The sequence below is a fragment of the Nocardia sp. NPDC055029 genome, assembly GCF_053608525.1.
The window spans coordinates 56,068-113,738 of sequence record NZ_JBSGVQ010000001.1; the positions used below are offsets into that span (position 1 = coordinate 56,068).

Sequence of the window (57,671 nt, forward strand, 5' to 3'; positions counted from 1 at the left end):
AGGCGCTGGATCTGATTGGTGCCCTCGAAGATCTGCATGACCTTGGCCTCGCGCATGTAGCGCTCCACCGGGAAGTCCTGGGTGTAGCCGTAGCCGCCGAAGACCTGCACCGCGTCGGTGGTCACCTTCATGGCGGCATCGGTGGCGACCAGTTTGGCGACGCTGGCCTGGCGCGAATAGGGCAGTCCGGCATCGCGGCGGCGGGCCGCGTCGAGGTAGGTGGCGCGGGCGGTGTCGACCGCGGCGGCCATGTCGGCGAGCACGAAGCCGAGGCCCTGGTGGTCGATGATCTTGCGGCCGAACGCCTCTCGTTCCTTGGCGTAGGCGACGGCCTCGTCGAGCGCGCGCTGGGCGACGCCGGTGGCGACGGCGGCGATCCCGAGACGGCCCGCGTCCAGCGCGCTGAACGCGATCGACAGGCCCTGTCCCTCGTCGCCGATGCGGCGCTCGGCGGGCAGGAACGCGTCGTCGTAGGCGGCGGTGGTGGTCGGGATGCCGCGCAGGCCCATCTTCTCCTCGGGTTTGCCGAAGCTCAGGCCCGCGGTGCCGGCGGGGACGAGGAAGCAGGAGATGCCGCGCGAGCCCTCGCCGGTGCGGGCGAACAGGGTGTAGAAGTCGGCGCGGCCGCCGTTGGTGATCCAGGCTTTGCTGCCGTTGAGCTGGTAGCCGCCATCGACGGGGGTGGCCCGGCAGCGCAACGCGGCCGCGTCGGACCCGGCGTGGGCCTCGGAAAGGCTGTAGGCGCCGATGGTTTCGCCGGACAGCATGCCCGCCAGCCACTGCTGCTTCTGCTCGTCGGTGCCGTAGGTGAACAGCGGATGGCAGGACAGACCGTGCACGCTCACCGCGACCGCGACCGCCGCCCAGCGGCTCGCCAGTTCCTCCAGTACCTGCAGGTATACCTCGTAGGGCTGCGCGCCGCCGCCGAACTCCTCCGGGTACGGCAGGCTCAGCAGCCCGGCCGCGCCGAGCGCGGGGAAGACGCCGTCGGGGAAGACGCCGGTCTTCTCGCTCTCGGCGACCCGCGGCTCGAGCACCTTGTCGGCGATGTCGCGGGTCAGTTCGATCAGCTCGCGCGCCTCGTCGGTGGGCAGCATCCGGTCAACAGCCATGTCGACACAGTACGTCCAGCACTGAATTGCGTGCAAGGCAGCACGGAATTTTCAACCCCTATACTGGGACGATGCCTGCGTTGCCACCGAACAAGCATCAGGAGAAGAGCCTGCGGACGCGGACGCTGCTGCTCGACGCCGCGATCGAGAGCCTCGCCGAGGTCGGCTATGCGGGCGCGTCGATCGCCGACATCACCGCCAGGGCCGGGGTCACCCGCGGCGCGCAGCTACACCAGTTCCACACCCGCGGCGAACTGTTCGCCCAGACCATCGGCCATCTCACCGAGCGTCAGCGGGAAGCCATGCAGCGCAAGGCGAAAGCCCTGCCCGCCGACACGACGGCGGGTGCGGTGCTGGTGGAACTGGTCACCGCGACATTCGCTGGCCAGCTCGGACGCGCCTCGGTGGAGCTCTACGTCGGCATCGCCAACGACCCGCCGCTGCGCCGTGAGATGCTGCGCGTCCAGCACGATCTGACCGTCGAACTACTCGACCGCTGCGCCGGGCTGATCGATGCGGGCATCGCCGGGGAACGGCTGGAGAGCACCTTCTGGCTCACCATCAACCTCGTTCGCGGCGCCACCCTCGACGAGATGGTCGGGCGCGACCGGGTCCGCCGCAAGCAGGTGCTGGCCGACTGGACGGCCTTGGCCGACCTCGCCCTGCGCTGACGAACCGGGCCTATTATCTGCGCATGAACGCAGATGGCGGACCGGTCCGCGCACCGCTGGCCGAGGACCAGGTCGGCCTGGTCGTCGAGGTGTTCCGGATGCTCGCCGACTCCACCCGGGTCCAGGTGCTGTGGGCCCTGGCCGACCGTGAATTGTCGGTGAACGAACTCGCCACCGAGGTCGGCAAGCCGGGCCCGTCGGTGTCGCAGCATCTGGCCAAACTGCGCATGGCCCGGCTGGTGCGCACCCGCCGCGAGGGCACCACGATCTACTACAGCCTGGACAACGACCACGTCCGCAGGCTGGTCGTCGACGCGGTGCACAACGCCGAGCACGCGGGTCCTGGTGTGCCGGCGCATCATCGCGGGCCTGGCGCCGAGCCGCCGCATCGGTAGCAACAGCGCTGTCGGTGAACACGCTGTTCACCAGGAAAAGTTGCGCTGGGAAACAATTGCCGCTTGGTCTCTTTTCGGTAGCATCCGGTGTGACGTGGCTCATGCCGCGGCGAGACCGAAGGAGTTATCGATGCTGAGCACCATGCAGGACGACCAGCTGTCGCTGGCCAAGCTGCTCAACTATGCCGCCACCTTCCAGGGCAATTCGACCGTGTCCACCTGGACCGGTGACGGTGTGCGCACCATGACCTACCGCGAGCTCGGCGCCGACGCCGCCCGGCTGGCCAACGCGCTGCGCGGACTCGGCATCGAAGAGGGTGATCGCGTCGGCACCTTCATGTGGAACAACAACGAGCACATGGTCGCCTACATCGCGGTGCCCGCGATGGGCTCGGTGCTGCACGCGCTCAACATCCGCCTGTTCCCGGAGCAGCTGGTCTTCGTCGCCAACCACGCCGAGGACCAGGTCGTCCTCGTCGACGGCACGCTGGTGCCGCTGTTCGCGCAGTACCTGCCGAACCTGAAGACGGTCAAGCACGTGATCGTCGTCAACGGTGACGCGTCCGCGCTGACCGCGCCCGATGGCGTGACTGTGCACTCCTACCGCGAGCTGCTCGACAGCCAGTCCGCCGACTTCGACTTCCCGGTCGTCGACGAGCGTTCCGCCGCCGCGATGTGTTACACCTCCGGCACCACCGGCGACCCGAAGGGCGTCGTCTACTCGCACCGCTCCAACTGGCTGCACGCCATGCAGGTGAATCAGCCCAACGGCATGGGTTTCCAGGGCTCGGACTACGTGCTCGCGATCGTGCCGCTGTTCCACGCCAACGCGTGGGGCCTGCCGTACGCGGCGCTGATGTCGGGCGCGAACATCCTGATGCCGGACCGCTTCCTGCAGCCGGGCCCGCTGCTGGAGATGATGGCCGCCGAGAAGCCGACCTTCGCCGCCGCAGTGCCGACCATCTGGGGTGGCGTGCTGGCCGGCCTGGCCGCGCAGCCGCAGGACATCTCGCACCTGCGCACCGCCGTCGTCGGTGGCTCCGCGGTGCCGCCGTCGATGATGCGCGCGTTCGAGGAGAAGCACGGCGTGCGCATCCTGCACGCCTGGGGCATGACCGAGACCTCCCCGCTGGGCAGCGTCGCGCACGCGCCCGCCGGTGTCGAAGGCGAGGAGGCCTGGGCCTACCGCTACACCCAGGGCCGCTTCCCGGCCAATGTCGAGGCCAGGCTCGTCGGTGACGACGGCAAGGTCGTTCCCAACGACGGCGAGTCGCTCGGCGAGCTCGAGGTCCGCGGCGCCTGGATCACCGGTTCCTACTACTCGCCGACCGGCGCCGAGATCGACCCGGACAAGTTCGACGACGGCTGGCTGCGCACCGGCGACGTCGGCAAGATCAGCCCCGACGGCTACCTGACCCTGGTCGACCGCTCCAAGGACGTCATCAAGTCCGGTGGCGAGTGGATCTCCTCGGTGGACCTGGAGAACGCCGTGATGGGCCATCCGTCGGTCGCCGAGGCCGCCGTGATCGGTGTGCCGGACGAGAAGTGGGACGAGCGCCCGCTGGTCGCCATCGTGCTCGTCGAAGGCGCCACCACCCAGCCCGTCGAGCTGCGCGACTTCCTGGCCGACAAGTTCGCCAAGTGGCAGCTGCCGGAGCGCTGGACCTTCATCGCCGAGGTGCCCAAGACCAGCGTCGGCAAGTTCGACAAGAAGCGCCTGCGCGCCCAGTTCGCCGAGGGTGAGCTGGAAGTGACGACGCTGGGCTGATCCCCCGGTCGATGACGGCGGGCGTGGAATTGCTTCCACGCCCGCCATTTTCATTCAGTTGTCGGATTCTGTTGTGCGATGCAGTTGTCGATATTCAGTTGTCGAGGAGAAACGCTGGTGCTCAACAGTTCCGGAGTTCCGGGCTCTGGTTGAGGAGCTGGGCCCGCGGGCTGATGTAGCGGGTGTAGGTCTCGCCGCCGACTGCCGAGAGCGGGAAAGCCGCGACCCGATGGCAGTTCTGGAAGGCGAGTTTCACGCCGAAATGCCGTTCCAGTCCGCCACGAATCGCGTCGGAGGCAAGGGCGCGCAGCAGCTGGCCGCGGGCCACCTCGTCCGGCGGCGGTACCCGGTTGTCGGCGTACTCCTCGGCGCCTGCCTGCAGCTCACCGGCTACCCGGCTCACCACTTCCCAGGCGTAAGGCAGTGACGTGCGGACGCATTCGACGAATTCTGCGTCATCGATATCGCCCTGTTCGGCGCGCTCGAGCAGTGCTGCGGGAACATCGAGGGACATGGCGCTCTCCTCCTGCTTGGTGGTGGTCGGCGGGATGCGATGCCACTCGAGTCTAAACGAAATTCGTTGTCAACAACACTGGATTCACTCTGAAAGCGCTTTTCGGAGTGCGCTTTTCGCGTCGGCGTACAGGCCGCTGATCAGTTCGCCTACCGGTAGCTCGGTGGTCAGCGAATGCGCTTGCCCCGCCCACAGATTCACATCGTCGGGGTTGCCCGCGGCGCGGCCCGCGGCGCGCAACGGTGCGGTGGCGTAATGGATTTCGGGGTAGGCGGCAGGCGCGGTCGCGGTGTGCTCGGTGAGAAAACGGTTGCGGATTCCGCGCGCACGTCGTCCCGTGAACGCGCGCGTCAGCATGGTCGGTTCCGCCGACCCGAGCGCGGCGCGGTGCACGGCGTTGGTCCCGGCCTCCGGGCAGCGCAGCAGCGCGGTGCCGAGCTGCGCGGCGGCCGCGCCCGCGGCGAGCACGCCGGCCAGGCCCGCGGCGGTGGCGATGCCGCCCGCCGCGACGATCGGGCGGTCGGTGACGGCGGTGAGCAGCTGGATCAGCGTCAGCAGGCCGGGCGGGTCGACGGCGTCGTCGGCCGGATCGTCGAGGAAGCAGGCCCGGTGTCCGCCCGCCTCGGCGCCTTGGGCGATGAGGGCGTCGGCACCGGCGTCGATCGCGATCAGTGCCTCGGCGGGCGAGGTGACCGTCACCCACACCTCCGTGCCGACCGCGTGCAGCCGGTCGACCTCGACCGCGGTGGGACAGCCGAAGGTCGTCGACACCACCGCGACCGGGTCGGCAACCAGCAGGTCGAGCTTGTCGGCCCAGCCGTCGGTGTCGTGTTTGGGGGTGCCGAGCGGGAAGTCGGCGCCCAGCTCGGCGAGGTAGGCGGCGTAGATCGCGGGCTCGGCGACCGGGCCGGGCGCGAACAGATTCATGCCGAACGGGGCGGCGGTCGCGGCCCTGGTCGCCGCGATCTGGTCGGCCATCGCGTCCGCGGCGAGGTAGCCGGCGGCAAGTTGGCCGAACCCGCCCGCGTCCGAGACGGCGACCACCAACTCCGGGGTGGACGGGCCGCCTGCCATGGGCGCGGCGACGATGGGGACACGCAAACTCTCGATCACCATCTCCCGAGTCTGTCCTTTCGGCGCCCCGGCGGGGCGCGCCGACGGCGCGTGTGACCCGCTCGGCAACGGGATCGTTACTGTGAGACAGGCCTCCCACCTGCGAGTTCGAGATCGAAGGTTGCGGAATGGTCACGACCGGGTAGAGTTCCCGTCACAACGGATGCCGAACCGTTACATGCGGTTCGGTGACGGGAACCGCCAACGCGGATTCCGGGCCGGTCGCAAGCCGGTTTCGTTTTCCTTGTTGTCGGACGCTAGGACGAAACTTTGTCGCAGCACCGTGTGGGCCCCGAATCCATCTCCGTCAAGACCCTGCTGGGTGACGGAGGCGCCGGGCGCCCGAGCCGGCACCGCGCCGAACCGTCGCGTACCGATCGGGTGCGGGTCGCCGCCAGCGCCGCGGTCGCCGCAGGCGCCCTGGTCGGCACCGCAGCCTCGATCGCCCCGGCGATCTCCTACGCAGCCCCGCTGCTGCCGACGCACAACGACGACGTCGAGGAATCCGTCGTCTCCGATTCCGCTCGCGAGGCCGCCGAGGTCAGCCTGGTCGCCGCCAAGCAGGTCGCCGCGCCCGCCGCCGATGCGCCGGTGCAGGTCGACGCGGTCGCCGCGCCGATCGCCGCCCCCGTGGCAGCGCCGTTCGGCATCGGCAACCTGCCGCCGGAGATCTCCGGCCCGCTCGCCCAGGTCGAGGACATCATCCAGGGCATCCAGCACCAGGTCGCGCCGCCGCAGGCCGCCCGCCCGGTCGCAGGCCCGATCAGCTCCGGCTATGGCGCCCGCTGGGGTGCCATGCACTACGGCCTGGACTTCGCCGACACCCTCGGCGCCCCGATCCACTCCGTGTCCAGCGGCACCGTCATCGAGGCGGGCCCGGCCTCGGGCTTCGGCCTGTGGGTGCGGGTGCTCCAGGACGACGGCACCACCGCCGTCTACGGCCACGTCAACGAGATGCTCGTCAAGCAGGGCCAGCGGGTCAACGCGGGCGATGTCATCGCGACCGTCGGCAACCGCGGCCAGTCCACCGGCCCGCACCTGCACCTCGAGATCTGGGATCAGGGTGGCGGCAAGATGGATCCCCTGCCTTACCTCGCGTCCAAGGGTGTTCCTATGGAGTGGGGCCCCTCCTCGCACTGAGTGTTCGTGAGCGCGGATTCGTCCGTGAAAGCCAAGTGACGGTGGTTCGGTATGAGCCCCGTCACTTTGCTGTGTGATCCGGCAACACCGCTTGGCGCCGGGCCGATACTCCTCAAGGCCCTAGTACCCGGGGCCCGGGAAATTGGGGCTGTCGGCACGACATTCGGTCGGTATGCCGCTCCTCGATATGATGGCTCGATCTGCACGGGGCGGCCGTTCGCGCGCGTCCAGGCTCGATGAGAGGTGAATGAACCCGAATGGAAACTGCCCGCCGTTCTGCCCGCGGTAACCGCCGTCGCCGGTCGAGCAGTCCGACATTCGGGCAGTTGCTGACCGGGGCCGTCGAGTCGGCCGCCGATGCCGTCGCCATCCGGTTCAACCCCACCGGCGAGCCCGCCGACCAGCGTGAACTCACCTACCGCGCGCTCGACGAGGAATCATCGCGCCTGGCCAGGGAGCTGATCGCCCGCGGCGTCGGTCCCGGCGACATCGTCGCCGTCGCGATCACCCGCTCGATCGAATCGGTGCTCAGCGTCTGGGCGGTGGCCAAATCGGGCGCGGCCTACGTGCCGATCGACCCGGCCTACCCGGCCGAGCGCATCGCCCACATCGTCACCGACTCCCACGCGGTGCTCGGCGTGACCACTTCCGCGCACCGGGCCGGGCTCGGCAACTCGACGACCTGGCTCGAACTCGACGACCCCGCGGTGACGGCTGCCGTCGCCGCGCAGCCCGCGCACGCTATCTCCTACAGCGACCGGGTGCGCACGCTCGACGAGCGCCACCCGGCCTACGTCATCTACACCTCCGGTTCCACCGGTCTGCCCAAGGGCGTGGTGGTGACCCAGGCGGGCCTGTCGACGATGGCCGCGGTGGGTGGGCAGTACCGGGTCACCGCCGAGTCGCGGGTGACCCACCTGAGCTCGCCCAGCTTCGACTTCTCCCTGATGGAGATGCTGTTCACCTTCACCGCGGGCGCGACCCTGGTTGTCGTCCCGCCGACCGTGTTCGGTGGTGATGAGCTCGCCGATCTCGTTCGCCGTGAACAGGTCTCGCACCTGCTGATCACGCCCGGCGCGCTCGAGTCGGTGGACTCCACCGCGGTCGACAGCGTCCGCGTCGTCGTCACCGGTGGTGACAAGCTCGGCCCCGAACTGGTGGATCGCTGGGCGAGCGCCGGCCGTTCGGTGTTCAACGCCTACGGACCCACCGAGGCCACCGTCATGGTGACCACCGGCGAGATGGCCGCGGGCGAGCCGGTGACGCTGGGTTCGGTGATCCCCGGCGTGGCGGCGTTCGTGCTCGACGCGCGCCTGCGCCCGGTCCCCGCCGGCGTGGTCGGCGAGCTGTACCTGGCCGGTCCCGCGCTGGCACAGGGCTATCTCGACCGCCCGGCACTGACCACGGAACGCTTCGTGGCCAACCCGTTCGGCGCCGACGCCGGCGCGCCGGGCGGACGGCTGTACCGCACCGGTGACCTGGTGCGCCGCAACGCCTCCGGCGCGTTCGAGTACCTCGGGCGTTCGGACTTCCAGGTGAAGATCCGCGGCCTGCGCATCGAGCTGGGCGAGATCGACAACGCGCTCACCACGCACGCCGACGTCGACTTCGCGGCCACCCTCGGCCGCACGCTGACCAACGGCGTGACCTCACTGGTCGCCTACGTGCTGCCCCGCGCGGGCGCCGCGGTGACCCCGGCCGACCTCGCCCACCACCTGTCGGGCCTGCTGCCCGCGTACATGGTGCCGGCGGCGATCATGCTGCTCGACGAGATTCCGCTGACCCCGGTCGGCAAGCTCGATCGAAAAGCCTTGCCGGAGCCCACCTTCACCGCCCGCGAGTTCCGCGCGCCGAGCACGCCGATCGAGGAGATCGTCGCGCAGGTGTTCGCGGCCCTGCTGGTGCCCGGTGACGACCCGCCGCGACCGGCGGGCCCGGAGGCGGTAGCGGAGCGTGACCACGCAGGGCCCTCGGGAGCGGCGACATCGGGCACAGCGCAGCGGGTCGGTGCCGACGACGACTTCTTCGAGCTCGGCGGCAACTCGCTGCTGGCCGCCCAGGCCGTGGCAAGGATCGGTACCGCGCTCGACGCCAGGGTGCCCGTGCAGCTGGTGTTCGAGGCGTCGACGGTGTCGGCGCTGGCCGCCCGGGTCGAGTCGCATGTGGGCGCGGGCACCGGCAACCCGCTGACCGCGCAGGCCCGTCCCGAGCAGATCCCGCTGTCGTACGCGCAGCAGCGGATGTGGTTCCTGAACCGTTTCGATCCGGCCAGCGGCGCCAACAACATTCCGCTGCCGGTCCGTCTGTCCGGCAAGCTGGATCTGGCCGCGATGCGTGCCGCGGTGACCGACCTGGTCTCCCGCCACGAGGTGCTGCGCACCATCTACCCGGAGGTCGACGGCAACGCCGTGCAGCTGGTGCTGCCGGTGAGCGATCCGCGCGCGGTCCCGCTGATGAAGGTGGTCGACGCGACGGCGGAGCAGCTGCCGCAGCTGATCGCCGAGCAGGCCGTGGCCGGGTTCGATGTCGCGGTCGCGCCGCCGGTGCGGGTGCGGCTGTTCCGCCTCGGCGCCGAGGAACACGTGCTGCTGTGCGTGGTGCACCACATCGCCGCCGACGGTTTCTCGATGGCGCCGCTGACCCGCGATCTGATCGCCGCCTACTCCGACCGGCTGCGCGGCAACGCGCCGCACTGGCACCAGCTGCCGGTGCAGTACGCCGACTTCACCCTCTGGCAGCGGGCCACGCTCGGCGCCGAATCCGACCCGGATTCGCTGCTGGCGCAGCAGATCTCCTTCTGGCGTGACGAATTGTCCGGGCTGCCGGAGCAATTGGACCTGCCCGCCGACCGCCCGCGCCCCGCGGCGATGACCAACCGCGGCGCGAGCTACGACTTCCGGATCGACGCCGAGGTACACGCCGCGCTGGATCGGCTGTCCCGCGAACACAATTCGACGCTGTTCATGGTCGTGCACGCGGCGCTGGCCGTGCTGCTGGCGCGCCTGTCGAGCACCACCGACATCGCCGTCGGCACCCCCGTCGCGGGCCGTGGCGAAGCGGTGCTCGACGACGTGATCGGCATGTTCGTCAACACCCTGGTGCTGCGCACCGAGGTGGACCCCGCGCGCAGCTTCGACGAGCTGCTCGGCACGGTCCGCGGCACCGACGTCGCCGCCTTCGGTCATGCCGACGTGCCGTTCGAGCGGCTGGTCGAGTTGCTCGATCCCGCCAGGTCGATGGCCAGGCACCCGCTGTTCCAGGTGATGCTCACCTTCCAGAACCTGGCGGGCACCGAGCTGCAACTGCCGGGCCTGACCGTCTCCGGCGTCGATCTGGCTGTGCCGTTCGCGAAGTTCGATCTCGAACTCACCCTGGTTCCGCTGGAAACCGACGGCGTGGCCGCCGGTGTGTCGGCGGCGTTCACCTACGCCACCGACCTGTTCGACGAGGCCACCGTCGCCGGTTTCGCCGATCGTCTGGTCCGGCTGCTGTCGGAAGTGGTGGCCGATCCGGCCCGCCCGGTCGGTGCGATCGAGCTGCTGGAGCCGGTCGAGCGCACGCGAATCCTGGAGCAGTGGAACGACACCCGGCACGAGCTCGCGCCCGCGCTGCTGCTCGACGGCTACCGTGCCGCGGTCGCCGCGCATCCCGATGCGGTCGCGCTGGCCTACGAGGGCGCCGAGCTGACCTACCGCGAGTTCGACGAGCGGGTGAACCGCCTGGCCCGGCTGCTGGTGCAGCGCGGGGTCGGCGCGGAGTCGCTGGTCGGGCTGGCCGTGCGCCGGTCGCTCGACCTCGTTGTCGGCATGTACGCGATCGTCACCGCGGGTGGCGCCTACGTGCCGCTGGATCCGGATCATCCGGCGGAGCGGATCGCCCACATCCTCGATACCGCGCAGCCGGTGTGCGTGCTGACCACCACCGCCGACGCGGTGGAGGTGGCTGCCGCTACGTCGGTGATTACGATGGATACCGTTGCGCTGGAAGGCTTCTCAGGTGAGCAGGTGAGCGCGGCGGAGCTGATCCGGCCGGTGCTGCCGCAGCACCCGGCCTACGTCATCTTCACCTCGGGTTCCACCGGCCGCCCGAAGGGTGTCGCGGTGTCGCATCAGGCGATCGACAACCAGATCGCGTGGATGCTCGCCGAATACCCGCTCGGCCCCGGCGATGTGTACCTGCAGAAGACCGCGACCACGTTCGACGTGTCCCTGTGGGGTTACTTCATGCCGCTGCGCAGCGGCGCGAAGCTGGTCGTCGCCACCCACGACGGACACCGCGACCCGGCCTACATCGCCGAAACCATTGCGGCGCAGGGCGTCACGATGACCGACTTCGTGCCCTCGATGCTGACCGTGTTCGCCGCGCACACCACCCCGGGCGCCATCCCCACCCTGCGCGACGTGTTCGCCATCGGTGAGGCCCTGCCGCCGGAGACGGTCGAGGCGCTGCGCGCGGTCTCGCCCGCGCAGGTGCACAACCTCTACGGCCCGACCGAGGCCGCCGTGTCGGTGACCTACTGGCCCGCGGGCGAGACCGACCGTGGCTCGGTGCCGATCGGTGTGCCGCAGTGGAACACCCAGGTGTACGTGCTGGATTCGCGGTTGCGTCCGGTGCCGTCCGGTGTCGTCGGCGAGCTGTACCTGGCGGGCGATCAGCTCGCGCGCGGGTATGTCGCCCGGCCCGACCTGACCTCGGATCGCTTCGTGGCCAACCCCTTCGCGCCGGGTACGCGGATGTACCGCACCGGTGACCTGGTCGTGTGGCGCACGCCCACCGCCGACACCCACGTCCTGGAATACCTGGGCCGCACCGACTTCCAGGTGAAGTTCCGCGGCCAGCGCATCGAGCTCGGCGAGATCGAGACCGCGCTGCTCGCCCAGCCCGCCGTGAGCCAGGCCGTCGCGATCGTGGCCGATTCGCCCGCCGGTGAGCAGCTGGTCGCCTACGTGGTACCCAAGCCGGGCGAGCGGATCGAGCAGGCGCCGTTGCTCGCCGCCATCGGTGAGTCGTTGCCCGCGTACATGATTCCGGCCGCGCTGGTCGCGCTGGACGCGTTCCCGCTCAATCCCAGCGGCAAGCTCGACCGCAAGGCGCTGCCCGCGCCGACCTTCACCGCGGGCGAGTTCCGCGCGCCGGCCACCCCGACCGAGGAGATCGTGGCCGGCGTCTACGCCGAGCTGCTCGGGATGGCCCGGGTCGGCGCCGACGACGACTACTTCGCCCTCGGCGGCAACTCGCTGATGGCCACCCGCGCCATCGCCAGGATCAACGAGGCGCTCGACGCCGAGGTCACCATTCGCGACCTGTTCGAAGCGCCCACCGTGACCGCGCTGGCCGCCCGGATCGGCGCTGTCGGCGGTGCGTCCGCCCGGCCCGCACTGGTCGCCGCCGAACGGCCACAACGGATTCCGCTGTCGCTGGCCCAGCAGCGCATGTGGGTGCTCAACCAGCTCGACCCGGCCTCGGGCTCGTACAACATCCCGTTCGCCATCCGGCTGACGGGCGCGCTCGACGTCGCCGCGCTCGATGCCGCGGTGCTCGATGTGCTCGGCAGGCACGAATCGCTGCGAACCCGCTTCCCGGTGCAGGTCGGCACCACCGGGCGTGCTCACGCCGCCGGGGCTGATGCGGTGTCGAACGACGGCGCGCCGGAAGGTCGAGTCGTCGGGCTCGGTACTTCAGGCGAGGCGATCGAGGGCGCACCGGTCCAGGAGATCGTGGCGGTTGCCGATGTGCTCCCGAACGGCCTCGAGGTCGAAACCACCGCCGACGTCTTGTCGAGGGCCGCCGAACTGGCTGCCGCCGGGTTCGATGTGACTCGCGAAGTACCCGTGCGGGCGCGGCTGCTCACCGACGGGTCGACCGCCGACTGGCTGCTGGTCTTCGTCGTGCACCACATCTCCGCCGACGGCGCGTCGCTGGCCCCGCTGGCCCGTGACCTGATGACGGCCTATGTCTCGCGCGCCGGGCAGCAGGCCCCGGCCTGGACGCCGCTCGCGGTGCAGTACGCGGACTTCGCGCTGTGGCAGCGCGCGGTCGTCGGCGCGGACGACGAGCCAGGCTCGGTCGCCGCCGCACAGCTCGACTACTGGCAGACCCAGCTGGCAGGCGTCCCGCCGCTGCTCGAGCTGCCGCAGGACCGGCCGCGTCCGGCAGTGCCGACCCTGCGCGGCGCGACCACCGAACTGCGACTGCCCGCCGAGGTACACGCGCAGCTGAACCACATTGCGCGCGAGCACAAGTCGTCGCTGTTCATGGTCGTGCACGCCGCGCTGGCCGTACTGCTGGCCCGGCTGTCGGGCACCACCGACATCGCCATCGGCACCGCCGTCGCCGGTCGTGGCGAGCGGGCGCTCGACGAGCTGGTCGGCATGTTCGTCAACACGCTGACCCTGCGCACCGCCCTCGACCCGGCCGGATCGTTCGACGAGGCCGTCGACCTGGCGCGCGAGACCGATCTCGGCGCCTTCGCCAACGCCGACCTGCCGTTCGAGCGGGTTGTCGAGGTGGTCGCGCCGGGCAAGGGCAGCGCGCACAACCCGCTGTTCCAGGTGGCGCTGACCTTCAGCAACAACGAGGCTGCCGCGCTCGAACTGCCCGGCCTCACTGTGTCCGCGCTGGAGACCGCGGTGGCGGCCAAGTTCGACCTGCAGGTCGATGTCGAGCCCCGGTTCACCGCCGAGGGCGCGCCGGACGAGCTGGTCACCCTGTTCAACTACGCCACCGACCTGTTCGACGAGTCGACCGTGCGCACCATCGGCGAGCGCTTCGCCCGCATCCTGGCCGCGGTCGCCGCCGACCCGCAGATCCGCGTCGGCGACATCGACATCCTGGACGAGCAGGAACGCGCCCGGCTGCTCGCCGGGGCCGCGCAGGCGCCCGCGCCGACCAGCCCGTCGGGCGGCACCACGCTGGCGCAGGCCTTCACCGCGGCGGCCGAGGACGATCCGGACGGCCCCGCGCTGGTCTGGGGCGACGACTCGGTGACCTACGAACAGCTCGACCACCGCTCCTCGCGGCTGGCCCGGCTGCTGATCGGCCGCGGCTTCGGCCCGGGTGCCGGTGTGGCCGTTGATCTTCCGCGCGGGATCGACTGGGCGGTGGCGGTCTGGGCGGTGCTCAAGGCAGGCGCCGCGGTGCTGCCGGTGTCGGGCGCGCTGCCCGTCGAACCCGCGGCCAAGATCGGCATCACCGCGGGCACCGCTCCCGAGTGCGACTTCGAGTGGGTTGTCCTCGACGATCCGGCGATCCGGACGGAACTGTCGACGCAGTCGGCCCGCCCGGTGACCTACGCCGACCGCACCAGGGCCCTGCGCGGCGGCGACCCGGCGTTCGCCGGTGCCGACGGTGTCCGCAGCTACGACGAACTCGCCACGGCGGGTGCGCAGGTGCGCACCGGCACCGAGCTGACCTTCGAGTCGCGGACCTTCGGCAACGGCGCTGCGGACAGCTTCGCCGCGCTGGTCGAGCCGGTGGCCGCCGGTGTGGCTGGCGCGTCGATGGTGCTGGTGCCCGATGCCGAGGACGGCTTGTCGACGGTGCTCGCCGAGGAATGGGTGAGCCACCTGTTCGGCGATCGCGTCGGGATCGAGGCGGTCGACACCGCCGGTCTCGACGATCTGCAGGCGCTGATCGCCGCCGACGCCGCGCCGGGCAACACCGGCCAGGCCGAGATCGTGCTGGTGCTGGGGGACCTGCGTACCCCGGTGGCCTGATCCGGTACCGGCGTAGCGGGGCAACGAGTTTTGGTGAGGTGGAATCGCGATGACTAGACCTGTACGGACGCGCCCGGTGCGGACCCGACGCGCCAGGGTGACCGCGCTGCCGCAGCTGCTGGCCACCGCCGTGGAGATCAATCCCGACGGTATCGCCGTGGTGCTCGCCGATGCCGGGCACACCCTCGGCAGTCTGAGCTACGCCGAGCTCGACGAGCGTTCAAGCCGGATCGCGCGGTTGCTGATCGACCGCGGTATCGGCGCGGGCGACCTGGTCGCCATCGGTATCCCGCGGTCGATCGAGTCTGTGCTCGCGGTGTGGGCGGTCGCCAAGACCGGCGCCGGTTTCGTGCCGGTCGACCCGAACTATCCGCCGGATCGCGTGGCGCACATGGTCACCGACTCCGGGGCGGTGTTCGGACTGACCGTCGCCGCGGTCGCGGACCGGCTGCCCGCCGAGGTGGATTGGCTCGCCCTCGACGACGACGCGATCGTGCCCCGGCTCGACGAGGTCGCGGGCGATCCCGTCACCAATGCCGACCGGGTGCGTCAGATCCGTGCCGAGGACCTGGCCTACGTCATCTACACCTCCGGCTCTACCGGTCTGCCCAAGGGCGTCGCGGTGACCCAGGCCGGGCTGGCCGGGTTCTGCGAGGAGCAGCGCCTGCACTACGGCGTCGAATCCATCTCGCGCACCCTGCATTTCGCCTCGCCGTCGTTCGACGCGTCGCTGCTGGAGCTGCTGCTCGCGGTCGGCGCGGGCGCGACCATGGTGATCGTCGACCCGAGCGTCTACGGCGGCGACGATCTGGCCGCGCTGCTGCGCCGGGAACGGGTGACCCACGCCTTCATCACCCCCGCCGCGCTGGCCTCGATCGACCCGGCCGGACTCGACGACTTCCGGGTGGTGGCCGTCGGCGGCGAGGCGTGTCCGCCGGACCTGTTGCGGCGCTGGTCGATTCCGCTCGCCGACGGAACCTTGCGTGAGTTCCACAATGTCTACGGGCCCACCGAGACCACCATCGTCACCAATATCAGTGTGCCGCTGAAGCCCGGCGACCCGCTGACCATCGGCGGGCCGCTGCGTGGTGTCGCCGAGTACGTCCTCGACGACCGGCTCGGCCCCGTCCCGCCCGGTGTCACCGGCGAGCTCTACATCACCGGCGCCCAGCTGACCCGCGGCTATCACGCGCGGCCCGGCCTCACGGCGTCCCGGTTCGTCTCGAATCCGTTCGACCCGGCCGGTTCCCGGCTCTACCGCACCGGCGACCTGGTCCGCTGGACCGCCGACGGCGCGCTGGAATACGTGGGCCGCAACGACTTCCAGGTGAAGATCCGCGGTTTCCGGATCGAACTCGGCGAGATCGACGCGGTGCTCTCGGCACACGAAAGCCTGGACTTCGCCGCCACCGTCGGGTACGAACTCGACAACGGCGCGACGATTCTGGTGTCCTACGTGCACGCCGCGCCCGGCGCGAGTGTCGACAACGCCGGGCTCACCGCGTTCGCCGAGCGCAGCCTGCCCGCGCACATGGTGCCGACGGTGCTGATGGAGCTCGACACCATCCCGCTGACCCCGGTCGGCAAGCTGGACCGGCGGGCGCTGCCCGCGCCGGTGCTCGAGCACGCCGAATTCCGGGCGCCCGCGACACCGGTGGAGCAGATCGTCGCGGGCACCTTCGCCCAGGTCCTCGACCTCGACGCGGACACCCAGCTCGGTCTCGACGACGACTTCTTCGCCCTCGGCGGCAACTCGCTGCTCGCCACCCAGATCGCCGCCCGCCTCGGCGCCGCGCTCGACACCGACTTCCCGGTCCGCCTGCTGTTCGAGGCGCCGACGGTGGAGGCGCTGGCGCGGCGACTCGCCGAATCCGCCGGCGCCGGTGCGCGTCCCGCGCTGGTCGCGGGGGAGCGGCCGGAGCGGATTCCGCTGTCGCTGGCTCAGCAGCGGATGTGGTTCCTCAACCAGTTCGATCCGGACTCGGTCGCCTACAACATCCCGATGGCGGTGCGGCTGAGCGGCGCGATCGACGTGGAGGCGCTGCGGGCGGCCGTGGGCGACCTCGTCGCCCGGCACGAGACCCTGCGCACCATCTACCCCGAGACCGACGACGGGCCGATCCAGCAGGTGCTGCCGGAATCGGCGGCGACGCCCCAGCTCGAGGTGCGCCGGATCGCCGCCGCGGAACTGGGCGCGGCCATGCACGCGCTCGGTTCGTCCGGGTTCGATGTGCGCGGTCAGGTGCCCTTGCGGGTCGCGCTGTTCGAACTCGGCCCCGACGAGTCGGTGCTGGCCGTCGTCGTGCACCACATCGCCGGTGACGGTTCCTCGCTGACCCCGCTGACCAGGGATCTCATGCTCGCCTACGCGGCACGCTCGGCGGGCTCCGCACCGGCCTTGGCGCCGTTGGCCGTGCAGTACGCCGACTACGCGCTGTGGCAGCGGGCGCTGCTCGGCAGCGAGGACGACCCGGCCTCGCTGGCCTCGGCCCAGCTGGCCTACTGGCGTCAGGCGCTGGCGGGCCTGCCCGATCAGCTCGACCTGCCCGCCGACCGCCCGCGCCCCGTCGTGCAGTCCTTCGCGGGCGGCCGGGTGCCGATCGAGATCGACGCCGACACCCACCGCGCGCTGCTGGCCCTGGCCCGCGCCCAGGGCGCCACCCTGTTCATGGTGGTGCACACCGCGCTGGCGGTGACGCTGGCCCGGCTGGCAGGCACCGGCGATCTCGCGATCGGTACGCCCATCGCGGGCCGCGGCGAGGCCGCCCTCGACGACCTGATCGGCATGTTCGTCAACACCCTGGTCTTCCGCACCACCCTGCGGCCGGGCGAACCGTTCACCGACCTGCTCGCCCGCCAGCGCGACACCGACCTGCAGGTCTTCGCCAACGCCGACCTGCCGTTCGAACGCCTCGTCGAGGCGATCAACCCCGCCCGCTCGACCGCGCGGCATCCCCTGTTCCAGGTCGGCCTGTCCTTCCAGAACCTCACCCGCACCGGCCTCGAACTCGGTGAACTCGCGGTCGAGGGCGTCGACGTGGACTTGGCGGTCTCGCAGTTCGACCTGCACGCGGTCGTCGCCGACACCTACGACGCCGACGGCGTCGCCCAGGGCATCAGTGGTATCTTCACCTACGCCACCGACCTTTTCGACGAATCGACCGCCCGCGATTACGCCGACCGTTTCGCTCGGGTGCTGGCCGCGGTCGCCGCTACGCCGCAGCGTCCTGTCGACGAGCTGGAACTACTCTCCGCCGCCGAGCGCGAGCGAATCCTGCACGGCTGGAACGCCACCGGGCATCCGTGCCCGCCCGCGACACTGGCCTCGCTGTTCGCCGAGACCGCCGCCGGGCACCCCGACGGCGTCGCGCTGGTCGACCACGACGGCACACAGCTGACCTACCGCGACTTCGCCGACCGCGTACATCGCCTCGCACGGCACCTGATCGCGCAGGGCGTCGGCGTGGAAGACCGTGTCGCACTGGCGATCCACCGATCCACCGAGCTCGTCGTCGCCATGTACGCGGTAGCCCAGGCCGGTGCCGCGTACGTGCCGATCGACCCGTCACAACCCGCCGACCGGATCGGGCACGTGCTCGACACCGCCGCCCCTGTCTGTGTATTGACCACGGCGGGATCGGGATTCATCCAATCTGCATCCTCGACGGCAGGCGTAGCCGCCATCCACACCGGCGAACCAGCCACCGCGCGTGCGGGATTCACATCCGGTGCGGCACCGGTGGCCGGTGTCGATACCGCCCCGGTCGGCGAACCAGCCATCGCACGGGCGGAATCCGCACCAGGTTCGGCGCCGCTGATCGTCCTCGACACGCTCGACCTGTCCGCATTGTCGGGCGCGCCGATCGCGGCGAACGAGCGGCGTGGTGTGCTGCGACCGGAGAACACGGCGTATGTGATCTTCACGTCGGGATCGACGGGCAAGCCGAAGGGTGTCGCCGTCTCGCACGGCGCGATCGTCAACCAGCTGCTGTGGAAGACAGCGGCTTTCGACCTCAGCCGGGACGATTCGGTTCTCCTCAAGACGGCAGCCACGTTCGATCTGTCGGTCTGGGAGTTCTGGTCCGCCGCCGTGTGCGGCGGCACGCTGGTGATCGCCGCGCCCGACGGGCACCGTGATCCGGCGTACCTGCTCGGTGTCATGGCCGAACGCGCGGTGACGACCCTGCACGTCGTCCCCTCGATGCTCGACGCCCTGCTCACCGAATCCGGTGGCACGCTGCCGACGGCGCTGCGCCGGGTGCTGGCGATCGGCGAGGCGCTGCCCGCCGCGACCGCGCAACGCTTCCTCGCCGCGAATTCCGCCGCGCTGCACAACCTGTACGGCCCGACCGAGGCCGCCGTCTCGATCACCGACCACCGCGTGACCACCGCCGACCGCACGACGGTCCCGATCGGCGCCCCGGAGTGGAACAGCCGCGTCTACGTCCTCGACGCGCGCCTGCGCCCGGTCCCGGTGGGCGTGTCGGGCGAGCTGTACCTCGCAGGCGCCCAGCTGGCCCGCGGCTATTTCGGCCGCCCCGACCTCACCGCCGACCGGTTCGTAGCCGACCCGTTCGCCGGAACCGATGGCCGGATGCCCGACCGGCCGACTCCGCCGCGCCATGGTGCCGCCGGAGCCAGGATGTACCGCACCGGCGACCTCGTAGCGTGGACCGCCGACGGCGAGCTGGAATACCGCGGCCGTACCGACTTCCAGGTGAAGATCCGCGGCTTCCGCATCGAGCTCGGCGAGATCGAGGCCGCGCTGCTGGCCGCACCGCAGGTCGCCACGGCCGCGGTGCTCGCCAAGTCCGATCCGCAGCTCGGTGACCGGCTGGTCGCCTACGTGGTGCCCGCACCGGATACCGAGCTGACCGCGACGGCAGCGAAAGCCGCCGTGGCGCAGGTGCTCCCGTCGTACATGGTGCCCGCGGCCTTCGTCGTCCTCGACCGGCTGCCGCTGAACGCGAACGGCAAACTCGACCGCGCCGCGCTCCCGGAACCGGTGCTCGAACCGCGCCGGTACCGGGAGCCGGTGGGCGAGAACGCGATCGCCGTGGCCGAGGTGTTCACCGAGGTGCTCGGTGTCGAACGCCCCGGCCTCGACGACGACTTCTTCTCCCTCGGCGGCAACTCGCTGCTGGCCACCCGGGTGGTGCACCGGCTGCGCGAGCGCACCGGTACCGAGCTCACCGTGGCCGCCTTCTTCGCCGACCCGACCGTGGCGGGGCTGGCCGACCGGCTCGCGGCCGGTCCGGCGGGCCTCGGCGGCGACCTCGACGCGGCACTCGCGGTGACCCTGCCCCTGCGCCGTGGCGGCGGGGAGCCCCTGTTCTGCCTCCACCCGGTCGCCGGTCTGGCCTGGGCCTACGCGGGCCTGGCCCCGCACCTGCCCGAGGACCGCCCGATCATCGGCATCCAGTCGCCCGCGTTGACCGATCCGGACTTCCGGCCCGCCACCGTGGACGACCTGATCGACCGCTATCTCGCCGAGATCAGGGCCGCCCAGCCGCAGGGGCCGTATCACCTGCTCGGCTGGTCCCTTGGCGGCGTCCTCGCGCAGGCCGTGGCGACCAGGCTCCAGGCCGCGGGGGAGACCGTAGCCTCGCTGACCATGCTGGACAGCCTGCCCGGCGCCGATCTGGCCCATTTCGGCGCCGAGTTGCGCGATGCCTTCCGTGAGCTCGGCATCCCCGATCAGCAGCTGCCCGCCGCCGACCGGTTGTCCGCACTGGGCGACGACGCCCTGGCCGCGCTGCACGCGGCGCTGGCCGGGTCGACGCCGATCTCGCTGCCGCGATTCGTCGGCATGTACCGCGGCGCGTTGCACACGATCGGATTGGTCACCCAGCTGACGCCGGCCCGATTCGTGGGTGATCTCACCTACTTCACCGCGCTGCGGACGACCGGGAACGCCCCGGGTGGCGCCTCCCGGTGGCGGCCGTACATCAGCGGGGTCATCGCCGATCATCCGGTCGACGCCAGTCATCAACAGATGCTCGGTCCGGTGGCCGCGGCCACAGTCGGTCCGGTAACAGCGCAGGTCACCGCCGTTTCCGGCCGTTAAATCGATAGCTCCACGTAACAGGCTCGCGGCAGTTTACGATTCTGTTGCTGAGAGTTCGGTGTGTCGTGGCGCACACCTCGGCGAGGGTCGGCGACAGTGGTTAGGTATGACTATGCTGTGTCCGACCCGGCTGCCGGACGCGAGAGGTGTATTGGTCTGTGGAAACCCCCCGCCGCACGGGCCGTGCCGGTCGTCGACGTACTGCCGGCACACCGCTGTTCGGACAATTGCTCACGGCCGCGGTCGAATCCGCGGCCGAGTCGATAGCTGTCCGCTACAACCCGACCGGGATGCCGGGCGGGGAGCGCGAGCTCACCTACCGGCAACTCGACGAGGAATCCTCACGCCTGGCACGTGAACTCATCGACCGTGGCGTCGGTGCGGGCGATGTCGTCGCGATCGCGATCGCGCGGTCCATCGAGTCCGTTCTCGCGGTCTGGGCCGTCGCCAAGGCGGGCGCCGCCTACGTGCCGGTCGACCCGGCCTACCCGAGCGACCGGATCGCCCACATCGCCGCCGACTCCGGCGCGGTGCTCGGCCTGACCACCGCGACGCATCGGGCCACCCTCGGCACCGGTCTCTACTGGATCGAACTCGACGATCCGGTGGTCGCCGAGCGCATCGCCGTGCGGCCCGCGCACGCGGTGAGCTACGCCGACCGGGTCAGGCAGATCGACGAACGCCATCCCGCCTATGTCATCTACACCTCCGGCTCCACCGGCAAGCCCAAGGGCGTCGTCGTCACCAACGCCGGACTCGCCGCACTGGTCGCCGCCGAGCGCGAACACTACGGCGTCGAACCGGAATCGCGGGTGCTGCACGTTTGCTCGCCGAACTTCGACGTGTCGGTACTGGAACTGTTGCTGGCCTTCGCGACCGGCGCGACCCTGGTCATCTCGCCGCCGCGGATCTTCGGCGGTTTCGAACTCTCGGATCTGCTGCGCCGCGAACGCATCACGCATCTGCTGATCACGCCGGGCGCGCTCGAGTCGGTCGACCCGGCGGGTCTGCCCGATCTGCGCACGGTCGTCGTCGCGGGTGACCGGTTCGGTCCGGAACTGGTCGGCCGCTGGGCCACCAACGGCCGCGCCTTCTACAACGGCTACGGACCGACCGAGGCGACCATCCTCGCCACCAGCACCGGGCCGCTGCACGTGCGCGCGCCGATCACCATCGGCAGCGCGGTGCCCGGTATGGGCCTGTATGTCCTCGACGCCCGGTTGCGGCCGGTGCCGGCGGGGGTCGTCGGCGAGCTCTACCTGTCCGGTCCCGCACTGGCACAGGGGTATCTGGGCAGGCCGGGGCTCACCGCCGAGCGCTTCGTCGCCTCACCCTTCGGTACCGGCAGGCTCTACCGCACCGGTGACCTGGTGCGCAGGCTCGAGACCGACGGGTCGCTGGAATACCTGGGCCGCACCGACTTCCAGGTCAAGGTGCGCGGTTTCCGGATCGAGCTCGGCGAGATCGACAACGCGCTCACCGCGCACCCCGACCTCGATTACGCGGTCACCGTCGGCAAGACCATGCCCTCGGGCGCGACCGCGCTGGTGTCCTATGTGCTGCCCCGGGTCGGGCGCACGGTCGATACCGGAGCGCTGGCGGAATTCCTGTCCGGATCGCTTCCCGCGTACATGATTCCGGCCGTCATCATGGTGCTCGACGCACTGCCGCTGACCTCGGTGGGCAAGCTCGATCGGGCCGCGCTGCCGACGCCGGTGTTCACCGCGCGCGGGTTCCGCGCCCCGGCCACCCCGGCCGAACAGGTCGTCGCCGACGTGTTCGCCGCGCTGTTGCTGCGCGACGGTTCCGGCCGGGTCGGCGCCGACGACGACTTCTTCGAACTGGGTGGCGACTCGCTGCTCGCCGCGCAGGCCGTCGCCCGGATCGGCGCCGCGCTCGACGTGCGGGTCCCGGTCCAGGCCGTCTTCGAGGCGCCGACCGTCGCCGCCCTGGCGAACAAGGCCGAGCAGCAGCGCGTTTCGGCACATTCGCTCGCCCTGACCCCGCGGCCGCGACCCGAGCTGGTCCCGCTGTCGTACGCCCAGCAGCGAATGTGGTTCCTCAACCGCTTCGATCCGGCCTCGGCGGTCGACAACATCCCCGTCGCGGTGCGCCTGTCCGGCCGGCTCGACGTGCCCGCCCTGCGCGCGGCCGTCGCCGACCTGGTCACCCGGCATGAGGTCCTGCGCACCGTCTACCCGGTGTCGGATGGCGTCGAGCAGTCCGGCCTCGTGCTCGACGGTGAAGGCCACCAGGTGGTACTCGCCCCCGGCGATCCGGTCGCGGCGCCGGAGTTCGACGTCGTCGAGGTGACCGAGGCCGAGCTGGGCGAGGCCATCGCCGCCGCCGCGCTGACCGGCTTCGACGTGACCGCGGCCCCGCCGGTGCGCGTCCGGGTGCTCGAACTGTCGGAGGTCGAGCACGTCGTGGTGTGCGTGGTGCACCACATCGCCGCCGACGGTTTCTCCTTCGCGCCGCTGACCAGGGACCTGCTGACCGCCTACGCCGAACGCCGTGGCGGCGACGCGCCGCAATGGCCGCCGCTGCCGGTGCAGTACGTCGACTACACGCTGTGGCAGCGCGAGCTGCTCGGCGACGAGAACGATCCGCAGTCGCTGCTGGCCGCGCAGGTCGCGTTCTGGCGCCGGACCCTGTCCGGCCTGCCCGAACAGCTGGAACTTCCCACCGACCGGCCGCGTCCCGCCGTCGCCAGCCGGGCGGGCGGCACGCTGAGCATCCAGGTGCCCGCCTCCGTGCACGGCGGGCTGGCCGCGCTGGCCCGCGAGCACAACGCGACGCTGTTCATGGTCGTGCACACCGCGCTGGCGCTGCTGCTGGCCAGGCTGTCCGGCACCCGCGACATCGCGGTCGGCACCCCGGTCGCCGGTCGCGGCGAGCAGGCGCTCGACGATCTGATCGGCATGTTCGTCAACACCCTCGTGCTGCGCACCGAGGTCGACCCGGCGGCGAACTTCATCGACCTGCTCCGCGATGTCAGGGCGGGTGACCTCGCGGCCTTCGGCCACGCCGACGTGCCGTTCGAGCGCCTCGTCGAACTGCTGGAGCCGGTGCGCTCGACCGCGCGGCATCCGCTGTTCCAGGTGATGCTGACCTTCCAGAACCTGGCCCGCAACGATCTGGCGCTGCCCGGTCTTGCCGTGTCCGCCGCCGATTTCGCGGTGCCGCTGGCGAAGTTCGACCTGCAGGTGGAGCTGGCCGAGCAGATCGGCGCCGACGGTGCTCCGCAGGGCATGGCCGCGTCGTTCGTCTACGCCACCGACCTGTTCGAGCACGCCACCGTCGCCGATTTCGCCGACCGCTGGACCCGGGTGCTGGCCGCGGTGGTGGCCGATCCGTCGGTGCCGGTCGGCGATATCGATGTGTTCGCCCCCGGTGAGCGGGAACTCGTTCTGCGTGAAGGTGATTCGCCGGGCATCGCGGTCCCGGAGGTCACGCTGGCCGACCTGATCTGCGCGCAGGCGCAGCAGCGGCCGGACGCGATCGCGGTGCGGGCGGGGGAGCGCTCGCTCACCTTCGCCGACCTGCTCGGTCGTGCCTCGGCGCTGGCCCGCACGCTGATCGCCTACGGCGCGGGCCCGGAAACCCTGGTGGCCGTTGCCGTTCCGCGCACCGAGGAACTGCCGGTCGCGCTGCTGGCCGTGCTGCTTTCCGGCGCAGGTTACCTGCCGATCGACTCCGGATATCCCGCGCAGCGCCTGGAATACGTCCTCGCCGACGCGAAACCCACTGTGCTGCTGACGACGTCGTATGAGCGCGCGCTGGTGCCCGCCGAGCTGCCGGTGGTGCTGCTCGACGAGGATCTCGGCTACTCGAACGAGCCGCTGCGCCCGGCCGAGCGGCGCGCGACGCTGCGCCCGGACCACCTGGCCTACGTCATCTACACCTCCGGGTCCACCGGCCTGCCCAAGGGCGTCGGCGTCAGTCACCGCAATGTGCTCGAGCTGTTCGCCAACACCCAGCTGCTGTTCCACTTCGACCCCGACGACGTGTGGACGGTGTTCCACTCCTTCGCCTTCGACTTCTCCATCTGGGAACTGTGGTGCGCGCTCGCGGGCGGTGCGTCGGTGGTCGTGGTCGACCATGTCACCTCGCGCTCGCCGATCCAGTTCAGGGAGCTGCTCGCCCGCGAACAGGTGACCGTGCTGAGCCAGACCCCCACCGCGTTCGCCCAGCTCGACGAGGCCGACCGGGCCGCCCAGGCCGCGGGCGCGACGCCGCTGCCGCTGCGCTACATCGTCTTCGGCGGCGAGGCCCTCGATCCGCGCAAGCTCAACCGCTGGTACGCGCGCTACGGAACCGATGCCGCCGCACCGCAACTGGTGAACATGTACGGCATCACCGAGACCACGGTGCACGTCTCGCATCTGACGATGGACGCGGGCGCCGCCGAACTGCCGAGCAGCCTGATCGGACGCGCGCTGCCCGGCCTGTCGGTGGCCGTGCTCGACGACCGGCTGCGGCCGGTGCCGTTCGGTGTCGCCGGTGAGCTCTACATCGCGGGCGGTCAGCTCTCCCGCGGCTACCTCGGCAAGCCGGGTCTCACCGCGACCCGCTTCGTCGCCGACCCGTTCGGCCCGCCCGGCTCCCGCCGGTACCGCTCCGGTGACCTCGGCCGCTGGATCGGTTTCCGCGGCACGCCCGCCCTGGAATACGGCGGTCGCGGTGACCAGCAGGTGCAGCTGCGCGGGTTCCGGATCGAGCCGGGTGAGATCGAGGCCGCGCTGCTCGGGGTGCCCGGCGTCGGCCAGGCCGCCGTCGTCGTCCGCGCCGACGAGCACGCGGGCGACCGGCTGATCGGCTATGTCGTCCCGGTCGACGGCGCGGCACTGGACCCGGTCGCCGTGCGCGCCGAGGTCGCCGAATTCCTCACCGGCTACATGGTTCCCGACGCGGTCGTGGTGATCGCGAGCCTGCCGCTGACCGCCAACGGCAAGCTCGACCGGGCCGCGCTGCCCGCGCCCGAGTTCACCGCGGCCACCGCTTTCCGGGCGCCGACCACCCCGATCGAACTGAGCGTCGCCGAGGTCTTCGCGACGCTGCTCGGGGTGCCCGAAGTCGGCCTCGACGACGACTTCTTCGACCGCGGCGGCAACTCGCTGCTGGCCACGAGGGCCATCGCCCGCATCGACCAGGCGCTCGGCACCGATCTGGTGGTCCGCGACCTGTTCGAGGCGCCGACCGTCGCCACGCTGGCCGCCCGGGTGCGGCCCGGCGCGGTCGCCGCACCGCGTCCGCCGCTGATTCCGGCGCAGGATCGGGGCGTCATCCCGCTCTCGCCCGCCCAGCAGCGGATGTGGCTGCTCAACCGGATCGACCCGGATTCCCCGGCCTACAACATCCCGCTGGCGCTGCGCCTGCGCGGCGCACTGGACACCTCGGCGCTGCGCTACGCGGTCGCCGACGTGCTGGAACGGCACGAAGCGCTGCGCACCCGGTTCCCCGCGGGCCCGGACGGGGCGCCGTACCAGGAGATCCTGCCGGTCAGCGCGGTCCTGCCGACCGGCCTGCCGATCGAGGAGTGCGACGACCCGCGCGATCGCGTGATGTGGCTGCTCGCAGGCGGTTTCGATGTCACGGAGCGAATTCCGTTGCGGGCCGGGCTGTTCACGGTCCCGACCGACGATCCGCTGGCCGAGGAAGAGCACGTGCTCGCCGTGGTGGTGCAGCACATCATCGCCGACGGCGCCTCGCTGGCGCCGCTGGCCCGCGACCTGGTGATCGCCTACCGGGCCAGGGTCGAAGGCCGCTCGCCGAGCTGGGCGCCGCTGCCGGTGCAGTACGCCGACTACGCGCTCTGGCAGCGCGAGGTGCTGGGCGAGGAGACCGACGAGAACTCCACCGCCGCACGGCAACTCGATTTCTGGCGGCACACGCTCGCCGGGCAGTGGGGCACCGTCGAACTGCCGCACGACCACCCGCGCCCCCCGCACGCCTCGCTGCGCGGCGCCGATGTGAGCACCACGCTGCCCGCCGACGTGCACGCCCGGCTGGCCGAGATCGCGCGCAGCCACAACGCGTCGCTGTTCATGGTCGTGCACGCGGCACTGGCCGTGCTGCTGTCCCGTGTCTCCGGTAGCACCGACATCGCGATCGGCACTCCGATCGCGGGCCGCGGCGAACCCGAGCTCGACGATCTGGTCGGCATGTTCGTCAACACGCTGACCCTGCGCACCCAGGTCTCGCCGCTGCGCGGCTTCGACGAGCTGGTCAGCACGGCCCGCGAGGTCGACCTGGCCGCGTTCGCCAATGCCGACCTGCCGTTCGAACGGATCGTCGAGGAGGTGGCGCCCACCGGCACCGTCTCGCACAACCCGCTGTTCCAGGTGGTGCTGTCCTTCCACAACACCGAGGCGCCGGTGCTGCGGCTGCCCGGGCTCACCATCGAGGCGCTCGACCTGGCGGCCCGGCCCGCCAAGTTCGACCTGCAGGTCAATGTGGAGCCGCGGCTGACCGAGACGGGCGAACCCGACGTGCTCGGCATCGTCTTCACCTACGCCACCGACCTGTTCGACGAGCACACCGTCGCGGCGTTCGCGCGCGGCCTCACCGAGATCGTCACCGCGGTCGCCGCCGATCCCAGGGTCCGCATCGGTGACATCGATCTGCGTGACGCCGGGGAACGCGAACGCGAACTGACCGCGGCCGCCTATGCCCCCGCACCGTCGGCCAACGGCGCCGCGCTGGCGCAGGAACTGGCCTCCGCGGTGGAGGAGGACCCGGAGGCCCCCGCCATCGATCTGGGCGATGCCGAGCTCGCCTACCACCAATTCGATGCCCGCTCTTCCCAATTGGCGCGCTCGCTGATCGCCCGCGGCGCCGGACCCGGCACCGGTGTGGCGGTGCGGCTCGATCGCGGGGTGAACGCGGCGATCGCCACCTGGGCGGTGCTCAAGGCCGGCGCCGCGGTGGTACCGCTGGTGGCGATGGACGCCGAGCTGCCCGACCGGCTCGAGGTGAAGCTGGGCCTGACGATCGATATCCTCGACGCGCCCGACGGCCTGGACTGGTACGACCTGGCCGACCCCGCGCTGAAGGCGGAGCTGGCCGCGGAGTCCCCGCGCCCGATCGGCTACGCCCATCGGACCCGCGCCCTGCGCGGTGACGATGTCGCCTTCGTCGGCGGTGGCCGCACGTTGAGCTACGACGAGCTGGCCGGGGCCGCCGAGCGGGTCGCCCAGCGGACCGGGCTCGGCTTCGAATCACGGACGAGGGCAGCGGGGCGGCCGGATTCGGTGGCCGGTGTGCTGGAGATCGTCGCGACCGGAATTGCCGGCGCGACGCTGGTGATGGTGCCGGACGACGGCGGCGAGGACGAGGTGAGCCATGTGTTCACCGAGTCGGCGGTGGCGGTGGCCGCGCCCGGCGACGGCGCCGGTGCGACGATCGTCGCCCTGAACGAGATGATCGGCAACGCCGGGCAGCCGCAGCAGCGGCGCGCGGCGGTCGGGATGGATGGATAGGTGCAGGTGCGCATGACCGGGCAACGGCTAGTCGACTCCGTCGATCGGAGGGAACGGGCGTGACCCGGGCCAGCAGGGCGTCCGGCGCCCGGGCCCGGCAGCGCGGAAAGTCGCTGCCGCAATTGCTGTCCGTCGCCGTGGAATCCAACCCGGGCGGCCTCGCGCTGTCCTGGGACGACGGCGTGTCCGCACCGGTGCGCTGGACCTACGCCGAGCTCGACGAACGCGCCAACCAGCTGGCCCGGCTGCTGATCGCGCGCGGTGTCGGTCCCGAGGACATCGTCGCCATCGGCATCCCGCGTTCGCCGGCCTCGGTGCTGGCTATGTGGGCGGTCACCAAGGCCGGTGCCGCGTTCCTGCCGGTCGACCCGAACTATCCGCCTGCCCGCGTCACGCACATGCTCGCCGATTCCGGCGCGGTGCTCGGTCTCGCGGTCGGCGCCGCGCTGGATCGGCTGCCCGGCACCGTCGACTGGCTGTGCCTCGACGATCCGGCCGTGCGCCGCGCCGCCGAGGAGCAGCCCGGCGACCCGGTGACCTTCGCCGACCGGGTGCGCCCGCTGCGGCTGACCCACCCGGCCTACATCACCTACACCTCGGGCTCCACCGGCCTGCCCAAGGGCGTCGTGGTGACCCACGCGGGCCTGGCCGGATTCTGCGCCGAACAGCGCGCGCTCTACGGCATCGAGCACACCTCGCGGACCTTGCACTTCGCCTCGCCCTCATTCGACGGCGCCGTGCTCGAACTGCTGATGGCGGTCGGCGCCGCGGCGACCATGGTGATCGCGCCCGCCGGGATCTTCGGCGGGCCCGAGCTCGCCGAGGTGCTGCGCCGCGAGTCGGTGACGCACATGTTCATCACCGCCGCCGCGCTCGCCTCGGTGGACCCGGCCGGGCTGGACGACCTGGTCGTGATCGCCAGCGGCGGCGAGGACGTCCCGCCCGCCATGGTCCGCCGCTGGGCCACCGAATTGCCCTCGGGAACACGGCATTTCCACAACGGCTACGGGCCGACCGAGACCACCATCATGACCAACATCAGCGCCGCGCTGGCGCCGGGCGCGGCCGTGAACTTCGGCCCGCCGCTGCGCGGGGTCACCGAATACGTGCTCGACGAACGCCTGGTCCGGGTGCCGGACGGGATGATCGGCGAGCTGTACATCGCGGGCAACGAGCTGGCCCGCGGCTATCACGGGCGACCGGCGCTGACGGCATCCCGTTTCGTCACCGACCCGTTCGATCCCGCCGGTGGACGCATGTACCGCACGGGCGACCTGGTGCGCAGGCGTCCCGACGGCGCGGTCGAGTTCGTCGGCCGCAACGACTTCCAGGTGAAGGTCCGTGGTTTCCGGATCGAGCTCGGCGAGATCGACACCGTGCTCACCGCGCACGACAGCGTCGACTTCGCCGTGACCGTCGGTCACGAACTCGACAACGGCACAACGATTCTCGCCGCCTACGTGCACGCGATGCCGGGCGCGACGATCGACCTCGACCAGCTGCTCGCACACGCCAAGGCAGGTCTGCCCGCGCACATGGTGCCGACCGCGCTGACCGTGCTCGACACCATCCCGCTGACACCCGTCGGCAAGCTCGACCGCGCCGCGCTGCCCGCACCGGTCTTGCGCGCCAAGGAGTTCCGCGCGCCATCGGGGGCGATGGAGGAACTGGTCGCCTACATCTTCACCGAGTTGCTCGCGCCGGAGCGACCGGTCGGCGCCGACGACGACTTCTTCGCCCTCGGCGGCAATTCGCTGCTGGCCACCCAGGCCGCGGCCCGGCTCGGTGCCGAGCTGTCGGCGCGGGTGCCCGCGGGTCATGTCTTCGAGAGCCCGACGGTCGCCGGCCTGGCAGTGCTGCTCGAACCGCTCAAGGGTGCGGGCGGCCACGCCCCGCTGACGCGCCGCGAGCGGCCCGAGCTGATCCCGCTCTCGCCCGCGCAGCGGCGGATGTGGTTCCTCAACCAGTTCGATCCGAACTCCACCGCCGAGACCATCCCGTTCGCGCTGCGGCTGGCCGGTCCGTTCGACGCGCGGGCCCTGCACGCCGCGCTGACCGACCTGGTGCACCGGCACGAATCCCTGCGCACCTACTACCCGGTCTACGACGGCGGGGCGCCCGATGGCCAGGTGGCCGACGGTGTCGGCCACCAGGTGGTGCTGCCGATCGCCGACGCGGTGCCCGATGTGCTGGTCGACTCGCTCACCGAGGACGAATTGCCGCTGTGGCTGGGCGAATTCGCCGCCACCGGCTTCGACGTCGCCGCCGGCGTGCCGCTGCGGGTGGCGCTGGCCGAACTCGGCCCGCGTGACCACGTGCTCGCGGTGGCGCTGCACCACATCACCGCCGACGGCGCCTCTGTCGCGCCGCTGCTGCGTGACCTGCTCGGCGCCTACCTCGCGCGCCGTAACCGGTCGCGGCCGAGCTGGCAGCCGCTGCCGGTGCAGTACACCGACTACACGCTGTGGCACCGGGAACTGCTCGGCAGCGAAGAGGACCCGAATTCGCTCGCCACCGCGCAGATCGCGCACTGGCGCGAGGCGCTGGCCGGGCTGCCCGATCGCCTCGACCTGCCCACCGATCGCCCGCGCCCGCCGGTATTCACCGGCCGCGGCGCCGAATTCGGCTTCCAGATCCCGGCGTCGGTGCACGCCGCGGTCGCCGCGCTGGCCCAGCGCAGCGGCGCTTCGGAGTTCATGGTCGTGCACGCCGCCTTCGCGGTGCTGCTCGGCAGGCTCGCGCACGCCGACGACATCGCCATCGGCACCCCCGTCGCCGGGCGCGGCGCGCGTGAACTCGACGACCTGATCGGCATGTTCGTCAACACCCTGGTGCTGCGCTCGCGCATCGACCAGCGGGCGAGCTTCGCCGAGCTGCTGCGCGAGACCAAGCGCGCCGACCTGGCCGCCTTCGGCAATGCCGACCTGCCGTTCGAGCGTCTGGTCGAACTCCTGGATCCGGTTCGTTCGCAGGCCCACCACCCGCTGTTCCAGGTCGCGCTGTTCTTCCAGAACCTGGATCTGCCGAACCTGCGGCTGCCCGGCCTCGATGCGGCACCCGTCGAATTCGACGGCGTGGTAGCGCGTTTCGACCTCCAGCTGACCATCGTGCCCGGCAGCGACCCGACTGAGCCGATGGCCGCGTCCTTCAACTACGCCACCGATCTGTTCGACGCCGAGTCGATCGAGACGCTGGCCGGTCGCTTCACCCACCTGCTCGACGCGGTCGCCGCCGACGCCGATGTGGCGATCGCCGACATCGACCTGCTCACCCCGGCCGAGCGTGAACAGACTCTGGTCGCTTGGAACGGGACCGGACACCCCGTGGCGCCGGAGCTGATGCTGGACGCGTATCGCCGTGCGGTCCAGGCACATCCGGACGCCACCGCGCTGGTGTACGAGGGCGCCGAACTGACCTATCGGCAGTTCGACGAGCGCGTCAATGCACTGGCCCGGCTGCTGATCCAGGCCGGCGTCGGCCCGGAAGGGCTTGTCGGCCTGGCGATCCGGCGATCGCCGGAACTCGTCGTCGCCATGTACGCGGTGCTCTCCGCGGGTGGCGCGTACGTGCCGCTCGACCCGGATCATCCGGCCGAGCGCATCGCCTACATTCTCGACACCGCCCGCCCGGCCGCGGTCGTGAGCGCCGAGGTGATGGCGGTGCCCGCGGGGACCGAACTGCTGCTGCTCGACGAGCTCGACACCCGGGGTGTGCCTGTCGACCCGGTGCGTCCGGCGGAGCTGCGCGCGCCGCTGCGCGCCGATCACCCTGCCTACGTCATCTTCACCTCCGGTTCCACCGGCAAGCCCAAGGGCGTCGCGATCTCGCACGCGGCCATCCACAACCAGCTGGTGTGGATGCTGGCGAAATACCCGCTGGCCCTGGGTGATGTGTATCTGCAGAAGACCGCGACGACCTTCGATGTGTCGCTGTGGGGCTATTTCATGCCGTTGCGGGTCGGCGCGACGCTGGTGCTCGCCACCCCGGACGGGCATCGTGATCCGGCGTATCTGATCGACCTGATCGATCGGCACAAGGTGACCGTCACCGATTTCGTGCCGTCGATGCTCACGGTGTTCGCGGCGCAAGCGGCGTCGAACGGTGCGGCTCTCGACGGCGATGAGCGGTCACGCTCCGCATCCGCGCCCGCCGATCGCGACGTGGTGCCGGGCTCGATGCCGTCGTTGCGCGAGGTGTTCGTCATCGGCGAGGCGCTGCCGCCGGAGACCGTCGACGCCATGGCCGCGGTCAGCTCGGCTCGGCTGCACAACCTGTACGGGCCCACCGAGGCTGCTGTGTCGGTGACCTACTGGCCTGCCCGCGCGGGCGAGCGCACGGTGCCGATCGGTCTACCGCAGTGGAATACCCGTGTCTACGTGCTGGATTCGCGGCTGCGACCCGTGCCGCCCGGTATCGCGGGTGAGCTCTATCTCGCGGGTGACCAGCTCGCCCGTGGCTATGTCGCGCGGCCGGGTCTGACCGCGGACCGCTTCGTCGCCGACCCGTTCGACGCGGGCAAGCGCATGTACCGGACCGGCGATCTCGTGGTGTGGCGCCGTCCCACCACGACCGCGCCGCATCGCCTGGATTACCTGGGCCGCATCGACTTCCAGGTGAAGTTCCGTGGTCAGCGGATCGAGCTCGGTGAGATCGAGACCGCGCTGCTCGCCCACGAATCCGTTAGCCAGGCAGTGGCTTTGGTCGCCTCGACCGAACTCGGTGACCAGCTCGTCGCCTATGTCGTGCCGGGACCCGGTCACGCGGCGGAGCCGGACCGGCTCCAGGCTTTCGCCTCGAAAACCCTGCCCGTCTATATGGTTCCGGCCGCCGTCACCGTGCTCGACGCGTTGCCGCTCAATGCCAGCGGCAAGCTTGATCGCAAGGCGCTACCCGCACCACACTTCACCGCGCGTGCCTTCCGTGCTCCGAGCACCGAGCAGGAGCGCTTGGTCGCGGCACTGTTCGGAGAAGTGCTCGGCCGCACCGATATCGGCGCCGACGACGACTTCTTCGCCCTCGGCGGCAACTCGCTGATCGCCACCAAGCTGGTCGCCCGCCTCGGCGCGGCCACCGGCGGCCGGGTCGCCGTGCGCACCCTGTTCGAGACCCCGACCGTCGCGGGCCTCGCCGCCGCGCTCGACCCCGACGCGGGTGTGGAATCCACCAGTGGGCTCGGCACGCTGGACCGTCCTGCCGAGCTGCCGCTCTCGCCCGCTCAGCGGCGCATGTGGTTCCTCAACCGCTTCGACCAGGGCTCCGGTGGTGACGGCGCCGCCGCCTACAACCTCCCGTTCGCGCTGCGCCTGACCGGCAGCCTGGACGTGGCCGCCCTCGCCGCCGCCCTGCGCGACGTGCTGGCCAGGCACGAAGTGCTGCGCACGATCTACCCCGACACCGGTGACGGTCCGATCCAGCAGGTGCTCCCGGTCGAGCAGGTCGACTTGGACGTGTCTGTCCACCGCGTCGCGGCTGATCTCGTCGAGCAGATCACCGCGCTCGCGGCGACCGCGTTCGATGTGACCACCGAGGTCCCGCTCCGGGTTCGGCTGTTCGATCTCACCGGCGCCGAGCCCGACGCGCCCACCGAATACGTGCTCGCTGTCGTGGTGCACCACATCGCCGCGGACGCGTCGTCGATGGTGCCGCTGGTGCGCGATGTGACCACCGCATACCTGGCTCGGACCGCGGGCCATGCGCCCGGCTGGGCCACCCTGCCGGTGCAGTACGCCGACTACGCGCTGTGGCAGCTCGACAGACTCGGCGACGACACCGACACCGATTCCGCTGCCGCCAAGCAGATCTCGTTCTGGCGCGACGAATTGTCCGGCCTGCCGGATCTTGTGGAGCTGCCCGCCGATCGCCCCCGTCCCGCCGTGGCCTCGCTGGCCGGCGGCCGGGTACCCGTGCGGGTCGACGCGGCCACCCACGCCGGGCTCGCCCGGATCGCGCAGGACAGTGGCGCCACCGTATTCATGGTGCTGCACACCGCCTTCGCCGTGCTGCTGGCCCGGTTGGCCTCGGCCGCCGATGTGGCTGTCGGCACCCCGGTCGCCGGGCGTGGTGAACGCGAACTCGACGACCTGATCGGCATGTTCGTCAATACCGTCGTGCTGCGTACCCGCTATGACGGCAATGCCGCCTTCACCGATCTCCTCGCCGCCCAGCGCGCGAGCGACCTGGCCGCCTTCGCCGCCGCCGACGTCCCGTTCGAGCGGCTCGTCGAGGTGCTCGATCCGCCGCGCTCCACGGCTCGGCATCCGCTGTTCCAGGTGGGCCTGTCCTTCCAGAACGTGGATCGTGCCGCGCTGGAACTGCCCGGCCTGCGGATCGCGCCGGTGTCGGCGGAACTGGCTGTCTCGCAGTTCGATCTGCATCTGATCGTGGGCGACGGCTACGACGCCGACGGTGCGCCGACCGGTATCGAGGGCTTCTTCACCTACGCCACCGATCTGTTCGACGCGGCCACCGTGACGGCGTTCGCCGATCGGCTCACGCTGCTGCTCGACGTGGTGGTGCGCGAGCCCGGCGTGGTCGTCGGCGATGTCGACCTGCGTACCGCCGCCGAACGTGCCGCCGAGATCATCACCGGCGCCGCCGATCTCGCTGTTCCCGTCGGCACACTGGCCGACCTGCCGTCGCTGGCCCGCCCCGAGGCCGTCGCGCTGGTCGCCGACCTGCCCGAGGGGCGCCTCGAACTCACCTATGCCGAGTTCGAGGCGCGGGTGAACCGCCTCGCCCGCCACCTGATCTCGCTGGGCGTCGGCCCGGAGTCCCTCGTCGCGCTCGCTCTGCCGCGCTCGATCGACCTCGTCGTCGCCATGTACGCGGTGACCCGATCCGGCGGCGCGTACGTGCCGATCGATCCGGACCAGCCCGCCGATCGCACCGACTACATCCTCGGCACGGCCGCGCCGATCTGCGTGCTCAGCAACGGTTTCCGCACCGATGCCGCACCGGTGGTCCGGGTCGATCATCCGGTGCTCCGGTCCGTCGACCCGTCGCCGGTCACCGACGCCGACCGCCGCGCGCCGCTGCGCCCGGAGAACACGGCCTACGTCATCTTCACCTCCGGCTCCACCGGCCGCCCCAAGGGTGTCGCCGTGCCGCACGCCGCCGTGGTCAACCAGTTGCACTGGCTGCGCGGCGAATTCGGCACCGACGCCACCGATGCCTTCCTGCTGAAGACCCCCGCCACCTTCGACCTGTCGGTGTGGGAATTCTGGTCCGCCGCGGTCTGCGGCGGCCGCCTGGTGATCGCCGCCCCCGACGGACACCGCGACCCCGCCTACCTGGACGCGCTCATCACCGACGCCGGGGTCACCACATTGACCGCGGTCCCCTCGCTGCTGGACGCGCTGTCCGGCTACTGGGAGGCAGGCCACCAGTCGGCGACGCACACCGTCGAGCAGCCGCTGAGGCGCATTCTCGCCATCGGCGAGGCACTGCCCGCCCCGCTCGCGCAGCGCCTGCTGACCGCGCTGTCCGATACCAGGATCGACAACCTGTACGGCCCCACCGAGGCCGCCGTCTCGATCACCGACCACCGGGTGACCACGGCCGATGCGCTGACCGTGCCCATCGGCACGCCCGAATGGAACTGCCGCGTCTACGTCCTCGACGAGCGCCTGCGCCCGGTCGCCCCTGGCGTCAGGGGCGAGCTGTATCTCGCGGGCGTGCAGCTGGCCCGCGGCTACCTGCGCAAGGCCGCACTCACCGCCGAACGCTTCGTCGCGGACCCGTTCGAGCCGGGCGCCCGCATGTACCGCACCGGCGACCTGGTCGCCCGCAACGGGGACGGCACCCTGAACTATTTGGGCCGCACCGATTTCCAGGTGAAGATCCGTGGTTTCCGGGTCGAGCCGGGCGAGGTCGAAGCGGCCCTGCTCGGTCTGCCCGAGATCACGCAAGCCGCGGTGCTGGTCCACGCCGATCCGCACTTCGGGGATCGACTGGTCGCCTACATCATCGGCACGGAACCCGATGCGGCGCAGGTGAAGTCCGCGCTGCGTGACAAGTTGCCCGCCTACCTGGTGCCGGATGCGTTCGTCGTGCTCGACGAACTGCCGCGCACGGTCAACGGCAAGCTGGACCGGGCCGCGCTGCCCGCGCCGGTCTTCGAGGCCGCCGCGTTCCGTGCGCCCGCGACACCGACCGAACAGCTCGTCGCCGGGGTCTACGCCGAGATTCTCGGTGTCGACGCGGTCGGCGCCGACGACGACTTCTTCGCGCTCGGCGGCAACTCCCTGCTCGCCACCAGGGCCGCCGCCCGCATCGGCGCCGCACTGGATCGGGCAGTCGGCGTTCGCCTGCTGTTCGAGGCACCGACGGTCACCGACCTCGCCCTGCGCGTGCACCGGTCCGACGAACTCGCCGCGCTGCCGCTGGTCGCCGGACCGCGCCCGGAACGACTGCCGCTGTCACTGGCACAGCAGCGGATGTGGCTGCTCAACCAGCTCGACCCCGACGCCACGGTCTACAACATCCCCGCCGCGATCCGCCTCACCGGCGCCCTCGACCTGGCCGCCCTCGGCGTCGCCGTCGGCGACCTGTTCGCCCGGCACGAGGTCCTGCGCACCCGCTACCCGGTGCTCGACGGCGGTGGTTCCGGATCCGATCCGGTGCAGGAGATCCTCGCGCCCGGTGCGGTGCGCATCGACCTGACGCCAGTGCCGGTCACCGCTGACGAGGTCGCCGACGAGGTGCGCCGCACGGTCGCCACCGGATTCGACGTCACCACCGCGCCACCGGTGCGACTGCGGCTGCTGCGCCTCGGCGCCGACGACCACGTGCTGGTGTTCGTCGCGCATCACATCGCCGCCGACGGCTTCTCGATGGGTCCGCTCACCCGTGACCTGGTGCTGGCCTACACCGCGCGCACCGAGGGCGCGACGCCCGCTTGGTCGCCGCTGCCGCTCCAGTACGCGGATTACGCGGTGTGGCAACGGGAATCGCTCGGCGACGAAGCCGATCCCGGCTCGACGGCCGCCGCGCAGCTGGCCTACTGGACCGGGGAACTCGCGGGCGTGCCCGAGGAGATCGCGCTGCCCGCCGACCGGCCGCGCCCGCCCGTGCAGTCCTTCGCGGGCGCCGTCAGCACCGTCGAGATCGACGCGACGCTGCACGCGGACCTGGCCGGGCTGGCCCGCGCCGAGGGTGTCACCGTGTTCATGGTCGTGCAGGCCGCGCTCGCGGTGCTGCTGGCCCGCACCAGCGGCACCGACGACGTCGCGATCGGCACCCCGATCGCGGGCCGCGGTGCCCGTGAGCTCGACGATCTCGTCGGCATGTTCGTCAACACCCTGGTGCTGCGCAGCCGGATCGCCGAGGCCGAGCCGTTCACCGCGCTGCTGCGGCAGACCCGCGACACCGACCTGCGGGCCTTCGCGCACGCCGACATCCCGTTCGAGCGGGTCGTCGAGGCGGTGCAGCCGGCCAGATCGGCGGGCAGGCATCCGCTGTTCCAGGTGGCGCTGTCGTTCGAGAACCTCGCCCCGGTCGCGTTCGAACTGCCCGGCATCGGGGTGAGCGCGCTGGACGCCCGCACCTCCGAGGCCAAGTTCGACCTGCTGCTCACCGTGCGCGAACGGCCCGACCACGGCGGCATGCACGCCGAATTCACCTACGCCACAGACCTGTTCGACGAGTCGACGGTGCGGGCCTTCGGTGCGCGGTTCACCCGCGTGCTCGCCGAGCTGGTCGCCGATCCGGAGATCGCGGTGGGTGACGTCGACCTCCTCGACGACGCCGAGTTCACCGCGCAGACCACCTTCGCGGGCAGGCCCGCCGAACCCGAACGCACGCTGTCGCAGCTGATGGATGCCGCCGTGCGCGCCAACCCGACGGGTGTCGCCGTGCGCGGTGACGGCCGCGGCTTCACCTACACCCAGCTCGACGCGGCGGCCAACCAGCTGGCCCGCGGACTCATCGCCCGCGGCGCGGGACCGGACGTCGCTGTCGCCGTGGCGATCCGGCGGTCGGTCGAATCGGTGCTCGCCGTCTGGTCGATCGCCCGCACCGGCGCGATGATCGTGCCGATCGATCCCGGGTACCCGGCCGAGCGGATCAGTCACATGGTCGCCGACGCCGACGCGGTCTTCGGCATCACGCTCACCGCCGAGCTCACCGGGCTGCCCACCCTGCCCGGCGACGGCGGCTGGGTCGCGCTCGACGATCGGAAATTCATGGGCGAGGTCGCGGGCTACGCCTCGGTCGGCCTGCGCGAGATCGAGCTGCGATCCCAGCCGCGAACCGGCAACGGCGCGTACATGATCTACACCTCCGGCTCGACCGGTCTGCCCAAGGGCGTCGTCGTCACCCATGCCGGGCTCGCCAACTTCTGCGCCGAGCAGAAGGAGCGCTACGGCCTCGATTCCGACACGCGCGCACTGGCTTTCGCCTCGCCGTCGTTCGACGCGTCCATGCTCGAGCTGCTGCTCGCGCTCGGCGGCGCAGGCACGCTCGTGGTGGCACCAGCGGGCTCGGTCGGCGGTACCGAGCTCGCCGAGCTCATCCGGTCCGAAAACGTGACGCACACCTTCCTCACGCCCGCGGTCGTCGCCACGCTCGACCCTGCCGGTGTGCCCGGCCTGCGCGCGCTGGTAGTCGGCGGCGAGCACGTGCCGGATGATCTCGTCGCACGCTGGAACACTTTGCCGCAGCGCAAGTTCCACAACGGCTACGGTCCCACCGAGACCACCATCATGACCTGCATCAGCGACCCGCTCGAGCCGGGCGCGGCGGTGCATATGGGCGGTCCGATCCGCGGCATCCGCGCGCTGGTCCTCGACGAGCGCCTGCGCCCGGTCCCCGAGGGCGTCACCGGTGAGCTGTACCTGGGCGGCATCCAGCTGGCCCGCGGCTACCACCGCCGCTTCAGCTTGACCGCAACACGCTTCGTCGCCGACCCGTATGGACCCGAAGGCTCCCGCCTCTACCGCACCGGCGACCTCGTCCGCCGCCACGGCGACGTCCTGGAGTTCGTGGGCCGCAACGACTTCCAGGTGAAGATCCGTGGCCTGCGGATCGAACTCGGCGAGATCGACGCCGTCCTGGCAGCGGCTCCCGGCGTCTCCTGGGTCACCACCCTCGGCCGCGACAACGGCGCGGGCGCGACCATGCTGGTGTCCTACGTCCTCGCCGAACCGGGGGAGCGGCTCGACCCCGCCGAACTCACCGCCCTGGCCGCGCGGGTACTGCCCGACTACATGGTGCCCGCCACGATCGTCGTCCTCGACGAACTCCCGCTGACCCCCGCGGGCAAACTGGACCGGCGCGCACTGCCGGACCCGGTCACCGTGCGCAGCGAGCACCGGCCGCCGCGCACGGCGGCCGAACGCGTCGTCGCCCGGGTGATCGGCGAGGTACTCGGCCACGACCGGGTCGGCCTCGACGACGACTTCTTCGCCCTCGGCGGCGACAGCATCACCGCCATCCAGGTGGTCTCCCGGGCCGCGGCGGCGGGCGTGGTGCTGCGCCCGCGTGACCTGTTCGACGCGCGCACCGTCGGTGCGCTCGCCGGGCGCGCCGAGGTCACGCTGGACGCCGGCACGCGGCCCGCCGCCCTGCCGCTGACCGCCACCGCGGCCCAGCTGGTCGAGGCGGGGGAGAGCGCGGTCGAACCACGGGCCGTGCTGCTCGACGTGCCCGCTGACTGTTCCGACGAGGCGGTCGCCGAGGTCGCCCACGCCGTGATGAACCAGCATCCGATGCTGTGGGCGGTCCTCGACCGCTCCGGCACCACACCGGTTGTGGTGATTCCGTCGCAGGAGGAGCGAACCGGCGACGCCTTCCGCAAGCTCGACGCCACCGACGGTGAGTCCTCGCTGCCGGTCGACGATATCGTCGCCGCGGCCGCCGCCGCGCTCGATCCGGACGAGGGCCGCAATATCCACTTCGTGCTCACCGGCAACGGCGAGCGCGGCTCCACCCTGGTCGTGGTCGCCAACGCCCTCGTCCTGGACGAGGCGTCGTGGCGTTCGGTCGTCGACCAGCTGACCACCGCGTGGAGCCGCGGCCGCCACGCGGCACCCGCCGCACCCGATGCCGGGCTCGGCGATCTCGTGCGCAGGCTCGCCGACTACCCGTCCTCGGCCCGCGCCCGCACCGAACGCGAGTACTGGCATCGCGCGATCCGTTCCAGGGCAGCCGAATCCGCGGATCTGGGCCAGCGCAACCGGGTCTCGCTGAGCATCACCGGCGAGGGCACCGCCGCTGTCGGCACGGTCGCCGAGGCCTACCGCGCCACCATCGACGAGGTGCTGCTCACCGCCGCCGCGCTCGCCCTGGCCACCGCGGCCGACTCCGCCGCCGCGCGGGCGATGGGCACCGTGGTCCGGCTGCGCGCCGACCAGCGCGTGCTCGGCAGGCCCGACGCGGAGAACGTCGTCGGCGGGTTCACCACCGACTACCCGCTGGCGCTGCGCCTGGAGGGTGTCGACATCGCCGACGCGCTCGTCGGCGGACCGGCCGCCGGTATCGCGCTGGCCCAGATCAAGGAACTGCGCCGGACCGTGCCCGCGCACGGTGCCGGCTTCGGCCTGCTGCGCTACCTCGACGTCGAGGCCGCCGACAGCGTGCGCGCGCTCGACCGTGGCCGGTTCGCGGTGCGCTTCCGCGATCTACGCCCGGCCAGGGTGCACACCGACGTCACCGCCGACGACCTGGCGCTGGCCCTGACCGTCGACGCCACCGACGACGGCATGGTCGCCCGCTTCGACTACGCCACCGCGGTGCTCACCGCCGACGCGGTCAAGACCTTCGCCGAACACTGGATCCGCGCGCTCGGCGGCCTCGCTGAACACGGATTGCGCCCCGGCGCAGGCGGATTCACCCCGTCGGACTTCCCGCTGGTGCGCCTCGGCCAGACCGAACTCGGCCGGCTCGCCCGGCGCTACCCGCTGCTCAGCGACGTGTGGCCGGTGACGCCGCTGCAATCGGGCATGCTGTTCCACGCCCTGCTCGCGGAGAACTCGGTCGACCCCTACATCACCCAGTTCGTCCTCGACCTCGACCCGGCCGTCGACGCCGAGCGACTGCACCGCGCCGCGCAGACGGTGCTCGACCGGCACGACAACCTGCGCGTCGCCTTCGCCACCGACGCCGCGGGCACCCCGCTGCAGGTGGTGCTCGACGACATCGACGTGCCGTGGCAGGTCATCGACGCCGACGCCGCGTCCTACCAGCGGATCAGAGCGGCCGACGTGGCCGCGCACTTCGACATGGCCGTCGCGCCCCTGCTGCGCTTCACCCTGGTGCGCACGCCGGACACCGCGCACCTGCTGGTCACCAGCCACCACATCCTGATCGACGGCTGGTCGACCCCGCTGCTGCTGCAGGAACTGCTCACCGCCTACGCGGTCGGCGCTCGCACCCGGCGCCTGCCGAAACCGGCGCCCTACCGCGACTACCTGGCCTGGCTGGTCGAGCAGGACCCCGAGGCCGCGCGCCAGGCCTGGCGGGCCGCGCTCACCGGTCTCGCCGAGCCGACCCCGCTGGCCCCGGTCGACCAGGGTCGCGAGATCGCTACGGGGACAGGCGAAACCGGCTTCGCGCTGTCGCAGGCCGACACCGCCGCGCTGAGCGAACTCGCCGCGGGTCTCGGCGTCACGGTGAACACCGTGGTCCAGGCCGCGTGGGGCGTGCTCATCGCGCGCCTTGTCGACCGCGACGACGTCGTGTTCGGCGCGACCGTCTCCGGCAGGCCCGCCGCGCTCGACGGCGTGGAACGCATGGTCGGCCTGTTCCTCAACGCCATCCCGGTGCGGGTGCGGGTGCGGCCCGGCGACACCGTCGCCGAACTGCTGCGCGGGCTGCAGGACGATCAGGCCGCGCTGCTCGATCACCACTACCTCGGGCTCGGCGAGATCCAGGAGATCGCGGGCATCGAGGCCCTGTTCGACTCGCTGGTCGTGTTCGAATCCTTCCCGGTCGACCGGGAAGGCCTGGCCAAGGCCGCCACCGGGTCGGCGGCCGTCACCGGAATGGACGCGACCAACGGCACGCACTACCCGCTGACCGTGCAGGTCGTCGCCGACGGACAGCTGCGCGTCTCGGTGAAATACCTGCGCGACGTCTTCGGCGAGGACACCGCGACCGCACTCGCGCAACGCTTCTCGATGCTGCTCGCCCGCTTCACCAGGACGCCGCACGCGCGGATCGCCGAGATCGACGTGCTGCTGGCGGAGGAACGCGCGACCCTGTCCGCGGTCAACGCCACCGACGCGCCGGAGCTGCTCGACGAGTCGACCCTGCTGTCGCTGTTCGACGCGCAGGTGACGAAGTCGCCCGACGCCGTCGCGCTCGTCGAGGGCGAAACCTCGCTTTCCTACGGCGAATTCGACGCCAGGGTGCGGGCCCTCGCCGCCGCGCTGCGCGCCGAGGGCGCTGGCCCCGAGGCGCTGGTCGCGGTCGCGATGCGACGCGGCATCGATCTGGTGACCGCGATCTACGCGGTGCTGCGCACCGGTGCCGCCTATGTGCCGGTCGACCCGGATCATCCGGCCGAGCGCACCGAGCGGGTACTGGCCGCGGCCGCTCCCGTCTGCGTGCTCACCACCGGCGGTACCGGATTCGACACCGCCGCGGCAGTTCCCGTCGTCGAGATCGACAACCTGGGTACGGCCGCGCCGGTGCCGATGGCCGCGCCGCGGCCGGACAACCTGGCCTACGTCATCCACACGTCCGGCTCCACCGGTACGCCCAAGGGCGTCATGCTCACCCACCGCCAGCTGGTCGCCCAGTTCCGCTGGGCGCAGCGCGCCTACCCGCACGGCCCCAGCGACGTGGTGCTGCACAAGACGCCGGTCACCTTCGACATCTCCACCTGGGAGCTGTTGTGGCCGTTGCAGACCGGCGCGACCGTGGTGATCGCCGAACCCGACGGCCACCGCGATCCGGTCTACCTGGCCCGGGTGCTCGCCGAACGTGCCGTCACCACGGTGCATTTCGTGCCGTCCATGCTCGACGCCTTCCTCGCCGACGGCCGCGCGGCCGAGTTCCCCGCGCTGCGACGGGTATTCGCCGCCGGTGAGGCGCTGTCGGCGTCGACCGCACGGCGGTTCGCGCAGGCATTGCCCGGCGTCGACCTGATCAACTGGTACGGCCCGGCCGAGGCGACCGTCGTCACCGCCGCGCAGGCCGAAGCCGGTGCCGCCGTGAGCATTCCGATCGGCGCTCCCGTCGCCAACACCCGCGTGCATGTGCTCGATCGGCAGCTGCGGCCGGTGCCGCCCGGCACCGCGGGCGAGCTGTACCTCGAAGGCGTGCAGCTGGCGCGCGGCTACCTCGGCGCGCCCGCGCTGACCGCCGAGCGGTTCGTCGCCCAGCCCGGTGGCGGCAGGCTCTACCGCACCGGCGACGTGGTCCGCTGGACCGCCGAGCAGGAGCTGGAGTACCTGGGGCGCAGCGATTTCCAGGTGAAGTTGCGTGGTCAACGGATCGAGCTCGGTGAGGTCGAGGCCGTGCTGCGCGAGTACCCGGATGTCCGGCACGCCGCCGTCGCCCTCGTGCACGGACCGACTGGCGACCGGCTCGTCGGCTATGTGGTGCCCGCCGAGAACGACAAGCCCGAGACGGCGGCCCCCGCCGCCGGCTACTCGATCGAGAGCGGTAACGGCCTCGACGAGACGGCGCTGCTCGCCCATGCTCGCGCGGCGCTGCCGTCGTACATGGTGCCATCGGCCCTGGTGACGCTGAAGTCGTTGCCGCTCAACGCGAGCGGCAAGCTCGACCGCAAGGCGCTGCCGCTACCCGCGGTCACCACCCGGCCCTACCGCCCGCCGACGACCCCGCTGCAGCGCGCGGTCGCCGAGGTGTACGCGGAAGTTCTCGGCGCGGGCAAGGTCGGCCTCGACGACGACTTCTTCGAGCTCGGCGGTAACTCGCTGGTCGCCACCAGGGCGATCAGCAGGCTGCGGACCAGGATCGGCGCCGAGGTGCGGGTGCAGTGGTTCTTCACCGACGCCACGGTCGCCGCGCTGGCCGACCGCATCGACGCCACCCAGTCCGGAACCGGCGACTACGACCTCGAATCCGACGACGCCCTCGGCGTGCTGCTGCCCATCCGCAACCGGGTGCCGCACGGCACCGAAGCGGGTGGCCCGCTGTTCTGCGTGCACCCGATGTACGGCCTGTCCTGGTGCTATGCCGGTCTGGCCCAGTACATTCCGGCGCGGCGGCCGATCTTCGGCCTGCAGTCGCCCGCGCTGAGCGAGGCGGGCTACCTGCCCGGCACGCTCACCGAGATGGCCCGCCGCTACGTCGCCGAGATCAGGGCCGAGCAGCCGCACGGTCCGTACCGGCTGATGGGCTGGTCGCTGGGCGGTGTGCTCGCGCACGCCGTCGCCACCGAACTGCAGGCGGCGGGGGAGCGGGTCTCGCTGCTGGCGATGCTCGACTCGCACCCCGACATCGACGTCCCCGATTTCCATACCGCGGTCCGCGACGCGCTCGCCGAACTCGGCGTCGACCTCGGCGCGGCACTGCCCGCCGCGGGCGTGCGCGACCTCAGCGAGGACGGGCTTGCCGCGCTGCACGCGATCATCCCGGCCAACATGGCCGTGCTCACCCCGGAACGGGTGCGCCGGATCTACCGCAGCGCCGTGCGCTCGGCCGAGCTGATCGCCGAGCACCGGCCCGCGGTGTTCCGGGGCAGGCTGGAGTACTTCAGCGCGCTCGGACACGAGACGGCGGCACGGAATTGGTCGCCGTATGTCGACGGCGAGGTGCGCGACCGGCCGGTCGCGGTGGTGCATGATCAGATGACCTCACCGCAAGCGCTGGCCGAGATCGGACCGCGCCTGGCGGAGCTGCTCGATGCGGGTGACCGGGAGGCAGGGGCCCGATGAGATCGGTGTGGCTGGTGAGGCATGATATGACCGCGCTGTTGTAACGATTCCTACTGTTGTAGCGGCCTGGTAACCCGTAGGGTTCTGGCGTGGTGCAACCCATTCGAAACGAAGCGAAGGTGCGAAATTGATTCGTCGGCACTCCCGGCGTCGTGGCTCCCGCGCCGCGGCGATGATCGCGGCAACCGCAGTGGCCGCCGGACTGATGTCCGGCCTCGGCACGAGCCCGGCCTCGGCTGATCCGATCATCGATTCCAAAACCCTGCTCGCCAACCCCGTTTCCGAGGACGGCTCCAAGATCGTCAAGGCCGAGGTCAAGGATTCCCGCAGCCTGCGGCTGCACGTGTACTCCGCGGCCATGGACCAGAACATCATCGTCGACGTGCAACGCCCGGCCGACGCCTCCGTCCCGCGCCCCACCCTGTACCTGCTCAACGGTGCCGGTGGCGGCGAGGATGCCGCGTCCTGGGTCGCCAAGACCGACGCGCTGGCGTTCCTCGGCGACAAGAACGTCAACGTCATCCAGCCGATCGGCGGCTCCTGGAGCTACTACACCGACTGGATCAAGGATGACCCGGTCGTCGGCCGCAACAAGTGGAAGACCTTCTTCACCGAGGAACTTCCCCCGCTGATCGACGGCGCGCTGGGCACCAACGGCGTGAACGCCATCGCCGGCCTGTCCACCTCGGGCACCACCGTGCTCGCGCTGCCGATCGCCAAGCCCGGCCTGTACAAGGCGGCCGCCGCCTACAGCGGGTGCGCGCAGACTTCCGACCCGGTCGGCTCCGAGTTCGTGAAGCTCACGGTCGAGACCTGGGGCGGCGGCGACACCATGAACATGTGGGGTCCGCAGGGCTCGGAGGAGTGGGTCGAGAACGACCCGTACGTCAACGCCGAGGGTTTGCGTGGTGTCGATCTCTACGTCTCCACCGGCAACGGCCTGCCCGGCCCGTACGACACCCTCAACGGTCCGCACGCTCTGCCCGGCCCCTACGGCCTGGCCAACCAGATCATCATCGGTGGCGTCATCGAGGCGGGCACCAACTTCTGCACGCACAACCTGGCCAACCGGCTCCAGGAGCTCGGCATCCCGGCGACCTTCAACTTCCGTCCCAACGGCACCCACTCGTGGGGCTACTGGCAGGACGAGCTGAAGCTGTCGTGGCCGGTCCTGGCTCGCGGCCTCGGCCTGTAAGGTCTTCGCGTTCGACGAAACCGCCCCGGTATCGCCGGGGCGGTTTTCGTTTGCCGGACCGCCTCTCGACGTTTGCGAATTGTGGTTAACTTAGGTTGACTGGTCCGGCGCTGCCGACAGCCGTCTACAGCCCTGGTTCGCGGAACGGAAGTGAGTGCATGGTCGCCGATCGCAGTGAGGCCGAACGCGCCTGCGAGCCGACCACCGCACCGGCGCGGGTCGTGCGCCGCAGGCCCAAGGACCGCAAGATCCAGATCATGCGGGCCGCCGCCCGTGCGTTCAGCGCGCGCGGCTACTACCCGGTCGGCGTCGACGAGATCGCGGCCGAGGTCGGCATCTCCGGCCCCGCCCTGTACCGCCACTTCGCCAACAAGTACGCACTGCTTGTCGCCGCGGCCGAGGAAGGCGCGCGCGGGCTGCGTGACGTCGCGAAAGCCGCCGACGACCCGGCGCTGAGCGCGGAGGCCAGGCTCGACGCGCTGCTCACCGCCGTCGCCGAGCACAACATCGACATCCGCCGCGAAGCGGGCCTCTACCGCTGGGAACGCCGCTATCTCGAGCGCGAGGACCGGGTGCGCATCCGCGCGTTCTATCGGGAACTCGAGGCGATGGTCGCCGCGCCGATCGCCGAACTGCGGCCGGCGGCGAGTGCCGACGACGTCACCCTCCTCGCGGTCGGCGCGCTGAGCGCGCTGGCCAGCATCGCCGCGCACCGCACCACCCTCTCGCACACGCGCATGCTCGCCGTGCAGCGCGATATGGCCTGGGCGATCGTGCGCGCCGAGCTGCCGCCCGCACCGGCCGAGGCCGAACCGGACAAACAGAACCGCGGTCTGCCGGTGACTTCGAAACGCGAACAGCTGCTCACCGAGGCGATCCGGATCTTCGGCCGCAACGGCTACCACGAATCGGGCATCGAGGAGATCGGCGCCGCCGTCGGCATCAACGCCTCCAGCGTCTACCGGCACTTCGACAGCAAGGCCGACCTGCTCGCCGCCGCCTTCCACCGCACCGGCGACCGCCTGGCCGTCGCGATCGGTGAGGCGCTGGCCGAGGCCGAGACCCGCGCCGACGCCGCCGGCCGCATCGCCGACCGCTACGCCCGCCTCACCTTCGCGACCCCGGAGATCATGCCGGTCTACTACGCGGAGTTCAGCAATCTCCCGCAGGCCGAACAGCACCGGCTGCGCGCCATCCAGCGCCAGAACATCCTCGAGTGGGCCAACCTGCTCGACGACGAACCGATCGAAGCGCGCTTCCGCGTGCACGCCGCGATCGGCCAGATCATCGACGTCGGCAGGCTGCTGCGCTTCGACTCCCGCCCCGAACAACTCGCCCGCCTCGGCGCACTGACCGGCGCCGTCCTCCTCGGCGGTGCGGCCCGACCAGAACTGAACGACCGCTAGCGGCCGTGGCGGAGCCGGAAGATGGCTTTGGCCGTGTGCAGATGGCCGGGATGACGGTCGAAGGTCGATAGTCGGATCGGGGCACGGTAGCGCCTGCGGGCGATCGACATCGTGCGGCTGAATTCGCGCAAGCCCTGCCGGCCGTGGCTGTGGCCCTGCCCGTACTCGCCGACGCCGCCGAACGGCAGGGCCGGGATGCCGGTGAACGCGGTCGACGAATTCACCGTCACCACACCGACTCTCAGCTGTTCGGCGATGAACTCCGCGCTGGGGATATCGCGGGTGAACACGGTGACCGCGATGCCGTTGCCCGCCGCGTTCACCCTGGTCACCGCGTCGGCGAGGTCGGCGACGCGGTTCACCACCAGCACCGGGCCGATGCCCTCGCCGGTGATCGCGATGCTCTCCTCCGGCACCTCCGCCAGCACGATCGGCTCCACGTAGGGGTCGCGGAAGGAATCGAGGCCGCCGAGGACCGCGTGCCCGCCGCGGGCGATGGCATCGCGGACCTGCTTGCGCACCACGTCGACCTGGGTGGCATTGATCATCGGGCCGTAGGCGGCGCGATTGTCGGCGCCAGGCCGCAGTTTCGCGGCTCGGTCGGCCACCCTGGCGAGGAAGTCGTCGAACACCGAGTCGGCGACATAACAGCGCTGGATGCCCGAGGCGTTCTGGCCCGCGTTGGCCATCGCGCCGAAGACCGCGGCCTCGGCCGCCGCGTCGAGAACGGCGTCGACGTGCACGATCATGCTGCCCTTGCCGCTGTGCTCCACCACGACCGGCGTCAGTGTCTGCGCGCACAGTGCGATCACGTCCCGCCCGCCCGCTTCCGGACCGGCGTAGGCGATCTTGTCGACCTTGGCCCTGCACAGCGCGGTCGCGGTGCGCGCGTCGCCGGTGACCGCTTGCAGCACCGGCTGATCGGGCACCACCGCGGCCCAGCTCTCGGCCAGCCAGGTGCCGACGCCGGTGGTCAGCTCGTGCGGGTTGAACACCACCGCGTTACCCGCGGCCATGGCGTAGGCGATCGAACTCATCGGCGTGAAGATCGGGTTGTTCCAGGCGCCGAGCACACCGACGACACCCAACGGCAGATAGCCCACCGAGGCATGCTGATTGCGGGTGAACCAGCCCGTGGCCAATCGTCTACGGCCCAGCGTGCTCTGGGCATTGCGGGCGGCCCAGTCCAGATTCTCCACCGCCAGCATCACTTCCAGCGTGGCGTCGGCCTCCGGCTTGCCCGTCTCGTCGCGCAGCACCTCCACCAATTCGCAGGTGCGCCTGGCGATATGGCTGCGCCAGTCCAGCAGTATGCGCTTGCGGGCACCGAATCCCAGTTCGCCCCACCAGTTCTGGGTCGCGCGGGCCGTGCGCACCGCGCGGGTGACCTCGGCCTGCCCGTGGACCGGATACTGCGCGAGCTTTTCGCCGGTGCGCGGGTCGAACGACGTCAGCACGTCGGATCGCCCCGTCGGCGCGGCGGCGCCTGCCGGTGCTGAGTCGCCCATTGTCACCTCTCACGAGATCGAACACGCCCGCGCGCGGGCCGGTGAGACGAGTGTTTCCCCGACGCCAGCGTATGGGCGCGGGGGCCGAGCCGACAAGGTCATCGCACTGCCCTTCCACTGCCCCCGTGAGCAAGACCACAGCAGCCACGCCACCGGCCGGGTCCGCGCAGACCGGACCGGGGAAACCTGCGGACCGGTAACATCGCGCCGAACGGTATGGATCACTTACCGGGAAGCAAATTCCGTGTGCGCTCGTCCGAGCATGGGCGCCGCACCCGGCCGATGGTGGAGAGTTGATGCCGAGTTCGATCTCAGTGGATTCGCCCGCAGGTGGCGTCGCGTCGCGCGGTGGTGAGCCCGCGGTGCTGGTGTCCGACGTGCGCAAGTCCTTCGGCGATGTGCACGCGTTGCGGGGCATCAGTTTCCAGGCCGAAAAGGCCAGCGTGCTGGGCATCCTGGGACCCAACGGCGCCGGGAAGACCACCACGGTCAAGATCCTGTCGACGCTGCTGCGCCCCGACTCCGGCACCGCGGTCGTCGCCGGGCACGACGTGCTCACCGACAGCGCGGCCGTCCGCCGGTCGATCATGATGACCGGCCAGTACGCCGCCCTCGACGAGAACCTCTCCGGCCGGGAGAACCTCGAGCTGTTCGGCAGGCTGATGGGCCTGGCCAAATCGGCCGCCCGCAAACGCGCAGACACCCTGCTCGAGGAGTTCGACCTGGTCAGTGCGGGCAAGCGTGCCGTGCGCAACTACTCCGGTGGTATGCGCCGCCGCGTCGACATCGCCTGCGGGCTGGTCGTGCGGCCCGAGGTCGTGTTCCTCGACGAGCCGACCACCGGTCTGGACCCGCGTAGCCGTCAGGGCGTGTGGGACCTGGTCACCGCGCTCAAGAACCAGGGCATCACGGTGCTGCTGACCACGCAATACCTCGAAGAGGCCGACGTGCTCAGCGACAACATCATCGTCATCGACAAGGGCACCGTCATCGCCGAAGGCACCGCCGACGAGCTCAAGGCGCGCACCGGCGGCAGCTTCTGCGAGATCGTGCCGCTCGACGTCAGCCGGATCCGGGCGACCGTGCAGGCCCTCGGTGACCTGGTCCCGGCCGCCGTCGCCGCCGAGGTCGACGGCGCCGACAAGCTCTCCATCCCGGCCCCCGAAGGCGCGGCCACCCTGGCCGAGGCACTGCGCAGGCTCGACAACGCGGGCATCGACCTGGCCGACATCGCGCTGCGCAGGCCGTCGCTCGACGACGTGTTCCTCTCGATCACCGGGCATTCGGGCGGGCACCAGTGAGCGTGCCGACCCTCCGGGCGGACGAGCTGTTCGCCACGGTCCCCGCGGCGCACCCGAGCAGCTTCGCCCAGTGGCGGGCGCTGACCGGCCGCGTCGTGTGGACCATGGTCACCAAGGGCGAACTGATCGTCGCGGTGATCTTCCCGCTGGTGGTGACGCTGGGCTTCTACCTGCCGCTGCGGTACGTGATGAAGTTCCAGGGCATCGACTACGCCCAGTACGTGATGCCGATCGTCGTGCTGCAGACGATGGCGATGACGATGATGTCGAACGCCCAGCTGGCCGCGTTCGAAGCGCTCACCGGCTTGAGCACCCGGCTGCAGACGATGCCGATCGGCACCATCGTGCCGCTGGCGTCGCGCATCAGCGCGGGGCTGGTCCGCTCGGTGGTCTCGCTGGTCGCGACCATCGGCTACGGCTACCTGATCGGCTTCCGCTTCGACGCCGGGTTCGGTCAGGCCATGCTGTTCTGTGGCTTCGCGCTGCTGGTCGGGCTGGTGCTCACCTTCGGCGCCGACGCGCTGGGCAGCCTCACCAAGAACCCGGAGGCGTTGAGCCAGGCGCTCACGCTGCCGATCCTGATCTTCGGCATGCTCTCCACCGGCTTCGTGCCGGAGCAGAGTTTCCCGTCCTGGATTCGTGGGTTCGCCCGCAACCAGCCGATCTCGCAGTTCTCCCAGACACTGAGCGATATGGCCGCAGGCGGCGCCAGCTGGGACGGCGTGTGGGTGTCGCTGGTGTGGCTCGGCGGGGTCAGCATTTTCTTCCTCCCACTGGCGGTGTGGGCGAGTGTGAGGCGATCATGACGACAGTGGATACGACCGAGCGGATCGACCTGCCGACGGCCGCGGCCAAGACCGCGGCCGAGCTACCCGTGGTCGACGCCAAGCCGGTGACCTCGGTGTCGGTGTGGTTCGTCCACAGCCTGCTCCAGTGCAAACGGCTGCTCATGGTGTGGCTGCGCGACCCGTCGACCACCATCCAGACCATCGTGTATCCCGCGGTGACCCTGCTGATGTTCCAGGTCGTGCTCGGTGACTCGATCACCGATGCCACCGGCATGCCGAGCATCTACGGCCAGGCCGCGCTGCTCACCCTGATCGCCGCGATGACCGGCGCGGTGGTCAGTGCGCTCGGCTTCAAACGCGACAAGGCCAGCGGACTGCTCAGCCGCTTCTACACGATGCCGCTGAACCGGGCGTCGCTGCTCACCGGCCGGCTGCTGGCCGAAGCGCTGCGCATCCTGACCACCACGGTCATCGTGCTGCTGGTCGCGGTGCCGCTCGGGTTCCTTTTCATGGAGGACCCGCTGGCGAACATCGCGCTGATCTGCATCCCGGTGCTGTTCGGTCTCGGCTTCGCCGTCATGGTGACGGCGTTGGCGACCATCACCGAGGGCGTGATGCTGGTCAGCCTGATCGGCATCCTCAATACGCTGCTGATGTTCTTCAACTCCGGATTCGTCCCGGTCTTCGCGTACCCGACCTGGTTGCAGGACGTGGTCGCCAACCAGCCGATGAGCTGCGCGATCGACGCGATGAAGGGCCTGTCCTACGGTGGTCCGGTCGCCGAACCGCTGCTGAAGACGGTGGCGTGGACAGTTGGGATGGTGGTGGTCTTCGCCTACCCGGCGATCGCAGGCTACAAGAAGGCGGCCGAGTCGTCGTAGGTTCGTCCGGCCTCGAACGGCACGTGGGTCAGCCCACGTGCCGTTCCGCGTCCGCGGGCGCGAACGGGTAGTCGAGCCAGCGATCGCGGTTGGTCCAGCCGACGAGGTCGTAGCGCCAGCGGAACGGCCAGGTGTGGGCGACCGTGTTGAACAGGACGGCGCCGAGCGCGGTGTAGTCGTCGTGCGCCGACAGCAGCGCCCGCTGACCGCGTCCGGACTCGGTGAAGAACGCCTCGAACATCGCGATCGACTGATCGGTGGTGAGTCTGCCCAGACCCCACAGCCCGCGCATCCGCATCCAGTACACCGCGCGCGCCTGCCACGGCCACAGCGCCGCGATCGGATCACGGCCCTGCCGCACCGCGCTGACAGCGGTGTCGATCAGGGCGAGCGAGTCGGCCACGGAGTAGCCGGTGCACGGGTGCATCATCCCGCCACGTGACCCGAAGGGGACCGCCACCGCGGTGCCCTTCTTCGGCGGCGGCTGGTCGAGGGGGTAGTGCGCTGCCTCGTGCGGCTCGTCCCCGGTGAGCCGGATACCGTGCGCCGCGAGCCTGCTCAGCGTCCGCTTGCGTAGTTCGTGCTGCGGCATTCCACCGCGCAGGCCGAGGCTGGTCTCCTCGAAGATCACCGTCCCGTCGCCGAGCGGCACCGCGTACAGGAACGACGGCGGCTCGTCCGGCCCAGCGCCGTTCTCCGGCCGCCAGTCCAGCAGCAGGCCCTCACCGTCGGCGACCATCGGCGCCGCGGTCTCCGCGTCGACGAAGATCCCGTGCGCCGACGCCGCCCTGCGCTTGCCCAGCGTCGGCAGACCCCGCGTATCGAACACCGTCGCCGCCGGGATCACCGTCCCGTCCGCGAGCTCCACCTCGTGCTGCTCGACCCGAACCGCCCGATCGGCGAACACGGTCGCGTCGTCGAGCGCCAGCGCCGCGTGCAGCCCCGTCTTGGACAGCACGCAGTACGGCCGCTCGATCCGATGCTCGGTCTTCGTCCACACCGTCGGCGCCGCGATCCGCTGCGCGATCGCACTCTCCGGCAACCACGCGGGCAGCTCGTCCACCCAGCACGAGAACGTCGGCGGGAACAGCCGCTCCGGCCGCGGATCCACCGCGGCCACCCGCAACCCCGCCACCGCAGCGCGATGCGCCAACCCCCGTCCGGTCGGCCCCAACCCGACCACACAGATATCGAATTCCCGCGCGACGCTCACGCCCGCATTCAATCCGCTGCCCGCACCCGCGCGCAACCAACCGGAGGCGTGACGTCTCCGGCGAGGTCAGGTCAGCGCGGCGTGACCCAGGTGGTGATGTCGGCGTGGACGACCTCGATGCCGTCCTTGTCGTAGATCGACACCGGCACGATCAGGTTCACGCCCTCGGTGATCGCCGCGAAGTCGGGGATCTCGTCCAGTTTCGCCACCGCGCGCAGCCCGGACTCGGCCTTGGCCAGGTACTGCACATTCATCGCCTTGGGAATCCAGCGGTGGGTGGTGGGGACGGTGGCCTCGCTGAGCATGCCCATCGCGACCTCGGCCAGATTGCAGGCCGCGATCGCGTGGAAGGTGCCCAGATGGTTGTGGATGCCGAACCACTTCGGCGAGGTCACCTCGCAGATGCCGGGCTCGAGCCGCACCACCTGCGGCAGCACCGTGCCGAAGTAGGGGACCCGCGCGACCATGCCGAGCGAGAACAGCGCGTGCCCGATGCGGTTGTCGGGCAGTTTCTTCCAGCCGCGGTACGTGGCGGTTTCCTGTGTCATTCCCTTATCTTACTCAAAAGTAAGATAGCGCGTAACCCTCCGCCGACCAGGGCGAGCGTCGCGCCAGCTACCATGGTCCGGCACAGCCCAGCCGGCGGTGCGGTCCAGGTAGATGCCCCTATAGGGGCGTGATCGATACCTCATGACCCCCGATTTGAAGAGCGTCGTCGGCATGGTGCATACTGTTCGGGTTGCCTTGCGCAGGATTGTCTTCTCTTCGGAGCGGGCGAGGTGGAGCGAGGCGAGCAGTAGTTTGTATCCCGCCGCTTCGGCGGTGTGGATACGTTCGGGACCACGTTCCCGGCCAGTGGTGAGTAAGTGACCAGGGCCGGAGAATGAGCGAATGGGCGACACGCCCGACCGCGTGGACCGGAGAACCATGACAGATGAACAGCGGCGAGGACTGGGCGGTGCCCGGTGGCGTTCTGGCGTCTTTCGTGTGTTCGGGCTGTGCAAATGAGGGTGGTGCAGGAGCCAGCTCCTGTGACCACGAAGGAAAGCGGAGAAAAGGACACTTAGCGTGGCGGGACAAAAGATCCGCATCAGGCTCAAGGCCTATGACCACGAGGCGATCGACGCGTCTGCGCGCAAGATCGTGGAGACGGTGACCCGCACTGGCGCCCGTGTGGTCGGGCCTGTGCCGTTGCCCACCGAGAAGAACGTGTACTGCGTCATCCGTTCGCCGCACAAGTACAAGGACTCGCGCGAACACTTCGAGATGCGTACGCACAAGCGCCTCATCGACATCCTCGACCCGACGCCGAAGACGGTCGACGCGCTTATGCGCATCGACCTGCCGGCCAGCGTCGACGTCAACATTCAGTGACGGGGACTCGAGATATGACTGACAACAAGAACCGGCCCGCAGCCGGCATCCTGGGCACCAAGCTCGGCATGACCCAGGTCTTCGACGAGAAGAACCGCGTCGTCCCGGTCACCGTCATCAAGGCGGGCCCGAACGTGGTCACCCAGATCCGCACCGTGGAGCGCGACGGCTACTCGGCCGTGCAGATCGCTTTCGGCGCCATCGACCCGCGCAAGGTGAACAAGCCGACTTCCGGCCAGTTCGCCAAGGCCGGTGTCACCCCGCGCCGCCACGTCACCGAGATCCGCGTCGCGGATGCCTCCACCTTCGAGGTCGGCCAGGAGCTCTCCGCCGACGTCTTCGAAGAGGGCACCTACGTCGACGTGACCGGTATCAGCAAGGGCAAGGGCTTCGCAGGCACCATGAAGCGTCACGGCTTCAAGGGCCAGGGCGCCTCGCACGGTGCGCAGGCTGTGCACCGTCGCCCGGGCTCCATCGGTGGCTGCGCCACTCCCGGCCGCGTGTTCAAGGGCATGCGCATGTCGGGCCGTATGGGTAACGACCGCGTCACCACGCAGAACCTCTCGGTTCACAAGGTCGACGCCGAGAACGGCCTGCTCCTGGTCAAGGGTGCCATCCCTGGCCGCAAGGGCAACGTCGTGATCGTCAAGAGCGCCGTGAAGGGTGGTGCGCACGCATGACCAGCCTCGACAAGAAGGCCAACCTGACGCTGACCGTTAAGGCCGCAGGCGGCAAGACCGAAGGCACCGTCGAACTCCCCGCGGAGATCTTCGACGTGACCGCCAACGTCGCGCTGATGCACCAGGTCGTCATCGCGCAGCTGGCCGCCGCTCGCCAGGGCACCCACGCCACGAAGACTCGTGGTCAGGTCTCCGGTGGTGGCAAGAAGCCGTACCGCCAGAAGGGCACCGGCCGCGCCCGCCAGGGTTCGACCCGTGCGCCGCAGTTCGCCGGCGGTGGCACCGTCCACGGCCCGCAGCCGCGTGACTACAGCCAGCGGACCCCCAAGAAGATGAAGGCCGCCGCCCTGCGTGGCGCCCTGTCCGACCGGGCCCGCAACGAGCGCATCCACGTGATCACCGAGCTGGTCGCGGGTCAGACCCCGTCGACCAAGGCCGCCAAGAGCTTCCTGTCCGAGCTGTCGGACCGCAAGAAGTTCCTGGTCGTCGTCGGTCGCGAGGACGTCGCCGCGTGGAAGAGCGTGGCGAACCTGCAGAACGTGCTGCCGATCGCCCCGGATCAGCTCAACACCTACGACGTCCTCAACAGCGACGAACTGGTGTTCAGCGTCGAGGCCCTGAACGCGTTCGTTCACGGTCCCGCCGAGGCGGCCCAGGAGGAGAGCAAGTGAGCACCATCGCCGACCCCCGCGACATCCTGCTCGCACCGGTCATCTCGGAGAAGTCCTACGGACTGATCGAGGAAGGCACCTACACCTTCCTGGTGCACCCGGATTCGAACAAGACGCAGATCAAGATCGCCGTCGAGAAGGTTTTCGGCGTCAAGGTCACCAGCGTCAACACCGCCAACCGTCAGGGCAAGCGCAAGCGGACCCGCTTCGGTTACGGCAAGCGCAAGGACACCAAGCGCGCGCTCGTGACCATCTCGGCCGACAGCAAGCCCATCGAGATCTTCGGAGGCCCGGTCGCGTAAGCGGCTGGTCATCCAGAAAGTAGAGAAGAACTCATGGCAATCCGTAAGTACAAGCCGACAACGCCGGGCCGTCGTGGCTCCAGCGTCTCGGACTTCGCCGAGATCACCCGGTCGACGCCGGAGAAGTCGCTGCTGCGCCCGCTCACCAAGTCCGGTGGTCGTAACGCGCACGGTCGCATCACCACGCGTCACCGCGGTGGCGGTCACAAGCGTGCCTACCGTGTCATCGACTTCCGTCGCCTGGACAAGGACGGCATCCCGGCCAAGGTCGCTCACATCGAGTACGACCCCAACCGCACCGCCAACATCGCTCTGCTGCACTTCGCCGACGGCGAGAAGCGCTACATCATCGCGCCGAAGGGCATCCAGCAGGGCAGCCCGATCGAGTCCGGCCCCACGGCCGACATCAAGCCGGGCAACAACCTGCCGCTGCGCAACATCCCGACCGGTACCACGATCCACAACGTGGAGCTGCGTCCGGGCGGCGGCGCCAAGATGGCCCGTGCCGCAGGCATGAGCATTCAGCTGCTGGGCAAGGAAGGGCCGTACGCGACCCTGCGTATGCCCTCCGGTGAAATCCGCCGTGTCGACGTGCGCTGCCGCGCCACCGTCGGCGAGGTCGGCAACGCCGAGCAGTCGAACATCAACTGGGGCAAGGCCGGCCGTATGCGCTGGAAGGGCCGTCGTCCTACCGTCCGTGGTGTCGTCATGAACCCGGTCGACCACCCGCACGGTGGTGGTGAGGGTAAGACCTCCGGTGGTCGCCACCCGGTCTCCCCGTGGGGTCAGCCTGAGGGCCGCACCCGCAAGCCCAACCGCCCGAGCGACAAGCTCATCGTTCGCCGCCGCAAGACCGGCAAGAAGCGCTAAGGAGGAGGTAAGAAATGCCACGCAGCCTCAAGAAGGGCCCGTTCGTCGACGACCACCTCCTCGCGAAGGTGGACGTGCAGAACGAAAAGGGCACGAAGCAGGTCATCAAGACCTGGTCGCGTCGCTCGACCATCATCCCCGATTTCATCGGCCACACTTTCGCCGTCCACGACGGTCGCAAGCATGTCCCGGTGTTCGTGTCGGACAACATGGTCGGCCACAAGCTCGGTGAGTTCGCGCCGACCAGGACGTTCAAGAGCCACGTCAAGGACGACCGGAAGAGCAAGCGGCGATGACTGAAACCAACACCGAAACGGTTCAGAACCCGACTGCCCGCGCTACCGCTAAGCACGTGCGGGTCACCCCGATGAAGGCGCGTCGCGTCGTGGACCTGGTCCGCGGCAAGCGTGTCGAGGACGCCCTGGCGATCCTGAAGTTCGCGCCGCAGGCCGCGAGCGAGCCGGTTGCCAAGGTCGTGGCCAGCGCCGCGGCGAACGCCGAGAACAACCTCGGCCTCAACCCGGCCACCCTGGTCATCTCGACGGCTTTCGTCGACGAGGGTGCCACCATGAAGCGTTTCCAGCCGCGGGCCCAGGGCCGCGCGTTCCGGATTCGCAAGCGCACGAGCCACATCACCATCGAGGTCGAGAGCGTGCCCACCG

26 protein-coding genes (2 of these 26 only partly in view) are annotated in these 57,671 nt (G+C 70.6%); 20 read left to right on the top strand and 6 right to left on the bottom strand.

Features of this window, described 5'->3' with window-relative positions; all coding sequences use genetic code 11:
- Positions 1–1,112: the 5' portion of an acyl-CoA dehydrogenase family protein gene (locus tag ACWF9G_RS00280; RefSeq protein WP_452512516.1), read on the bottom strand. 28 nt of this gene lie to the left of the window's left edge; 1,112 of the gene's 1,140 nt are visible here — the first part of the coding sequence; the start codon lies at positions 1,110–1,112; its stop codon lies off the left edge, out of view.
- A gap of 71 nt (positions 1,113–1,183) precedes the next feature.
- Here ACWF9G_RS00280 and ACWF9G_RS00285 point away from each other — a divergent pair, with 71 nt between their 5' ends.
- From ACWF9G_RS00285 to ACWF9G_RS00295, 3 genes are all read left to right on the top strand, one after another.
- Positions 1,184–1,783 carry a TetR/AcrR family transcriptional regulator gene (locus ACWF9G_RS00285; protein ID WP_452512517.1) on the top strand — a complete coding sequence of 200 codons (600 nt, stop codon included), beginning with the start codon at positions 1,184–1,186 and terminating at the stop codon, positions 1,781–1,783.
- Positions 1,784–1,806: 23 nt separating this feature from the next.
- Positions 1,807–2,178 carry an ArsR/SmtB family transcription factor gene (locus ACWF9G_RS00290; RefSeq protein WP_379309684.1) on the top strand — a complete coding sequence of 124 codons (372 nt, stop codon included), beginning with the start codon at positions 1,807–1,809 and terminating at the stop codon, positions 2,176–2,178.
- A gap of 130 nt (positions 2,179–2,308) precedes the next feature.
- Complete coding sequence (locus ACWF9G_RS00295; RefSeq protein WP_379309683.1) at positions 2,309–3,946, top strand: long-chain fatty acid--CoA ligase; 1,638 nt, start codon at positions 2,309–2,311, stop codon at positions 3,944–3,946.
- A 121-nt stretch (positions 3,947–4,067) separates the two neighbouring features.
- Here the strand turns inward: ACWF9G_RS00295 and ACWF9G_RS00300 are convergent, their stop codons facing one another.
- Both ACWF9G_RS00300 and ACWF9G_RS00305 read right to left on the bottom strand, forming a co-directional pair.
- A complete protein-coding gene (locus ACWF9G_RS00300) occupies positions 4,068–4,460 on the bottom strand; it encodes an SCO5389 family protein (protein WP_189030341.1) in 393 nt (130 codons plus the stop codon).
- An 84-nt stretch (positions 4,461–4,544) separates the two neighbouring features.
- Positions 4,545–5,576, bottom strand: a complete 1,032-nt coding sequence (locus tag ACWF9G_RS00305) for a nitronate monooxygenase (RefSeq protein ID WP_379308023.1) — start codon at positions 5,574–5,576, stop codon at positions 4,545–4,547.
- A 267-nt stretch (positions 5,577–5,843) separates the two neighbouring features.
- Between ACWF9G_RS00305 and ACWF9G_RS00310 the strand changes: the two genes are divergently transcribed.
- The 7 genes from ACWF9G_RS00310 to ACWF9G_RS00340 all read left to right on the top strand — a co-directional run bounded on the left by ACWF9G_RS00310 (position 5,844) and on the right by ACWF9G_RS00340 (position 47,421).
- The gene (locus ACWF9G_RS00310; protein ID WP_379308024.1) at positions 5,844–6,713 is read left to right on the top strand and encodes a M23 family metallopeptidase; all 870 of its coding nucleotides are present in this window, start codon (positions 5,844–5,846) and stop codon (positions 6,711–6,713) included.
- A 257-nt stretch (positions 6,714–6,970) separates the two neighbouring features.
- Positions 6,971–14,428, top strand: a complete 7,458-nt coding sequence (locus ACWF9G_RS00315) for an amino acid adenylation domain-containing protein (protein ID WP_452512521.1) — start codon at positions 6,971–6,973, stop codon at positions 14,426–14,428.
- A 76-nt stretch (positions 14,429–14,504) separates the two neighbouring features.
- Positions 14,505–20,495, top strand: coding sequence for an amino acid adenylation domain-containing protein (locus tag ACWF9G_RS00320; protein WP_452512930.1), 5,991 nt, complete (start codon positions 14,505–14,507; stop codon positions 20,493–20,495).
- A 158-nt stretch (positions 20,496–20,653) separates the two neighbouring features.
- The gene (locus tag ACWF9G_RS00325) at positions 20,654–27,976 is read left to right on the top strand and encodes an amino acid adenylation domain-containing protein (RefSeq protein WP_452512523.1); all 7,323 of its coding nucleotides are present in this window, start codon (positions 20,654–20,656) and stop codon (positions 27,974–27,976) included.
- A 59-nt stretch (positions 27,977–28,035) separates the two neighbouring features.
- The gene (locus tag ACWF9G_RS00330; RefSeq protein ID WP_452512525.1) at positions 28,036–44,820 is read left to right on the top strand and encodes an amino acid adenylation domain-containing protein; all 16,785 of its coding nucleotides are present in this window, start codon (positions 28,036–28,038) and stop codon (positions 44,818–44,820) included.
- Between the two features lie 172 nt (positions 44,821–44,992).
- On the top strand, positions 44,993–46,015 hold the full coding sequence (locus ACWF9G_RS00335; RefSeq protein WP_379308039.1) for an alpha/beta hydrolase: 1,023 nt from the start codon (positions 44,993–44,995) through the stop codon (positions 46,013–46,015).
- Positions 46,016–46,173: 158 nt separating this feature from the next.
- Complete coding sequence (locus ACWF9G_RS00340; protein ID WP_452512527.1) at positions 46,174–47,421, top strand: TetR/AcrR family transcriptional regulator; 1,248 nt, start codon at positions 46,174–46,176, stop codon at positions 47,419–47,421.
- Here ACWF9G_RS00340 and ACWF9G_RS00345 read toward each other — a convergent pair.
- Positions 47,418–48,929, bottom strand: a complete 1,512-nt coding sequence (locus ACWF9G_RS00345; RefSeq protein ID WP_452512528.1) for an aldehyde dehydrogenase family protein — start codon at positions 48,927–48,929, stop codon at positions 47,418–47,420. The two genes, ACWF9G_RS00340 and ACWF9G_RS00345, sit on opposite strands and share 4 nt — an antisense overlap.
- 296 nt (positions 48,930–49,225) lie before the next feature.
- On the opposite strand from ACWF9G_RS00345, the gene ACWF9G_RS00350 reads away from it, so the two are divergent.
- From ACWF9G_RS00350 to ACWF9G_RS00360, 3 genes are read left to right on the top strand one after another with little or no spacing between them, the layout of a single operon-like run.
- Positions 49,226–50,230: an ATP-binding cassette domain-containing protein gene (locus tag ACWF9G_RS00350; protein ID WP_379308030.1), complete on the top strand. Its 1,005-nt coding sequence runs from the start codon at positions 49,226–49,228 to the stop codon at positions 50,228–50,230.
- Positions 50,227–51,036 carry an ABC transporter permease gene (locus ACWF9G_RS00355; RefSeq protein ID WP_452512529.1) on the top strand — a complete coding sequence of 270 codons (810 nt, stop codon included), beginning with the start codon at positions 50,227–50,229 and terminating at the stop codon, positions 51,034–51,036. The genes ACWF9G_RS00350 and ACWF9G_RS00355 overlap by 4 nt, the downstream gene beginning before the upstream one ends.
- A complete protein-coding gene (locus ACWF9G_RS00360) occupies positions 51,033–51,899 on the top strand; it encodes an ABC transporter permease (protein WP_379308032.1) in 867 nt (288 codons plus the stop codon). The genes ACWF9G_RS00355 and ACWF9G_RS00360 overlap by 4 nt, the downstream gene beginning before the upstream one ends.
- Positions 51,900–51,927: 28 nt before the next feature.
- On the opposite strand, the gene ACWF9G_RS00365 is transcribed toward ACWF9G_RS00360, so the two are convergent.
- Together ACWF9G_RS00365 and ACWF9G_RS00370 are read right to left on the bottom strand one after the other, a co-directional pair.
- A complete protein-coding gene (locus ACWF9G_RS00365) occupies positions 51,928–53,112 on the bottom strand; it encodes a lycopene cyclase family protein (RefSeq protein ID WP_452512531.1) in 1,185 nt (394 codons plus the stop codon).
- Between the two features lie 71 nt (positions 53,113–53,183).
- Positions 53,184–53,660, bottom strand: coding sequence for a hotdog fold domain-containing protein (locus ACWF9G_RS00370; RefSeq protein ID WP_379308034.1), 477 nt, complete (start codon positions 53,658–53,660; stop codon positions 53,184–53,186).
- A gap of 520 nt (positions 53,661–54,180) precedes the next feature.
- Here ACWF9G_RS00370 and rpsJ point away from each other — a divergent pair.
- The 7 genes in view from rpsJ to rplV are tightly spaced (at most 33 nt apart) and all read left to right on the top strand, a layout consistent with a single transcriptional unit that may run on beyond the window.
- Positions 54,181–54,486: a 30S ribosomal protein S10 gene (gene rpsJ / locus ACWF9G_RS00375; protein WP_003938093.1), complete on the top strand. Its 306-nt coding sequence runs from the start codon at positions 54,181–54,183 to the stop codon at positions 54,484–54,486.
- A gap of 14 nt (positions 54,487–54,500) precedes the next feature.
- On the top strand, positions 54,501–55,166 hold the full coding sequence (gene rplC / locus ACWF9G_RS00380) for a 50S ribosomal protein L3 (protein WP_019045016.1): 666 nt from the start codon (positions 54,501–54,503) through the stop codon (positions 55,164–55,166).
- Positions 55,163–55,837, top strand: coding sequence for a 50S ribosomal protein L4 (rplD, locus tag ACWF9G_RS00385; RefSeq protein WP_019045017.1), 675 nt, complete (start codon positions 55,163–55,165; stop codon positions 55,835–55,837). Before rplC ends, rplD begins: the two co-directional genes overlap by 4 nt.
- Positions 55,834–56,139 carry a 50S ribosomal protein L23 gene (gene rplW / locus ACWF9G_RS00390; RefSeq protein ID WP_019045018.1) on the top strand — a complete coding sequence of 102 codons (306 nt, stop codon included), beginning with the start codon at positions 55,834–55,836 and terminating at the stop codon, positions 56,137–56,139. The genes rplD and rplW overlap by 4 nt, the downstream gene beginning before the upstream one ends.
- Positions 56,140–56,172: 33 nt before the next feature.
- Positions 56,173–57,009 (top strand): 50S ribosomal protein L2, encoded by an 837-nt coding sequence (gene rplB / locus ACWF9G_RS00395; RefSeq protein WP_019045019.1) that lies wholly within the window; start codon positions 56,173–56,175, stop codon positions 57,007–57,009.
- 14 nt (positions 57,010–57,023) lie between these two features.
- Positions 57,024–57,305 carry a 30S ribosomal protein S19 gene (gene rpsS, locus ACWF9G_RS00400; protein ID WP_019045020.1) on the top strand — a complete coding sequence of 94 codons (282 nt, stop codon included), beginning with the start codon at positions 57,024–57,026 and terminating at the stop codon, positions 57,303–57,305.
- Positions 57,302–57,671 carry the 5' portion of a 50S ribosomal protein L22 gene (gene rplV / locus ACWF9G_RS00405; protein ID WP_189030373.1) on the top strand. Its footprint extends 41 nt past the window's final position, so the window shows 370 of its 411 coding nt (coding positions 1–370); it begins with the start codon at positions 57,302–57,304; its stop codon lies beyond the right edge, outside the window. The genes rpsS and rplV overlap by 4 nt, the downstream gene beginning before the upstream one ends.

What these genes read in the sequence shown, in the direction of transcription:
- ACWF9G_RS00285 (WP_452512517.1), top strand. Translation starts at nt 1,184, where the DNA reads ATGCCTGCGTTGCCACCGAACAAGCATCAGGAGAAGAGCCTGCGGACG.
- ACWF9G_RS00290 (WP_379309684.1), top strand. Translation starts at nt 1,807, where the DNA reads ATGAACGCAGATGGCGGACCGGTCCGCGCACCGCTGGCCGAGGACCAG.
- ACWF9G_RS00295 (WP_379309683.1), top strand. Translation starts at nt 2,309, where the DNA reads ATGCTGAGCACCATGCAGGACGACCAGCTGTCGCTGGCCAAGCTGCTC.
- ACWF9G_RS00300 (WP_189030341.1), bottom strand. Translation starts at nt 4,460, where the DNA reads ATGTCCCTCGATGTTCCCGCAGCACTGCTCGAGCGCGCCGAACAGGGC.
- ACWF9G_RS00305 (WP_379308023.1), bottom strand. Translation starts at nt 5,576, where the DNA reads ATGGTGATCGAGAGTTTGCGTGTCCCCATCGTCGCCGCGCCCATGGCA.
- ACWF9G_RS00315 (WP_452512521.1), top strand. Translation starts at nt 6,971, where the DNA reads ATGGAAACTGCCCGCCGTTCTGCCCGCGGTAACCGCCGTCGCCGGTCG.
- ACWF9G_RS00335 (WP_379308039.1), top strand. Translation starts at nt 44,993, where the DNA reads ATGATCGCGGCAACCGCAGTGGCCGCCGGACTGATGTCCGGCCTCGGC.
- ACWF9G_RS00340 (WP_452512527.1), top strand. Translation starts at nt 46,174, where the DNA reads ATGGTCGCCGATCGCAGTGAGGCCGAACGCGCCTGCGAGCCGACCACC.
- ACWF9G_RS00345 (WP_452512528.1), bottom strand. Translation starts at nt 48,929, where the DNA reads ATGGGCGACTCAGCACCGGCAGGCGCCGCCGCGCCGACGGGGCGATCC.
- ACWF9G_RS00350 (WP_379308030.1), top strand. Translation starts at nt 49,226, where the DNA reads ATGCCGAGTTCGATCTCAGTGGATTCGCCCGCAGGTGGCGTCGCGTCG.
- ACWF9G_RS00360 (WP_379308032.1), top strand. Translation starts at nt 51,033, where the DNA reads ATGACGACAGTGGATACGACCGAGCGGATCGACCTGCCGACGGCCGCG.
- ACWF9G_RS00370 (WP_379308034.1), bottom strand. Translation starts at nt 53,660, where the DNA reads ATGACACAGGAAACCGCCACGTACCGCGGCTGGAAGAAACTGCCCGAC.
- rplC (WP_019045016.1), top strand. Translation starts at nt 54,501, where the DNA reads ATGACTGACAACAAGAACCGGCCCGCAGCCGGCATCCTGGGCACCAAG.
- rplD (WP_019045017.1), top strand. Translation starts at nt 55,163, where the DNA reads ATGACCAGCCTCGACAAGAAGGCCAACCTGACGCTGACCGTTAAGGCC.
- rplB (WP_019045019.1), top strand. Translation starts at nt 56,173, where the DNA reads ATGGCAATCCGTAAGTACAAGCCGACAACGCCGGGCCGTCGTGGCTCC.
- rpsS (WP_019045020.1), top strand. Translation starts at nt 57,024, where the DNA reads ATGCCACGCAGCCTCAAGAAGGGCCCGTTCGTCGACGACCACCTCCTC.